Source organism: Vibrio sp. V09_P4A23P171 (genome assembly GCF_963875615.1).
Taxonomy (GTDB): domain Bacteria; phylum Pseudomonadota; class Gammaproteobacteria; order Enterobacterales; family Vibrionaceae; genus Vibrio; species Vibrio anguillarum.
The window spans coordinates 57,672-115,342 of sequence record NZ_CAWNMR010000044.1; the positions used below are offsets into that span (position 1 = coordinate 57,672).

General features: G+C 45.9%; 41 protein-coding genes (1 of these 41 only partly in view). 23 read left to right on the forward strand and 18 right to left on the reverse strand.

Annotated features, from left to right (window positions below):
* Nucleotides 1-295: 295 nt before the first annotated feature.
* Entirely contained in the window at nucleotides 296-1,522 is a 1,227-nt protein-coding gene (gene gltS / locus AACT23_RS12660; protein ID WP_094126692.1) for a sodium/glutamate symporter, read from the forward strand.
* 71 nt (nucleotides 1,523-1,593) lie between these two features.
* Here the strand turns inward: gltS and AACT23_RS12665 are convergent, their stop codons facing one another.
* Nucleotides 1,594-2,337, reverse strand: coding sequence for a flagellar brake protein (locus AACT23_RS12665; protein ID WP_013868359.1), 744 nt, complete (start codon nucleotides 2,335-2,337; stop codon nucleotides 1,594-1,596).
* A 136-nt stretch (nucleotides 2,338-2,473) separates the two neighbouring features.
* On the opposite strand from AACT23_RS12665, the gene AACT23_RS12670 reads away from it, so the two are divergent.
* Entirely contained in the window at nucleotides 2,474-2,761 is a 288-nt protein-coding gene (locus AACT23_RS12670; RefSeq protein WP_013868360.1) for a GNAT family N-acetyltransferase, read from the forward strand.
* Nucleotides 2,762-2,773: 12 nt separating this feature from the next.
* Here AACT23_RS12670 and AACT23_RS12675 read toward each other — a convergent pair whose 3' ends face one another.
* The gene (locus tag AACT23_RS12675; RefSeq protein WP_094126694.1) at nucleotides 2,774-3,901 is read right to left on the reverse strand and encodes an endonuclease/exonuclease/phosphatase family protein; all 1,128 of its coding nucleotides are present in this window, start codon (nucleotides 3,899-3,901) and stop codon (nucleotides 2,774-2,776) included.
* Here AACT23_RS12675 and AACT23_RS12680 point away from each other — a divergent pair.
* Entirely contained in the window at nucleotides 3,900-5,090 is a 1,191-nt protein-coding gene (locus AACT23_RS12680) for an MFS transporter (protein WP_094126696.1), read from the forward strand. The two genes, AACT23_RS12675 and AACT23_RS12680, sit on opposite strands and share 2 nt — an antisense overlap.
* A gap of 30 nt (nucleotides 5,091-5,120) precedes the next feature.
* On the opposite strand, the gene AACT23_RS12685 is transcribed toward AACT23_RS12680, so the two are convergent.
* The 4 genes from AACT23_RS12685 to deoD all read right to left on the reverse strand — a co-directional run bounded on the left by AACT23_RS12685 (nucleotide 5,121) and on the right by deoD (nucleotide 10,573).
* On the reverse strand, nucleotides 5,121-6,701 hold the full coding sequence (locus AACT23_RS12685) for a diguanylate cyclase domain-containing protein (RefSeq protein ID WP_013868365.1): 1,581 nt from the start codon (nucleotides 6,699-6,701) through the stop codon (nucleotides 5,121-5,123).
* Nucleotides 6,682-8,169 (reverse strand): hypothetical protein, encoded by a 1,488-nt coding sequence (locus AACT23_RS12690; protein WP_013868366.1) that lies wholly within the window; start codon nucleotides 8,167-8,169, stop codon nucleotides 6,682-6,684. The genes AACT23_RS12685 and AACT23_RS12690 overlap by 20 nt, the downstream gene beginning before the upstream one ends.
* Nucleotides 8,170-8,332: 163 nt before the next feature.
* Nucleotides 8,333-9,802: a lactate dehydrogenase gene (locus AACT23_RS12695; protein WP_026028170.1), complete on the reverse strand. Its 1,470-nt coding sequence runs from the start codon at nucleotides 9,800-9,802 to the stop codon at nucleotides 8,333-8,335.
* Nucleotides 9,803-9,862: 60 nt separating this feature from the next.
* Nucleotides 9,863-10,573: a purine-nucleoside phosphorylase gene (gene deoD / locus AACT23_RS12700; protein WP_013868368.1), complete on the reverse strand. Its 711-nt coding sequence runs from the start codon at nucleotides 10,571-10,573 to the stop codon at nucleotides 9,863-9,865.
* Between the two features lie 311 nt (nucleotides 10,574-10,884).
* Here deoD and AACT23_RS12705 point away from each other — a divergent pair, with 311 nt between their 5' ends.
* Genes AACT23_RS12705 through AACT23_RS12720 form a run of 4 tightly spaced genes read left to right on the forward strand, consistent with a single transcriptional unit; the run spans nucleotide 10,885 to nucleotide 15,019 of the window.
* Complete coding sequence (locus AACT23_RS12705; RefSeq protein WP_026027151.1) at nucleotides 10,885-11,838, forward strand: YbgA family protein; 954 nt, start codon at nucleotides 10,885-10,887, stop codon at nucleotides 11,836-11,838.
* Entirely contained in the window at nucleotides 11,828-12,661 is an 834-nt protein-coding gene (locus tag AACT23_RS12710) for a MerR family transcriptional regulator (RefSeq protein WP_017048150.1), read from the forward strand. The genes AACT23_RS12705 and AACT23_RS12710 overlap by 11 nt, the downstream gene beginning before the upstream one ends.
* 16 nt (nucleotides 12,662-12,677) lie before the next feature.
* The gene (gene phrB / locus AACT23_RS12715) at nucleotides 12,678-14,090 is read left to right on the forward strand and encodes a deoxyribodipyrimidine photo-lyase (RefSeq protein WP_094126698.1); all 1,413 of its coding nucleotides are present in this window, start codon (nucleotides 12,678-12,680) and stop codon (nucleotides 14,088-14,090) included.
* A 5-nt stretch (nucleotides 14,091-14,095) separates the two neighbouring features.
* On the forward strand, nucleotides 14,096-15,019 hold the full coding sequence (locus AACT23_RS12720) for a L,D-transpeptidase family protein (protein WP_094126700.1): 924 nt from the start codon (nucleotides 14,096-14,098) through the stop codon (nucleotides 15,017-15,019).
* Between the two features lie 107 nt (nucleotides 15,020-15,126).
* Here the strand turns inward: AACT23_RS12720 and AACT23_RS12725 are convergent, their stop codons facing one another.
* On the reverse strand, nucleotides 15,127-15,396 hold the full coding sequence (locus tag AACT23_RS12725; protein WP_026027153.1) for an Lpp/OprI family alanine-zipper lipoprotein: 270 nt from the start codon (nucleotides 15,394-15,396) through the stop codon (nucleotides 15,127-15,129).
* 395 nt (nucleotides 15,397-15,791) lie between these two features.
* Between AACT23_RS12725 and AACT23_RS12730 the strand changes: the two genes are divergently transcribed.
* The 6 genes from AACT23_RS12730 (at nucleotide 15,792) to AACT23_RS12755 (ending at nucleotide 25,852) form a co-directional block, all read left to right on the forward strand.
* Nucleotides 15,792-17,138, forward strand: a complete 1,347-nt coding sequence (locus tag AACT23_RS12730) for a DEAD/DEAH box helicase (protein ID WP_026027154.1) — start codon at nucleotides 15,792-15,794, stop codon at nucleotides 17,136-17,138.
* 256 nt (nucleotides 17,139-17,394) lie between these two features.
* Entirely contained in the window at nucleotides 17,395-19,404 is a 2,010-nt protein-coding gene (locus AACT23_RS12735; protein WP_094126702.1) for a prolyl oligopeptidase family serine peptidase, read from the forward strand.
* A 3-nt stretch (nucleotides 19,405-19,407) separates the two neighbouring features.
* Entirely contained in the window at nucleotides 19,408-21,549 is a 2,142-nt protein-coding gene (locus AACT23_RS12740; protein ID WP_094126704.1) for a TonB-dependent hemoglobin/transferrin/lactoferrin family receptor, read from the forward strand.
* Nucleotides 21,550-21,558: 9 nt separating this feature from the next.
* Nucleotides 21,559-23,835 carry a proprotein convertase P-domain-containing protein gene (locus tag AACT23_RS12745; protein WP_094126706.1) on the forward strand — a complete coding sequence of 759 codons (2,277 nt, stop codon included), beginning with the start codon at nucleotides 21,559-21,561 and terminating at the stop codon, nucleotides 23,833-23,835.
* A gap of 2 nt (nucleotides 23,836-23,837) precedes the next feature.
* The gene (locus AACT23_RS12750) at nucleotides 23,838-25,298 is read left to right on the forward strand and encodes an Lcl domain-containing protein (protein ID WP_047688739.1); all 1,461 of its coding nucleotides are present in this window, start codon (nucleotides 23,838-23,840) and stop codon (nucleotides 25,296-25,298) included.
* A complete protein-coding gene (locus tag AACT23_RS12755; protein WP_017042172.1) occupies nucleotides 25,295-25,852 on the forward strand; it encodes an Lcl C-terminal domain-containing protein in 558 nt (185 codons plus the stop codon). The genes AACT23_RS12750 and AACT23_RS12755 overlap by 4 nt, the downstream gene beginning before the upstream one ends.
* 175 nt (nucleotides 25,853-26,027) lie before the next feature.
* On the opposite strand, the gene AACT23_RS12760 is transcribed toward AACT23_RS12755, so the two are convergent.
* From AACT23_RS12760 to AACT23_RS12805, 10 genes are all read right to left on the reverse strand, one after another.
* Nucleotides 26,028-27,281 carry a phosphopentomutase gene (locus AACT23_RS12760; protein ID WP_166538116.1) on the reverse strand — a complete coding sequence of 418 codons (1,254 nt, stop codon included), beginning with the start codon at nucleotides 27,279-27,281 and terminating at the stop codon, nucleotides 26,028-26,030.
* A gap of 1 nt (nucleotide 27,282) precedes the next feature.
* Entirely contained in the window at nucleotides 27,283-28,440 is a 1,158-nt protein-coding gene (locus AACT23_RS12765) for a YhfX family PLP-dependent enzyme (protein WP_094126710.1), read from the reverse strand.
* 159 nt (nucleotides 28,441-28,599) lie between these two features.
* Nucleotides 28,600-29,901, reverse strand: coding sequence for a YhfT family protein (locus tag AACT23_RS12770; RefSeq protein ID WP_094123394.1), 1,302 nt, complete (start codon nucleotides 29,899-29,901; stop codon nucleotides 28,600-28,602).
* Between the two features lie 9 nt (nucleotides 29,902-29,910).
* Nucleotides 29,911-30,270, reverse strand: a complete 360-nt coding sequence (locus tag AACT23_RS12775) for a DUF2620 domain-containing protein (protein WP_094126712.1) — start codon at nucleotides 30,268-30,270, stop codon at nucleotides 29,911-29,913.
* A 37-nt stretch (nucleotides 30,271-30,307) separates the two neighbouring features.
* Entirely contained in the window at nucleotides 30,308-31,183 is an 876-nt protein-coding gene (locus AACT23_RS12780) for a phosphotriesterase-related protein (protein ID WP_094126714.1), read from the reverse strand.
* A 3-nt stretch (nucleotides 31,184-31,186) separates the two neighbouring features.
* A complete protein-coding gene (locus AACT23_RS12785) occupies nucleotides 31,187-31,564 on the reverse strand; it encodes a hypothetical protein (RefSeq protein ID WP_255211858.1) in 378 nt (125 codons plus the stop codon).
* Nucleotides 31,565-31,616: 52 nt separating this feature from the next.
* Nucleotides 31,617-32,513, reverse strand: coding sequence for a GntR family transcriptional regulator YhfZ (yhfZ, locus tag AACT23_RS12790; RefSeq protein WP_026028897.1), 897 nt, complete (start codon nucleotides 32,511-32,513; stop codon nucleotides 31,617-31,619).
* A 311-nt stretch (nucleotides 32,514-32,824) separates the two neighbouring features.
* Nucleotides 32,825-35,158, reverse strand: a complete 2,334-nt coding sequence (locus tag AACT23_RS12795) for a VolA/Pla-1 family phospholipase (protein WP_094126718.1) — start codon at nucleotides 35,156-35,158, stop codon at nucleotides 32,825-32,827.
* A gap of 15 nt (nucleotides 35,159-35,173) precedes the next feature.
* Nucleotides 35,174-36,409 carry an outer membrane protein transport protein gene (locus tag AACT23_RS12800; RefSeq protein WP_094126720.1) on the reverse strand — a complete coding sequence of 412 codons (1,236 nt, stop codon included), beginning with the start codon at nucleotides 36,407-36,409 and terminating at the stop codon, nucleotides 35,174-35,176.
* A gap of 345 nt (nucleotides 36,410-36,754) precedes the next feature.
* On the reverse strand, nucleotides 36,755-38,803 hold the full coding sequence (locus AACT23_RS12805; RefSeq protein ID WP_094126722.1) for an alpha-amylase: 2,049 nt from the start codon (nucleotides 38,801-38,803) through the stop codon (nucleotides 36,755-36,757).
* Between the two features lie 321 nt (nucleotides 38,804-39,124).
* Between AACT23_RS12805 and AACT23_RS12810 the strand changes: the two genes are divergently transcribed.
* From AACT23_RS12810 to AACT23_RS12850, 9 genes are read left to right on the forward strand one after another with little or no spacing between them, the layout of a single operon-like run.
* Nucleotides 39,125-40,033, forward strand: a complete 909-nt coding sequence (locus tag AACT23_RS12810) for an aldo/keto reductase (protein WP_047688732.1) — start codon at nucleotides 39,125-39,127, stop codon at nucleotides 40,031-40,033.
* A 37-nt stretch (nucleotides 40,034-40,070) separates the two neighbouring features.
* Nucleotides 40,071-40,280, forward strand: a complete 210-nt coding sequence (locus AACT23_RS12815; RefSeq protein WP_141195534.1) for a hypothetical protein — start codon at nucleotides 40,071-40,073, stop codon at nucleotides 40,278-40,280.
* Nucleotides 40,252-41,070, forward strand: a complete 819-nt coding sequence (locus AACT23_RS12820) for a hypothetical protein (RefSeq protein WP_017048163.1) — start codon at nucleotides 40,252-40,254, stop codon at nucleotides 41,068-41,070. The genes AACT23_RS12815 and AACT23_RS12820 overlap by 29 nt, the downstream gene beginning before the upstream one ends.
* A gap of 14 nt (nucleotides 41,071-41,084) precedes the next feature.
* Nucleotides 41,085-41,768, forward strand: a complete 684-nt coding sequence (locus tag AACT23_RS12825; RefSeq protein ID WP_020477135.1) for an ABC transporter ATP-binding protein — start codon at nucleotides 41,085-41,087, stop codon at nucleotides 41,766-41,768.
* Nucleotides 41,756-43,015 (forward strand): ABC transporter permease, encoded by a 1,260-nt coding sequence (locus AACT23_RS12830; protein ID WP_094126724.1) that lies wholly within the window; start codon nucleotides 41,756-41,758, stop codon nucleotides 43,013-43,015. The genes AACT23_RS12825 and AACT23_RS12830 overlap by 13 nt, the downstream gene beginning before the upstream one ends.
* Nucleotides 43,008-43,769, forward strand: a complete 762-nt coding sequence (locus AACT23_RS12835; RefSeq protein ID WP_019282639.1) for an outer membrane lipoprotein-sorting protein — start codon at nucleotides 43,008-43,010, stop codon at nucleotides 43,767-43,769. Before AACT23_RS12830 ends, AACT23_RS12835 begins: the two co-directional genes overlap by 8 nt.
* 1 nt (nucleotide 43,770) lies before the next feature.
* Nucleotides 43,771-45,072, forward strand: coding sequence for a hypothetical protein (locus AACT23_RS12840; RefSeq protein WP_094126726.1), 1,302 nt, complete (start codon nucleotides 43,771-43,773; stop codon nucleotides 45,070-45,072).
* Nucleotides 45,072-46,124 carry a sensor histidine kinase gene (locus tag AACT23_RS12845; RefSeq protein WP_017042182.1) on the forward strand — a complete coding sequence of 351 codons (1,053 nt, stop codon included), beginning with the start codon at nucleotides 45,072-45,074 and terminating at the stop codon, nucleotides 46,122-46,124. The genes AACT23_RS12840 and AACT23_RS12845 overlap by 1 nt, the downstream gene beginning before the upstream one ends.
* A complete protein-coding gene (locus AACT23_RS12850) occupies nucleotides 46,121-46,909 on the forward strand; it encodes a LytR/AlgR family response regulator transcription factor (protein WP_017048167.1) in 789 nt (262 codons plus the stop codon). Before AACT23_RS12845 ends, AACT23_RS12850 begins: the two co-directional genes overlap by 4 nt.
* A 34-nt stretch (nucleotides 46,910-46,943) precedes the next feature.
* Here AACT23_RS12850 and AACT23_RS12855 read toward each other — a convergent pair whose 3' ends face one another.
* A complete protein-coding gene (locus AACT23_RS12855) occupies nucleotides 46,944-48,527 on the reverse strand; it encodes an EAL domain-containing protein (protein WP_094126728.1) in 1,584 nt (527 codons plus the stop codon).
* Between the two features lie 378 nt (nucleotides 48,528-48,905).
* Between AACT23_RS12855 and AACT23_RS12860 the strand changes: the two genes are divergently transcribed.
* Nucleotides 48,906-57,671: the 5' portion of a retention module-containing protein gene (locus AACT23_RS12860; RefSeq protein WP_094126730.1), read on the forward strand. It continues 669 nt past the right edge of the window; 8,766 of the gene's 9,435 nt are visible here — the first part of the coding sequence; the start codon lies at nucleotides 48,906-48,908; the stop codon falls past the right edge of the window.

The following is a 57,671-nucleotide window of genomic DNA, read 5'->3' on the forward strand; positions in this document are numbered from 1 at the left end:
CATTGCGGTTGGCTCTTTTTTTGTCTGTTAGGTATGATACGCCTCCTCGCTCGTCTAATGAGAGTTTGCAAATGACAATCAAAAGCCGTGAGCGAAGATGTTTTTCGAGCAAAACCAGTTAGGCCATATGTTCGTAAAACCCATCAAATAAACATCGTATATCATTGTAAATAAACAATATCCATAAGGATGATCCGTATCGATCAATCGTATTTTTTTTCGAGTTTATCAAGCTTTTCTTTGATGATCTCCAAACTCATTAAGGAAGATGAGTGAAGCAGTAATAAGAGGTTATATGCACCATTTAATTTCAATTGGGCCCCTTGAGTCTTTCTTAATCGCTATTAGCGTGCTTTTTTTAGGTCACTTTATTAACGCAAAACTGCCTATCTTGGAAAAATTCAACATTCCTGAGCCCATCGTCGGTGGCTTAATTGTCGCTTTCGCGATCACTCTTCTACATTTTTACGGCTTAGATTTAGAGTTCTCATTGCCGTTGCAGAATATTTTTATGCTGATGTTTTTCAGCACCGTAGGCCTTGCGGCTAATTACACTCAACTGGTTAAGGGTGGCGCAAAAGTCTTTCTTTTCCTCGCTGTTGCCTCGTTTTATATCATCATCCAAAATGGCGTCGGTGTATCGTTAGCGACGGCTCTTGGTCTTGACCCACTGATGGGGTTGATCGCCGGTTCTATTACCCTCTCGGGTGGACACGGTACGGGAGCTGCGTGGGCTCAAACATTCAACGACAATTATGGGCTTAGCAATACGCTAGAAATTGCCATGGCCTCAGCGACCTTTGGTTTGATCATTGGGGGGATTATCGGTAGCCCAGTTGCCCAAAAACTCATTAATAAAAACGGGTTTGAATCTGAGTATGGACGAGGAACCAAAACGCACGATAGGTTCCCAGAGCTGGTTACGTACAATGAATATGAAGAAGATAAAGTCACCGCTAAGAAAGTGATCGAGGGTTTGTTCATCCTTCTTATTTGTGTCACTGGTGCTAAATATTTAGAGCAGTGGGTAAGTGCATTTGAAATCAAATGGTTGATGATCCCTGATTTTGTCTATGCGCTTTTCATCGGTGTGTTCATTACCAATATACTGGAATTGACGAAAGTTCATAAAATTGATGCTGAAACCGTTGACATCTTAGGCACCGTTTCTCTATCGCTATTTCTTGCAATGGCACTCATGAGTTTAAAGTTATGGAATATTTTTGACTTGGCTGTCCAATTTCTGGTGATTTTAGCGGTGCAATCGGTCGTGTTGGGTATTTTTGCTTATTTTGTGACATTTAAAGTCATGGGATCAAATTATGACGCTGCTGTGATCGCTGGTGGGCACTGCGGCTTTGGTCTTGGAGCAACCCCAACCGCTGTGATGAATATGGGCTCATTGGTGACACGATATGGGCCATCACCACAAGCGTTTATGGTAGTGCCTATCGTAGGTGCATTCTTTGTGGATATTGTGAATTTGGTTATCTTGCAGGGATATATTTCTTTTCTAGGTTAAAAACAATGCAGTTAAAAGCAATGTAAAAAGTAAAAACGCCCTGACTTAACTTGTTTAACAGGGCGTTTTTATTACTTCAACGTCAATTTGGTGCCATCAAACTTCAGTTGACCTAATAAACTTTTCGCATTTTTGACACCTTCTTCATCAAACTGCACTCCGTAACGAGCATAGTGCAGTGAGCGTTGCAAGTTACAAACTTTACCCATCAAAGGCGCAAAGAATTGGCTGCTGCGAGGATCAGTAAATAATTCGAGACTAATCTTATCACCCACTTGGAAAGTACGCCCAAGAGGGGGTGTGACAAAACGACAGCCACTTTTGGAGAGATCTCTTACCTCACAATCCGACTTATGCGTTCCTACCGTTGCTTTTCCTGCCAGATTCACATCGTAACGAGCTTCTTTGCGCAGTTGGGTCACTTGCATGCTGTTGGGAATGGATAACATGGCGAGCGGTATAGGCTCTTGCAATACATGTAACAACTGGCTACGAAAATGGATTAAAGCCCCTTCGCCACGTGGTGAAATAGCTCTGATATTCATCCAAAAACCTTCTTGGAAGAAAAAAGAGAGATCATCTGCGGAAATTTTAGGAATTTCTACAAGGAGATGGGAATGAGAGTAGGTACCGATAAATGACGTTTTACACTGGAATTTCGTACCAACGGGAGTGGTTATACTTAAGGTTAGTTCACTACTGTGTTCAACCATAGATAACGCATCAGTACTATTAAGTGTCGATAGGGTTTTATTACGTTCGGTTGAACGGTTTGGGTTCTGTTCATCTTTCAGCACTGCCGACTGCGATTCCATCTTAATTTTCTCCGTGATGCAGTAGCTGCATTTTATTCTAATTTTTGTAATAGTTTAAATTCTAGGGGTAGATGTTGGAAGATTCAATTCTGAGAATATCAATTTATTTGATTTATATATCAATTAGGACGTTACCATGATTCATGAAGTGCAACATGATATACAAAATTGTCAATATAAAGTACATCTTGAGGGGAATCTATTCGCAACTGTGACATACCAACAACAGGATGAAGTGTTGTTTATTACTTCGACTCGCGTACCGGATGAACTTCAGGGTAAAGGATACGGAAAAATAATGATGGAGAGTGTATTACCGCAAATTGAAGCGCAAGGTTACACCATTAAACCTGTCTGTAGTTATGTTGTGCATTATTTAAATCGACACAGTGAATGGCAGCATTTATTGCATCGAGAGTCGTAGCATACAAACCCATTAGCTCGGTGTTGTGTTTACTTTTAATGTGACCGCGACCAGTGCATGGTCAGTACTAAAGTTATCGAGCTCATAGCTCGGGTTGACCAGATGTTGATCAAGCACAGTATAGTGGCTGATATAGCTTTTCATTGGCTGGATAAAAGGCGCGAAGTCTGCGGAAAGGAGAATATAGTCGAGTACAGATCCCGTGGCTCCGGCGTAATGAGTGGCTTTGCGAGGCTGCTCAACACTCTCGGTATGCAGATCCCAAGCATCGTAAAGCGCATAGCCAGCCAGCGGTTGTTGTGTTTCTGGTCTGCGGTATAAGGCCTGTGATAGTAGTCCTTGAAACTCCTCGTGATGTAACGGTTTATTAAAATCGCCCATTAGCACACAAGGCCGCCCAGTTTGTTTTTGAGTATTGACGATATATTGGTGAGTCAGGTTTGCTTCAAAGCCTCGCTGAACAGTAGAGAGCCAGCGTCCTAGCGTTTCTTGTTGCCATTCATCGATCAGATGATGAGGTGCCGCAGGCGATTCTGCCGGACGTTGAGATTTAAAATGCACAATATAGACATCGATATCCCCGAGCATTGGCAGGCAAACCGTAGCGTGTAACGGTGTACGATTAAAGCAAAAAGGGGCAGCTTGGTTTGGTAGCGTGCCATGTACGGCGCTCACTTGGCGCAGAGGATAGCGAGAGGCAATCACCACAACCGGATGGCTGTAGATGTATCCATCTTTGACGATAGGTTCATCTACACAGGCCACATACGGGTAGCCTAAATCCATCATCTGGTTGCGCAGTTCATCAAAACTGAAAACTTCTTGAAAGCCAATGATATCGGCATCCAGCTGTTTGATCTTCTGGCTAAACCATTGCTTTTTTTGCTGCCACTCTGCTTGCGTGTAAATATTGTCGAACTGATAATATGCGTTCGGCGGAGCTAAATAATTGAATAAATTAATCGTTGCGAACGTAATCGTCATGTTAAATCCCAATATTTGTGTCTCGGTCGATCTTATACCCGAACGGTGTAATTTAGCAGTGCTAATCCCTAACCTTGTTTTCTGTTGTGATGAGCTCTCGCCTTTTAAGGCGACTTGAGTATATGATGCGCTGAAACATAGATAAGGATCTTTCATGTACCCTAAAGCCTCTCAAGGTTGGCGCACGCCACAAAATTTCCTATTGATTATCTCCATTATTGTGCCGATTGCATTTTCTAGTTGGATGGCACTGTTGAATAATTTCGTGATTGAAAAAGCGAATTTCGATGGTTCAGACATTGGCTTATTACAAAGTGTACGAGAAATCCCCGGATTTTTAGCCTTCACCGCCGTATTCGTTTTACTGTTCATTCGAGAGCAGCGATTTATCCTGATCTCATTGGGTATGTTGACGTTAGGAACCGCGATGACGGGTTTTTTCCCTTCTTTAACCGGGTTACTGCTCACGACATTATTGATGTCGACTGGGTTCCACTACTTTGAAACGCTTAAACAATCCTTGTCTTTGCAGTGGTTAAATAAAGATGAAGCGCCAGAAATGCTTGGCAAACTCATTTCGGTTGGAGCACTTGCATCACTGATCACCTACGGTGCTTTGTGGGTAATGTTAGAAGTGTTTCAGCTCGATTTTAAATGGGTCTATGCCATTTCTGGCGGTGCTGGTTTTGTGCTGGTGTTGCTCATTGCCTTTGCCTTTCCTGAATTTAAAGCGGAAGTGCCACAAAATAAAAAGCTCGTGCTACGCAAACGTTATTGGCTGTATTACGCCTTGACCTTCATGAGTGGTGCGCGTAGGCAAATTTTCACTGTTTTCGCTGGTTTCCTTATGGTGGAGAAATTTGGTTATTCAGCGGCCGATATTACCTTACTGTTTTTGACCAACTATTTGTTCAACTTTTTGTTTGCTAAACGCATTGGTAAGTTCATTGGTGTAGTCGGCGAGCGTAAAGCGCTACTGTTTGAATATACGGGGTTGATTGTTGTTTTTGTTGGGTACGGCCTTGTACAAAACGCACATTGGGCGGCGGCACTTTATGTGGTTGACCACCTCTTTTTTGCCTTGGCCTTGGCGATTAAAACTTATTTTCAGAAAATTGCAGATCCTGCGGACATGGCATCTACAGCGGGAGTTTCTTTTACCATTAACCATATTGCGGCCGTGTTCATCCCCGCCACGTTTGGTTTAATTTGGCTTATCTCTCCGTCGAGCGTCTTTTACATTGGAGCGGTAATGGCACTTGTTTCGCTGCTTTTATCACTCAATATTCCAGTAAAACCCGAAGCGGGTAATGAAGTTAGAATTCTGCGTTGGAGCGACAGGTAACAAAAGGGTCGTTTACGACCCTTCGGAAAGTTACTCAGTGCACACTTGGTTGCGGCCATTCGCTTTCGCGCGATATAAGGCTTTGTCGGCGCGGTAGAATGTGCGTTGTGTATTTTCACCATCTCGATGCAAGGTTATACCGATACTGACGGTTAAGCCGCGCTCACCTAGAATATCGTGCCAACCAAATTGGAATATGCGTTCTCGATAGTTTTCGGCATGCATTTCAGCTTGGTCGAGCGAGCAATCTTCTAAAATCACCAGAAACTCTTCTCCACCAAAACGGACACAGGAGGAGCCTCGGAATTTAAAGTAGTTTTTCAACTCACGTGAAACATTGACTATCGCTTTGTCACCAACCAAGTGACTAAGTTCATCATTAATCGATTTAAAATGGTCAATATCAATGACTAGAAATGCAAATAGCTTCTCATGAAGCAGTAGGTCTTTCAGCTTTACATCTAACCAGCGGCGGTTGTGTAAAGTGGTGAGTGGGTCAGTGAATACATCCTGTTGAAGTTGGGCTACGGCATTCTTTTGATGTTCTGTGGTTTCTTTGAGCTCGCGATTTTCAATCTCAGATAAGATCAATTTCAATTGCAATTCAAAGCGCGATAAGCGACGCAGTTGATTGGCCCCCAGCTCACTAATCGGGATGTTTTTCATCAGATCAGTTTCAATTCGAAAGCCTTTTTTTTCATAAATCAGGGCGGCTTGATAAAGGCCTTGGCGCTCACATACGGCACTGAATGCTCGATACAGCTGCTTGGCCATCGTGGGTGACGTGTATCGCTGCAGACGTTTGTCTGTACTGGCCAGCATCATATTGGCAATATGACTTTTGCCTATTTTAGCCAGGCAGTTGGCCGTTTCAATTCGAATCATATTCGATAGCCAGGTGGAATTCATATTCCCAGCACTGTACTGAACACTAGAGAGCGTAATGAGCGCTTTATCGACTTGATCCTGATGAAGATAAAGTTGAGCTTGATAGAGTGAAATTTGCCCGGTAAGAATTTTATCGCTGACCAAAATACTCAGCTCTTCACACTCTTTAATTAGGTCGGTGGCGGCGGAGATTCGGTGCAGTTGAATGTAACACGATAGCATGTAAAGTTTATAACGCAGGCGTAATGAGCGGCTGGTGATTGCGTGATCAATACTATCAATTTTTTGATAGTAACGAAGGGCTCGGCTGTGCTCGCCATAAGCATCACACAGGTTACCCATGCCAATGACGGCTAGTACATATTCGTCAATGTAACCTGTGTCGACGGCAATATTAGAAGCGGACACATATTCGTTGAGCGCCGCGGCAAATTCACCGCTTTCCATTAGGCGATCGCTTAAACTGTTTTTCACAGACAAAATAATTTCGGCGTCCTTAGGCAATTCAAGTAATGCTAAGGCGTGACGAAGCTCCTCTATACTGGCGGACGACTGATGCAGTTCTGAACGATACTCTGCACTGATGATGTAGCTAAGTGCTTTTTCTTTTGATGTTGAGGCTATATGTTGTCGGACGTGATTCCAGAAAATGATGGCCTCTTCTCCGGAAACGGAGGTGGCATCCAAACCCGTATCTTTAATCTTACTGAGCAGTACTTCCATGCGACCATTCCTGAGGTTGACTGTCTTCCAGTTGTTCTAATGTGAATGGGAAACTCAAAATGTCTTGGAACATCACTTGAGGTAGCGACCCCGTTAATCCTTTTCTTTCCCAGGGGTATATTTCAATCATCTTAGCCAATACATGGAAGACGTGCAGCGCTGCATCGCCTTTATCGGCAAGAAGCAGCGCTAAGCGTTCGCTACTTAAACGAGAAACGAGATCTTTTTGGTTACAGAGCGAGTGGGCAATCTCGGTACATACATCGAGGTACTTTGAGTCGTTATGTTGGATGACAATGACGGCGTGATTAGAATGCTTCAACTCGGTCTTGAACAGCATGAGTTGTTCCCACCAATAAGTCTCTGAAACTACATTGGAGAGATGTTTCTCTGGGTCGTATTCGTGTTGACCACGAATACGGTTAATGAGTTTACGTGCTCGTTGCTCAAGTTGTCGCTTAGAGGCTCTTGCTTTATCAAGGCCAATGCGCGCCGTTTGTTCTCGAAGCATCTCAACCGTAAATTGGCGATATTTCTTAAATGAGGCTAAAGAAGCTTTAAAATCACCACGCTGCTCTGCGACTAGGGATTGTTGGTAGCAAATTTGTGAAAGTAGCTCACCTTTATCAAACGAAGCCGCGGAGGCTTCAGCAAGAAGCAACAGCTCAGTTGCTTTCTTGGAGTCTTTTCTCAGCAGTTCCAAACGAGCTCGACTAATGAATGAGTGAGCCTTCATCCACACAAGGTTATGCTCCACGGCAAGTTCGAGTGCTTTGGTGGTTGCCGCTTCCGCATCTTCGATTCGTTCAAGCCCGAGCAGTGCCAAGCCGCGAAAATCCCAAACCTCGGCTTGCCAAGTTTTATCGGGATGATCCTGTAGCGCTTCTTCTGCACCATCGAGCACCGTGAGCATATCGATGTATTGGTTAAGTAGATAGAGATCCCATGCCCACAGAATACGGGCTTTGCCTTCTAACCAATGGATACGGGCATTATTAGCAACTTTAACGGCTAGCTCGTGTGTTGAACATGAAAGTTGATATTCGTTGGTAATACGCCAAACATTACCCAGACCAATGAGGCACTCTATCTGGATATCAACTTCATCAACCAGAGCTGATTGTTCTAAGGCATTTATCCAATATTGTTGGGCGGTATAATATTTTGCCTGACCCCAAAGTTGCAGCGCGTGAATATGCAGAATTTCGGGAAGGCAATCATCAGTATCGAGGGTATTTTGAGTGGATAAGGCTTCTTTAATGTATTTTAAACCCACGCGGTAGTCCATTAGACACCAAGCGCAGCGAGATAAAATGATCAAACATTGAATCGCCCCTTCTGGGAAAAAGATCTGCTGTGCTCTCAATAAACACTGCTCCGCGACGATCGACACCTTCTCCGGCTCAGTTTCAATACGGGCTCTAAGCTGTTCTATTTCAATTTCAAGAAGGTATTGGCTTTTATCCAAACGGGCTGTTCCTCAAAAGTAAGAAGCCTAAGTCACCGATTCATTATATGAAGCCAACGTTAAAGCGCACTATTTACTTTCCCAAAAGTGGGTGCATTGGTTATTCATTACCACAATAATCTGCGCTACTTCACAATCCACAGTCTAAATATAACCTAAAAATCTAAGAGAGTAGTTCTTTCAATGTCAGTGGATGTTTAGTTAATTCCAAATTTTGGGCGGCGGTGAATCCATGTTTATCTTGGTAGCACAGATTGTGCCAAGCACGAAAAATATCCAGCATTGGTTGTAGGCCGCCAGGGCGAAGTTTGCGCCTCGGTTCGTTGATAAAGCTTTCGAACAACAGTTGGAAGCGTTTTTGATAGAACTCTGTTTGCTTAATCGATGCTTTATCGAGCCAAGCTTCGGGTGTTGGATTGTCTCCTGCCAAATAGCAAACACCTTTGGCAGCCTGTGCCTGATTGGCAATAGCCCAGCGATCTCGCCACCATCCCATGTGAACAATGTCCGTTTTATTCACGGAATGTCCATTTTGCCATTGCGGATCTTCCTCAACGTACATCAAGTCAACATTCTTACGCTTGATTCGCGGCAAACAGACGCTCAATGCGGCAGAACGTAAAACCGGATCTTGAGGCAGATAAATAGAAACTCGCTTATCTTCAAGGCACAAATCCAGCACGTGGAGGAAGTGAGCATAAGAGGTGTAAGGAGGGCGAATCAAGGCGCCTTTAGAAGGGTAATGAAAAGTGGTGAGGTTACCCATGGGGTCTTCAACATTACCGCGGGCTAAAATCGTTTGGTATTTCTGATCAATACGCTCACGTAATAGCGGAGATGCGTCAGGAGTGGGTAGATTCGCTTCGGATGAATGTTCACGAGAAACAAAACGCGCGGGCGAGTGATAGGGGTTGTGATCAAGCTCGCCTGCAGGCTCTTCATTGGCGGAATAGTTTACGTGCTGACAGAGTATATAACCTGTTTTGGCTTCACCTGTTGCAAACCACAATACGCCGTTGTCGCTATGGGGCTGGAGCGGGATGTAATTGCAAGCCAGCTCATATTGGTTTGCATGATTCACCCAACGTGCATCAATCATGGCCAGTTTTCGCCGACAGCGACTGGCAATGTGCTCGACATGATCATAAAACGTTTTTGGGTTGATGGATAATTTACGGCAAATCTCTCGCACCGAATAACTCATGAAGAGTAGGCCGAGTAAGGTTTCTTGAAAAACGAGTTTTTTGTTGGCTCCTGACCACTTATCAACAAAGGTACTCTGACAAGCTTTGCAACGGTATCGCTGGCGATCGCCGCTGTAGCCAAAAGCGTGATAGAGGTGTTTGTGCGTATGAACAGATAAACCGAAATTTTGGCAATCATCACTGCGACAAGCGGGCAACCCGTCGCTGTGAAGCTGTCTCAAACGGTGTAATTCGTTTAACACTTCTCGGTTGTTAAGTAAGGGGGGGAAAGCTCCACATTCACGACAAACCATCGTTGGACGCTTCGGGTTTACGCGCTGCAGAACGTACCGTTCGGCTTCACTCAGTCCAAAGTTGTCACACGCCAATGTTTTACAAAAGTTGAGTTGTAAACCATCTGCGTCCTTGGGTAGTTGGTCGTTGGACACAATCGCCCCCTCGGGGTAATTTAAGGCTGCCAATTTGGGTGAGCAGCTGAGGTTTAAAAATTAGATACTAATCGCTGTTTCAAGCGCGACTTTCATCATGTCGTTAAAAGAGGTTTGGCGATCTTCAGAGCTTAATTTCTCACCGCGAATGATGTGGTCTGACACCGTAAGAATCGTCAATGCTTTTGCGCCTAGATCCGCTGCAACGCCATAAATACCAGCCGCTTCCATATCCACACCTAAGATGCCAAGCTTATTCATTTTTTCGAATAAATCACCTTCAGGTGTGTAGAACAGATCAGCGGAAAACACGTTGCCTACCTTCACGGGCACGTTTTGTGCGCGTGCTTGATTGACAGCTGTTTCAAGCAATCCGTAATCCGCAATCGCGGCAAAATCGTGGTTGTTAAAACGGATGCGGTTAACTTTGGAATCGGTTGAAGCACCCATACCAATAACGATATCCATTAGATTGACATCGTCACGAACTGCGCCACAGCTACCAATACGGATGATATTTTTTACACCGTATTCTGAAATCAACTCGTGAACATAAATCGAGCATGATGGAATGCCCATACCGTGGCCCATAACGGATACTTTTTTACCTTTATAAGTACCGGTATAACCGAACATACTGCGAACATCACAAACCTGTTTAGCATCATCTAAAAAAGTTTCAGCAATGTATTTTGCACGTAATGGATCGCCTGGCATTAGAACGGTTTCAGCGAAATCACCAACTTGCGCATTAATGTGTGGGGTTGCCATCGTTGTTACTCCAAAGTTTTCGAGTCAGCGATTTATCCGCAATAAGTGGATTAAATTACTAATTCTGTTGAATCTGATGTGTTTTGTTGAGGCAATACTAGCTAGACCTGACACTGTTCCTTGAGAGATTTGTCACAGAATGGAGGTTAATACCCTTTTTGTGGCTCATTGATAACTAAAAGTGTTGAAAGTGGTAAGGCAATCGATTTGGGTAAACGTTTACCTTTTATGTGTACATAAATATATTTTGTATAAGGTGGTTGGAGTGTGCTATACATTATACAACAAATATTTTTGTATATGAGGCGGCGATGAGTAATCCAGAAATTCGTATCGGGATCAGTGCATGTGTGCTGGGAGAGCAAGTCCGTTTTGATTCTGGCCACAAAGCGAGTGACTTTGTGACCAAAGAGTTAACGAATTATTTCTCTTTCATACCCGTTTGCCCAGAGGTTGCGATTGGCTTAACCGTGCCAAGGCCTACCATTCGCTTGATCTCTCACGAAGAGCGTTTAGCGCTGGTTGAAACTAAAGATGAAACCAAAGATTACACGCAAGCCATGTTCGATTTCTCAGAACGAAAAGTTGATGAACTCGAATTGATGAAATTGTGTGGTTATATCGTTTGTGCGAAATCCCCAACATGTGGCATGGAAAGAGTCAAAGTCTATAAGCATCAGCGAGCAGACAAAGAGGGCGTTGGTCTTTATACCGCCACTTTGATGCGTAAAATGCCGTGGTTGCCTGTAGAGGAAGATGGCCGTTTACATGATCCTGTGCTTCGCGAAAACTTCATTACGCGTGTCTACTGTTTACATGACTTTTATCAATCGATAGGTGACAACCCGACACCGGGCAAAGTGGTGGCTTTTCATTCACGCTACAAATTGACGTTAATGGCGCATCACCCGCAAGCGTATCGAGAACTTGGCCGTTTGGTGGCTGAAGTCAAGCAGCATCCGCCACAGTATTTTATTGAGCACTATCGCCAAGGGCTAATGGATGCGCTTAAACACAGAGCGAGCCGTAAAAATAACACCAATGTTTTGATGCACATTCAGGGTTATTTCAAACGAGCCTTAAACAAAGAGCAGAAAGTGGAGTTAGCGCAATTGATTGATGACTATCGAACTGGCGAGCTTCCTTTACTTGCGCCTATTACGTTGCTCAAACATTACATAAAAATGTATCCCGATGCTTATCTGCAGCAACAGCACTATTTATCGCCTTATCCACAAACGCTAAGGTTACGTTATGGACTATGAGAACCCACTGACTGAAAACATGATGACTGAAAAATTATACGCTATTCGAGACGTTGCCGAGATGACTGGAGTAAAGCCCGTTACCTTGCGTGCATGGCAGCGCCGCTATCACCTTGTTCAGCCACAGCGTACGGAAAAAGGGCATCGCCTTTATTCACAAGAGGATATTGCGACGATTCGCATCATTCAAGGTTGGCTGGCGAAAGGGGTTTCGATTGGCAAAGTGAGTGCATTGCTCAGTGGCAGTGAAAGCATCATTGATACTTTGGCAAATCATGGTTCAGAGCTTTTAGAGCAAGAACAATTGCTGCAAGCTTTAGTGGATCTCAATAAAGGCAAAGCGGAATCAACCATTGCTACGGTATTGAAAGAGTATCCGTTAGAGATTGTTGAGCAGCAGTTTGTCTTTCCTGTCATCGACACGTTAGAGCGGGTTAAAGGACCGTTGCGCAGTTTGCAAAAAGGGCTTTTTCAGGCACTGATGATAAGCAAGTTGAGCTCGATCATTGAAGCGGAAAACAAAGCGGCGACCAAGGGGAAATGTCTTTGCGTTAATCTTGATCCAACATCGAGCATACTGGCTTGGCTATGGTTCGTGGGAAAGGTGGAAGCTGGTTATAACCTCACTATCTTAGATGGTGTCGAAGATCTTACCGCTCTTGTTGATCATGATGCTTTAGCAAACTACCAACAGGTTGCGCTGTTTGCCAACCGAGCACTAACCGAGCAGCAAGTTCAAGCGTTACGGAAATTGCGTATCTCACTGGGAGATAAGCTTTCGTTGTCAGATGTGGTTGCTCGTCTGCACCATTCGTTAGATTAATCAGTAAGGATGCACAGTGAAATTACTCTGGCTGCGCCGAGATTTACGATCCGTTGATAATACGGCATTACATGCCGCCATTGATGGTGAAGAACCTGTTGTTGCCGTATTCATTGCAACGCCAGCACAGTGGCAAAAACACCATCTTGCTCCGATGCAGGCGGATCTTATTTATCGGCGTTTATTTGAGCTGCAACGTGAACTGCAAGCACTCAATATTGCTCTATTGTATGAGGAAGTCGATGATTACGCTGATGCTGCGCAGCAGATTGCCACTATGGCTAAGCAGCTTAATGCCAGCGCAGTGTTGGTTAATCGCGAGTATGAAATCAATGAGTTGCAGCGTGATGAGATGGCGAGCCAGTTTTGCCTAGAGCGCCAGATCGAGTGGCGAGCATACGACGATAAGTGCATTATTGCCCCCGGTTTGGTCAAAAACAAGCAAGGTGATTATTTCAAAGTCTTTACGCCTTTTAAACGAGCGTGGTTATCACAAGCGGCTATTCCTCAAATTTTACCAACGCCTATTTCTACACATTATAAACGCATAAAGGATCTTGAGCCGTTGCTGTGGAGCGAACACCGCTCGTTCAGCTATCCACGCATCAGCAGTGATCATTGGGTGGTCGAGTTCGATGCAATTCGCGCTAAATTACGCCAGTTTTGCCGTGATAAGGTACAGAATTACCACCAGCAGCGTGATTTTCCCGCGTTGGATTCGACCAGCGCACTGTCACCTTATCTCGCAATAGGGGCGCTTTCTGCGCGTCAATGTATGGCGCGTCTATACGCTGAATCGCAACATATTGGGTTGTCTGAAGGGGCGCAAACTTGGCTGAGCGAAATTATTTGGCGTGAATTCTATCAGCATCTGATCGGGTTTCGTCCTGATCTCTGTAAGGGAAAAGATTTTGCACCTTGGGGGAAACATGTCTCTTGGTGGGAGAACTCAACGGCCTTTGAACGTTGGCAGCAGGGTCAAACCGGGTTCCCTATTGTCGATGCGGCGATGCGCCAACTCAATAAAACGGGGTGGATGCATAACCGATTAAGGATGGTTGTGGCCAGTTTTCTAACCAAAGATCTGCATATCGATTGGCGACTTGGTGAACAATATTTTATGCAAACATTAGTGGATGGCGATTATGCATCCAACAATGGCGGTTGGCAGTGGTGTGCTTCAACAGGGTGTGATGGGCAACCTTATTTTCGAATTTTTAACCCTACCAGCCAAGGGGAACGTTTTGATCCGAAAGGGGATTTTATTCGTCAGTGGGTACCTGAATTGGCTTCGTTGCCAGATAAGTACATCCACACGCCTTGGAAATTCCCTGCCGTCAATTCCTTGTCATATCCCGCGCCAATGGTTGATCATAAAGTAGAAAGAGAGATAACCTTACAGCTCTATAAAGACGCCAAGGATACTTGATCACCATGCTACGCAAGCTACTCTCTTTGTGTTGTTGCTGGGGTGCGCTCAGTGTGAACGCGTTTGCCGCGACTTATGATTTTCCTGCCGAAGGCAGTAGCATGGTTGGCCGAACTCAATATCACGTGATTGAGCAGGGCGAAACCTTAGCGCAAATTGCAAAACAGTACGATGTTGGGTTTTTATCTTTGATGGCGGCTAACAAAGGAATTGACCCATTTTTGCCGCAGCAAGAGTTTGTGCTAACCATTCCGTCACAAATTATTTTACCGCGCGTGGCTTACGAAGGCATCGTCATCAACTTAGCGGAACTGCGGCTCTATTACTTTGAGCCTGAAAAACGCAAAGTGCATATTTTCCCCGTCGGTATTGGCCGTATTGGTCGTGACACGCCCGAAATGGAAACCACTATCAGCCAAAAACGACCGAACCCAACTTGGACACCTCCTCAATCGATCCGCACTGAATATAAAGCGAAAGGTATTGAACTGCCTGCGGTGGTGCCTGCTGGGCCAGATAACCCGCTTGGTGAATACGCGCTTCGTCTCGCTTATGGTGCAGGTGATTATTTGATCCACGGTACCAACAAAGATTTTGGTATTGGTATGAGAGTCAGCTCAGGTTGTATTCGTATGGATCCCAAGGATATTGAATGGCTGTTTAAGCAGGTTCAGCGTGGCGAGAAAGTGAAAGTAATTGATGAGCCGATAAAATTAGCCTTAGAGCCAGACCGAAGCGTATTTCTTGAAGCTCATGAACCTTTAACGCGCAGTAACGGTAGTAAAAAAGAGTTGCAGGTACCGCAAGAACTTCGCTGGTGGTTGGATGAATTTAACAAATCAGATGCGAAAGCGAGAGCGGTGATCTTGGCGCAAAATGGTGTGCCTGTCGAAGTTGTGGCTGCAGATTTTTCAACCTTATTGGAGTAATTAAAGAAGTTGATGAGTTCATTAATGGTGAACCATGTAATAGCAGCAATAAAAAAGGCTTGAATTAACAAGCCTTTAAGAAATTTCAGCTATGGAATATAACGAAATTATTTCGTGTATGACTGAGCAATATTATCGATACGCTCGTTTGCACGAGCCGCTTCTTCTTGCGCAGCGGCAGCGGCATCAGCCGCTTGGCTTACTTTAGACGAAAGTGTCGATTGCTCGCTCTTAAGTGCAGAAATTTGATCACTGAGTTGGCTAACTTGGTTGCTTAGCTGATCCATTTTCGTCATTGCTGCGTCATCAGGGCCTGATGCGCAACCAGCAAGTAGAAGTACAGAAGAGGCTGCAGCTGCAATTAACATCTTATTCATTATTGAACTCCTTGTTTGTAAGATTATTATCAATGACGCCCTATTATACTTTTCCTACTTGAAGCTACAGCGGTGCTGTTTACCTGCAACGTCAAGTTGTTTGGGTATATACTTGTTTGGAAATCATCATATAGTGACGAACTCAATTGTAGACACTATTCTAGCGTTCACCCAGTAGCCGAACGTCAAAATAATCCAAGAATTTCAATTTATGCTCATTTACTCCGCTATGTCTCATCGTTAAGAGACGTATTTTCTATCTTCTTATGCCTTGAAAAAGTGTGCGTGTTGATTATTTTTATGTGATCTCTATCTATCTAAGCGCCTTTCGGGCTATCATATTGCGTTTTCATTTTGACCTCTTGCCCTATTTATTGTGGCAACTTTACAAATTTTTGGAGAATCCTTTGCAGTTTAAAGATTTAGGCTTAGACAATCGCTTATTGAAGACCCTCAAACACTATGACTTCAAACAAGCGACAGAGATCCAACAACAAGCGGTTCCCGTGGCGATTGCAGGTAAAGATTTGTTGGCATCCTCTAAGACTGGTTCGGGTAAAACATTAGCGTTTGTTTTACCAATGCTGCATAAGTCTCTCAAAACTAAAGCGTTATCAGCAAAAGACCCTAGAGCTCTGATTCTCGCTCCGACACGTGAGTTGGCCAAACAAGTGTACGGTGAGCTGCGTACTATGCTCAGTGGGTTGAGCTACGAAGCAACGCTGATTGTGGGCGGTGAAAACTTTAACGACCAAGTAAAAGCACTGCGCCGTTTCCCCCGTTTTATTGTGGCGACTCCCGGTCGTTTAGCGGATCACTTAGAGCATCGCTCGTTGCGTCTTGATGGTTTAGATACGCTGATCCTTGATGAAGCTGACCGCATGCTGGACCTAGGTTTTGCTCCGGAGCTACGCCGTATTCATCATGCAGCGAACCACCGTCGTCGCCAAACACTGATGTTTTCCGCAACGCTTGATCACGGCCAAGTGAATGACTTTGGTACCGAGTTGCTTAAAGATCCAAAACGCATTTCGATTGGTGTTGTCAACGAAGAGCATAAAGACATCACCCAAAAATTCTACCTCTGTGATCATCTTGATCACAAAGAAGCCTTACTCGAACGCGTGCTGCAAGAAGCCGAATATCGACAAGTGATCATTTTTACCGCGACCCGTTCTGATACTGAGCGTTTAACGCTTAAACTCAACGAGCAGAAACTGAAAGCTGTTGCGTTGAGTGGTAACTTAAATCAAAACCAGCGCAACACCATCATGAGCCAGTTTGAGCGCGCTGTATTTAAAATTTTGGTCACGACGGATGTGGCTTCACGTGGCCTTGATATTGCAAACGTGACGCACGTGATTAACTTTGATATGCCCAAACATACGGAAGAGTATGTGCACCGTGTTGGTCGTACAGGCCGTGCGGGTAATAAAGGTGATGCAATCTCGCTGGTTGGCCCAAAAGATTGGGACAGCTTTAAGCGCGTGGAAGCCTTTTTGCAGCAAGATATCGAATTCTCTCAATTTGATGATCTGAAAGGTAAATTTACCGGACTAAAACCACGCGTTCCGGCCTTTAAGAAAAACGCAGCCGCTAAGACTAAAAGTACTAAGCCCAAGGCGCACACCGCCAATAAAAAGCCCGTTAAACGCGATAAAACCTTTTATCAGAATGTGGCAGTGGGTGATGCGGTATTTGTGCCGAAAAAGAGAGTTGCACCTAAAGTTGACGATGAGTAACAGCGAGCGTCTTGTCAGCGTGACCTTTCGGTCAATCGAATCTGCTGACGGACTCAATGCCAGTATTTGCTGAGACAGCCTCACACTAATTATAAAAACACCGCCAAATTGGCGGTGTTTTTATATACACGCAAACGTTCACCCTTGTAAATCCCATAATTTCTCTATTTTATATGAAAATGATAATTGATCTCATTATCGTTTAGTGGCAAGCTGCGCCTCATTATAATAATTGGCTATGTTTTCACTGATCATAATGAAATTACTCAATATCATTGCTTTTGTTGTTGGTTTGTCTTGTTTTCATTCATCTTATGGTGAGTCACTGCAGTGGCTGGAAGATGGCTCGCGTAGCCAGCCTAAGGTTCGAGCACACCTTGAAGATCACAATAAAAAAACACAACAGTGGCTCAATCAAGCCACACCACTTTCTAATGCACTAGTCAAAACATGGTCAGAGAGTAAGAGCGTAAAAGCACCGACACCTTGGCTTATCCAGTACCAAAATTACTATCATGATCAAGTAATTAAGGGTGAACGTTTTGTTGTTAAAAAGACCGCAGAAGACAGCCCAATTGAGCGCTTGGTCAATATCAGTGTAAGACAGCAGCAATCAGATTATTACCAGTTAGCCAATTGGGCGGTGGCAAAAGGGGACCGCTTTATTGCATTAAGCGAAGATTTGACTGGGGAAGAGCACTACACGCTGACGCTGCTGGATCGTGTATCGAAGCAGGAAATCGTGCTTAGCCAATCTGCAACGACTCAAGCTATTTGGTCTGAAAATGGCCAATACCTCTATTTTTTGGCGGCAGAAGAAAGCCGTTCTTCTCGCTTATTACAGCGCTATGATGTGCTGAGCAAGCAGACAAAAACCCTATGGGAGTGGGCTGATCCGCAGTGGATTGTGTCTCTCTATTTGGCGGCGGATCCGCATTTTGCCCTCGTGCAAGTCAACAACGAAAACAGCAGTGAACAACGTATTTTAGAGACCAACAGCTCTCACTTAAGCCTTCCGCTTCGTGCCGCACAGCCGGGTATTGAATACTACGCAGACGTTGCTAATGGTTGGCTCTACATCAATAGTAACCTCAACGGCAAGTTTGCACTCTACCGTCGATTACTGAGCATGAATGAAAACCCTTGGCAGCTTTTTTATGCGCCAGATGATCATTCCACGCTAGATAATTTCTATTTATATCAAGCTGGCGTTGTGGTTAAAACCAACCAAGCACAGCATTCTCAACTGGCCATTATGGATCAGCATGGAAAGTTGAGAGCATCACAGCCTTTGGCAACAGAAAGTGAGGTCGCTTGGGTCTCTCGTAACGGTGATTGGCAAAGCAATAAACTGCGGGTGCGTTCAATGTCGATGGTTTCTGCAGGAGTTTGGCGTGAGTTTGATGTGGCAAGCTTACAATGGAAGCGACTGGGTCAAGACCACTATCCTGCTTATTTACCGGAACAGTATGAGTCACAGCAGATTGTGGTGGATGTGAATGGCGTGGCTATTCCTGTCACTTTGGCGTACCGAAAAGACACCTTGAGCGCACAGTCCAGCGTCTTTCTTTATGGCTACGGCGCGTATGGCGTCGCGATGCGTCCGTACTTTATGCCACAAGTGATCAGTTTATTGGATCAAGGCGTAATTTATGCGATTGCTCATGTGCGCGGTGGTGGCTATCACGGTGAATTATGGCACCGCGCTGGGTCTGGCATTCTGAAAAAAATAGGCATCTCAGATTTCCTGAACGTCGCCTCTTCATTGCAGCATTTTAATAACGGCCAACGCGCTATTTATGCGATTGGCGGCAGCGCTGGTGGAACCTTAGTTGCGGCCGCGGTTAATCAAAACCCAGCACTTTTTGCTGGAGTGGTGCTGCAAGTGCCTTTTGTGGATGTGCTTAGAAGCATGTCCGCAGAAGACTCCTCTTCACTCTCGGTGCAGCAGCGAGAAGAGTGGGGAGATCCTAGCCAGCCATTGCAACGCTCAGCAATTGAAGCTTATGACCCACTACTCAATATTCAAGCCAAACCTTATCCGCCAACCCTCGTCCGTGTCGGGTGGTTTGATAACCGTGTCCCTTATTGGGAAGGCGCGAAATACATAGAAAAAATGTCGATGATGAGTACGGGTAGCGGGCCTTACTTGTTATGGACGGACTTCAATAGCGGGCACAGTAGCGATTCACGTAAGGCACTACAGCAACAGGCCGTGGAATACGCCTTTCTTCTTACCATAGATAAAAACAAAAAAGCGGAGTAGTAAATGAAGCTTTCTCCAATCACCGCAGCGGTGCTTAGCGTGCTTGCGGTAGGGTCAGTGCATGCCGAATTCAGCCTAACCAAGCTTGAAGAAGTGGTGGTGAGTGCCAATAAAGTAGAACAGCCGCTGTCAAAAGTCGCCGGCTCAATATCAGCGATTGACGGTGAAACCGTTGAAAAACAAGGCGCGACAGAACTGTATGATGTATTGAGTCATGAACCCGGAATCAGTGTTACGGGTGGCGCTGGTCGGCCACAAAACATCACGATTCGAGGGATGACGGGCAACCGCATTGCGATCATTCAAGATGGCGTCGCCGCATCGGACGGCTATGGTGCCAATGACATTAACGATAAGGTAGGCCGCAATACTTTCGCCTTAGACAACATAAAAAGCATTGAGGTTGTGAAAGGGGCAGGGTCTACCATTCATGGTTCGGGCGCGATCGGCGGCGTTGTGGTTGTCACCACAAAATCGCCGGCGGATTATTTGCAAGGACGTGATTTCTATATTGATGCCTCTGGCTCCTACACAGGGATCAGCAATCAATATAAGAGCAGTAGCACGCTAGCGGTGCGCAATGGAAATGGTGAAAGCTTGGTGACCATTTCATATTGGCAAGGTGAAGAGACACGCAACTTTAACCAAGATCTCTATAACCGAGATATTGAAGGATTCAGTGCATCGTTAGCTCACGATCACATGGTCAATGATTCGCTGTTACTCAGTGCAAAATTTAACGCCTATAAAGATGAAAACATCCGCAAAGAAGGCATTGCTTCCATTCAACGCGATGACAAATGGGAAAGCAAAGAATTTTTTGAACAGGAACAGCACCAAACCTTATCGGCATCATTGGGGGTGCAATTAGATACCCTTTCTTTCTGGGCAGACCATGTGGACGCCAAGCTTTACTGGCGTGATAGTCAAAGTGATACTCAAACCAATCGCTTATTGACCAAAGAACATGCCTTTTTCGACACCCTTGAATTTCGTCGTGAGAGACGCGATGAAAGTTTTTCTGATCAGTTGATAGGGCTATCGGTTGATTTAGAAAAAGCAGCACGAGTCCACAACATCGAACACCAATTTATTTACGGTGCAGTGCTTAATACCAATCGTTATGAACGCCCTCGTCACGTGGATACCAAGGATTCCAATGGGGAAACCTACGAAAATATTATTCCGTTTGCACCGGCGAAGGCCTATGGTTTGGGCGTCTATTTGCAAGATAGATTCAGCCTTAACCAGTGGACATTTAGCGCTGGTTTACGTTTTGATTTGAATAACCTTACTCCTCAGTCAGAGCAACCTATTGCTGGTTTTGCTGTTAGTGAAATTCAAACCAGTGAATGGTCACCGAGCGCATCCGTAGCTTACCAGTGGACGCCATCATTCAACAGTTACCTCAGTTACAACCACGGCTACCGCGCTCCGACCTATGACAAAGCCTACGGTGCGGCAGACCACAGCTTTGTTCCACTGACGCCGTTTTTTATCGCGCCGAACATGAATTTACAGGCTGAAACCAGTGATAGTTTTGAGTTGGGTTCAAAATACGATAATGGCCAATCTCAAGCTTATGTCGCGGTTTTTTACTCTCTCTTTGACAATTTCATGGACACTAAAGACGTGGGATTTGATAGCGATAGAGGCGCTTGGATCAAGCAGTACCAAAATATTAATGGCGTCGAAACGTATGGCGTGGAGTTCACCTTCGCTCATCAACTGAATCAACAATGGTCAACCACGTTCAAAGCGGGTTATGTGGATGGCAAAGATGATCAAGATGAATACGTTCGTACCATCACGCCGTGGGAAGGAAATGGACAACTAAATTACCAGCAGCAAGATTGGGATGCCTACGCACGTTGGAACTGGGCGAGTTCGATGGACCGAGCACCAGCATGCTCTGATGATATAGGCCGTAAAGCGCAATGCGCGCAAACGTCGGCATGGTCTACGGTCGATCTTGGCGTGAGTTATCAAGTGATGCGTGACCTTGATGTGAGTCTCAACATCATGAACCTATTCGACCGTGAATACGTTCGTTATCAAGACGTCGCGGGTGTAAGTCAAAGTCAAACTCTCTATTCCACTGAGCCCGGGCGTTACTTTACCGCTACGGCTAAATACGTGTTTTAGGAGCTAGAGATGAAAAAAATTATCGTTCTGAGCACCTTGCTATGCTTGAGCCATTCCGCCTTTGCGGGGGAGTGGGACTATCCACTGGCGAAAACGACCATTGCAACGAAAGAGTCGGCTGAGCTGTATTTGAGCTCGCTTTATCCTGATGTTGGGACACTGAAGTTTCGTTATCAAACCGAGAGTTTACTGGGAAATCATTACAACTTTGATGTATGGCAGAACGGCCAATACCAACCGCAAAAAGCGTTAGTGCTCTCGACCGATCAGTCCGGCGTAGTGACGCGCGTGTTCAAAAGTTTGCACAATACGGTCGAGCGAGATGGCGTTGCATTGGTAGCGGCAGAGCTCGAATCGCCCCGCCGATTGATGACGAATGAACCGCCTGCGCTCTCATCGGGAGATGTGCAGAGCATCAATGTGCAACTTTTTGATCCCGATTTAAGAACCATGGATCAACTGCCTGCGCCAGATTCGGCGTGGAATGACCTTGCTGATTACCCAAACCAGCCGCACTACCAAAGTGCGAATGTCGAGATGTTGCAAAGTGCAGGTAAATATTACTTAGCCAATGAACGAGTACGACAAGTTGATGCCACCGCCATACAGCAACAAGATGATGCCAAGCAGTGGGTTGATAGCGGTGTTGGCTTACTTAGCGCTGAAGACGTGGCGCAATGGAACTCAGATGCTGAAATTCTCTCCATGGAGATGCTTGATGATCGCTTTGTACAGCTGATGGCTTTTTACCATCTTGATCAATCGATTGATTATACCAAACAGCTCGGTTTTTCCCTGTTTAGTGAACCCGTGAGGTTTGATGCGAGAGGTTTATCTAGCAACAACTCTTCTTATTATGTTGGCCCGAAAGCGGTGTTGTTTGGTGTTGGGGGCTCGCCCGATGCATTAGATGCCGACGTGGTTACCCATGAGCTTGGGCATGGAATTCATTATCAAATCGTTCCCGATTGGGCTTATGGACATTCGGGCGCGATTGGTGAAGGCTTTGGTGACTATTGGGCGGGTTCGCACAGTTTTCGCCGCCAATATGCACAAGGAAAAGCGTTCGAAATTGACACCGTGTTTAATTGGGATGGCTATTTTGGTACTCGTATTTCGACACGCAGTTTGTGGAATCAGCGGGCAAAATATTTTGCATCCGCAGAGTATCGAGCGCATGAAAGTGTAGCAGGTGAGTTGGGTGATGAATTGTGGTCTACCCCTTTATTTCAAGCGCTGAAACAGGCCGTGAATGAGTACGGTCAAGAAGCGTTTGCTGAATTTGACCGTATTGTTCTTGAATCAATGTACGGCTTAGGTCGTGGTCTAAAAATGCATGATTTGAGTGAAAGCATGCTGTATACCGCCAAACAGCTGTACCCGCATCGCGCTTATGATGCGATGCTATTACAGCAATTTAAGCAACATAACTTAGTCCAAGAACCCTTCAAATTCCTGTTGGAACGTCGATTTGTGGTGCCAACGGATCCGCTGAACGTGCACATTCAGGCCACGGATCGCCAAGCAAGTTTACAAACGGTAGCCACTTTGCAAGGTGAAACCGTTACTTTCGCTAGCGAAAAATTCCAGCAGCAGCAATGGAGCATCGCGCTGCCAACCACGTACACCTGCGGCGTCAAACAGACTCTACTATTTGAATCGAGTTATCAATATCAACCGTACCTTGCGATGCAATCTGACAAGCAAACTTTATCGTTTATCGTGGGTAAGCCACAGCTTGCAACGCCGCCAGTAGCGATACGTTCAGTATTGAAAGACGCCAGTATTGACAGTACAGACACGGTTACGTCCGGATTTAAGAGCTATGGATTGACGCTCGATGTTGGCAATGTATTGATTGATGAAGATTTTGTGGTTCGCCTGCAGTTATCCCACCCAGAACTACAAGAGCTGCGCGTTACCTTAATTTCACCCGCAGGGACACGCGTCGAATTACTCAACCAAGCACCATCGGCCATCAATGGTTTTGATGACTATTGGGTGTTGGCACATGATGCCATATTGGGCTCTTTACAAGGCGAAGCCCTAAGCGGCTACTGGCGTTTGGAAGTGGTTGACTACAACCCGGGAAATTCCGGCACCTTGATTGAATGGGGGGTAGGCCGCCTAGCGGGCTATCAATGCCCTCAACCTGTGACCAACGCACTTTCACCTGAAACAGGTGGCGGTTCGACTTCACTGCTCTTATTACTTCCTCTCGCGGCATTCGCTATAAGACGACGTAATTTGTTGGATATTTTTTCACTTAAACTGAAGAACACATAACTATGCACTTAAGACTTTCAACACTTTCGCTGGCACTTTTACTGGCTGGTTGTGGTGGCGGTGGAAGTGGAGATGTAGCCAATACATCTTTACCCAGCCATAAAATTAGCGGGCAAATTCAAGCGCAAAACGTCGCACTTGATGCCACTGTCTGCATTGATTCTAACCAAAACTTTGCCTGTGATGTGGGCGAAATCAGCACGCAAGCCGATAGCCAAGGGCGCTACACCCTCACGAGTGACAGCACTCAAATCTACCGTTTTCCTATTGTGGCTGACGTTTCTACTGGCATTAGTGTCATGACGAGAAGTCGCCAAACCAGCCAATCATCGATCCTGATTGCGCCGGCGCTGGGCAAAAGCAGTGGCAACATCCTCAACGGTGTGAGTTCTATTTTTGCCGGCATTATGCTGGATGGAAATACGGAGAAAGAAGCGAATCGCTTGCTGGCCGAGCAGCTTTTGCAATTAGGCGTTGAAGTGAATGGCGATATTTCACAAAACTTTAGCCACACAGCATTGGCAATATTGGATGCCAATGCTGTCGTGTTGCTCCAAAAAGCGAAAGCAAGTGAACGAATTGATTTGCTGGCAACGCTTGGGCAAACCATGGCAAAAAATACACCACTGATTGCCTCTGAGATCGTTTCTGGCGAAAAGATGACCGAATATGCTAATACATTGATGGCGCAAGTATCGGAAGAGCGACCTCTGCAAGACACGGGCATTATTCAGTTCTATTCCGATCAAGGCGCACAAGCGCAGGCTGATGCTGATTATCCCGGTCAAGATGCTGAATATGGCCTAGATATTACCGCCAAAAATGGCGTGACGGGTAAGAGCTTTGCGTTCATCAAATTAGATGCGGCTGGCAATGAACTTGAGGCTGAAGCGAGCGATTGGTCATGCGTTAAAGATGTTTACAGTGGACTTATTTGGGAAGTGAAGTCAGAAGATGCGGCGTCTTTGAACTATAAAGAACGGTTGTTTGCATTAGAAATTGCCGATAAGTTTATCCCTTTTGCAAAAGATGTGACGGCTGCTTCCTGTCAGGCGGCAGGTGATGCTATTTGCACTACGCAAGATTACATCAATCGTATCAATCAAGATAAATTGTGTGGGTTACAAACGTGGCGTTTACCGACCAACAGCGAGCAATACATGATGCTCGATTTAGGCGAATTGGGTGACGATGCAGTTGGTTTCAACCAGCACTATTTCCCGCATCAGCCGCAGAACACCGAATTTTTTGATGGGCATACGTGGACTTCTGGCATTGCTTATCTCAATACCTCTCAATTTCAAAGCGATGGTTCGATGCAATATCTTTACACGGCGCTGTCTGGTGCAACCAAAGGGGAACGTAGCCCAATTGAACTCTACTCCAGCAGCACGGCGGCGGACAATGACCCGTCTTATGTCTCGCCGATTCGAGTTGTTGCAACCAAGGAGAACAACCAATGAAATCTCATTTAATCGCGGCTTCTTGCTTGATCTTTTCTGCTGTCGGCGTCGCCCAAGAGTGTTCTCCTGATATGACGAAAAGCGCACCCAACACGCGCTATGTCTACAGCGAGCAGGGGACGATCAAAGATAAGCTCACTGGCTTAACGTGGATGCGTTGCCAAGTTGGTAAAACATGGAACGCCGCTACGGAGCAGTGTGATGGCGAAGCGACCGGGTTTCGTTGGCAAAGTGCTTTGCAAGAAGTGGCGGCAATCAACCATCCTCAAAGCCGACATGCATTGCACCAATTTGCCAGCCAAGCCGAATGGCGATTGCCGAATATTAAAGAGTTAGTGTCATTGACTGAAATGGCGTGTTTTGGCCCAGCGATGAATAGCAGAGCATTTGCCCAAGGCTTTAAGTATGAGACAGGCAATATCTTGTCGTATTTATGGAGCCAATCACCCCATCTAGCGAGTGGTCAGGTGTGGTCTTTTGATTCCGTCAATGGCGAAATTTACCACTACGCACCGAATTTTGAATTTGGTGTTTTGCTGGTGGCTGAAGAATAAGTGTTATGAAATGACGCTACTTACGCTGTCAGGGAAACGATCAGTCATGTCATGTTGACATGACTGATTCTCTAACCAGAGTGTTCAAAAAATTAGCTGGTTTTATCATGGGTGATCAATCTGTCGACATGGATAGATGTCATGAGTGATCAAAACCCAAGAAGTACCATTGTCATCATTGATGACATTTCTGCTGGTCATTGAGCAACGAAGTGATTGGTGTTCCATGATCGGGTAGTTGCGCGCCGAAGAAAGCACAGACCGTCGCACCGACATCAGACAGTGTTGTGCGCAGCCCAATAGATATAGCTTGTTTACCCTTTTGATAACACAGTAGTGGTACTTGTTCACGGGTATGTTTAGTGTGACCGATGAATGGGTCGTTACCGTGATCGGCCATGACGATTAATACGTCCTTTTCATTCATGTTCGTAATAACGTCTTTTAAGCCTTCGTCGGCTTTCTCCAAAACGGTCCAGTATTGTTTAGGATCTTGTTGGTGACCTGCAAGATCGGTTTCTTGAATGTTGGCGCAGAAAAACCCCTCCTTTTCGATACACAAATCACGAATAAGAAAACGAAATATTTGGTTTGTATCAACGAGCGAGGTGTACGAACAACCATGCGGATTTTGTACGATATCGGCCACTTTACCATAAAGCCAAGTTTGGATATTACGCTGATGTAAGTACCAAGGAACTTGGGTTTTTGCATCCACGCCATAGCCTAAGTGCGCCACCTGAAATCCCTCACTGTATACCCCGCTACTGGGTGCATTAATGCCGATATACTTTTGCCCATTAGTCGGGTTTTGTTTCACTTCAACAGCACTTAAGATTTGATCCATAGTAATACCGCACCCAGAGCCGCCAAATGCAATATTGCGACTCACGGAGTTGGCTCTACGCACCACGGCGGCTATTGCCAGCAAGGATTCAAATGTCACTCGGTTAAAGTTACAAGTTAAGTTATAAACTTGCCCCAAATCCGCTTCAAGATTGTCACCAATCACCACCCCTTCATTGACGATCAACAGTGATACTTGTTGTATTGTGTGGCGATTGACACGATAGCCTTGTGCGAGCAAAGCCGATTCAATATCGGGCAATGCTACTTGAAATGGTTGGATAAGAGGGGCAGTTGGACGAGTGCCCATAATTTCTTGGTGCCCCATAAAGGTGTCGCCCCCCTCGTGGGCTAAGTTTGCACGCCCGGTATTTGCCTGCGGGTTTATCTCCATGACGGATTGTGGGCTGGCAATAATATTTTGCAATCCCAATCTTTCTAAGGTAGGCAAGCGTTTCAACGCAAAATGAGCAAGTAACTTACCCGCGGTATTCGCACCACAGTCTTGTGGCCTAACCAGCGGTACATCCGCCATTTCACCGACACCAAAGCCATCAAGTACAACAACGATAAATTTTGCCATATTAAACCTCATTACCTAAAGCATCATATAGGCCGATTAACTTGGGATTAGGCGTGGAAACGCCCTGCACTAATGCCACATCACTACGGGTTACAAAAACTTGTGTTCGATACGCCATCACAACCGGAGAACCGATAGGATGAAGACCGGGGATGCGTAAGTGGTAGTCGATGCTGTCCGTATCATCATTGAATACAGAGACCCGTTCACAGCTGTCACCGCTATAAACTCGAGCGTTTTCCAACTGCCCGCGCCGATAGTACCCTCCGCCGAAGCAATAACTGTCGTTAGCGAACTGGTGGGAGATCTCGCTTAAATAAAGTAATGCGATTGATTCTGCTTGGGGCTGCGTAGCATTAGCGGGTGTGGTGCCAGTGAATGCATGACCGGGTTCTCCATGGGTGCAGCCATATTGAGCCAGCAATGGTAGGGTCTCTATACTGGTGGAAGAGGGCGCATTGACTTGCTCACATTCGATGCCTAAATTGGCTAAAGCTTGCTTAGCATCAATAAGCGTTGTGAGGTTCGGTGTTGGCTCTGTTTTCCCTAATGTTTCATCGTATAAAAAACAAGGAAAATGTGTCACACCTGCGATGTAAACTCCGGGCATGTTTTGAATCGCGCGCACGACGTCGGCAGCTTGCTCCAACGGAAATCCCGCTTCTTGATTGACGTACAGCTTGTCGCGACTGTGGAAAAACTTTAATAACAAACCTTGTTGCCGCTTGGAGGCTATGGCCGCATCCGATATTTGTTGCGCTTTTTCAAGGCTATAAATGGTCATTACTTGTGGTTTGATCTGAGCAACCAAAGACCGAATCATATTGCTAGGTGGTTGAACTAAGTGCCCAACGTTAGCAATGGGTAAACCGTGTGCCGCCATCATTCTGGCCTCTTTATAATCGACACACACAATCCCTTCATAGCCACATTGCTCTATTAACAAGCGGGCGATTAATGGGTTGCGGCCAAACTGTTTAGTCATGGCGTAAAGGCATATGCCCAACCTGTCAGCGACCTCCTTCATGCGTTGAGCATTATTGAGCAATTGGTCGACATCGATAACGGTGGTGTCTGGTTGTAACTTACCTTGCTTAAAGAGTGTCAGTGCCGCCGTGATTAAATCTGGATTTTGTTTTTCTAAAGCGTCTAAAAACATATTCTCCCCTTTTTAGGCATGAGCTGATCCTGCACATTATTTGGTAATGCGCATGCTTAATAACAAAATAAACGTAAAGAGTAAGTGTGCTATATAACGCTGAAGAACAGCCCGCCTAAATACAGTATCAAAATAAATTAAGGTTAGTTAAGCGTCTCATTACAAAGCAAATAACCCAATAACGTAAAGAATATTTAAAATAACCCCAGTGAGAATAGCGGCAACCGCTGGCGCTGCAATTTTAAGGACTGGCCGTCCCATGACTTCGTTTAAGAAAAATAACATCGCGAAAATAGTAAAACCTGTAGTTGAGCCCATTTTCATCACCGCCAATACGCCACCAATTAATAATGCAAACTCCATTAATGTATTCATTGAATTACGTATATTGTCTGATGCATTTCGAATCGATGGGAATTGTTCCAAGAAACGACCAATGCCACGAAGTAAGAAAATTTCGATACAAATGGTTATGGCTCCAAGGACGGCCGCGACGGGCATATTAGGAGCTAAATAACCGACGACGAATACAAATGTCATCCCAACCACGCCGTAAACGCCAGTCGCCAGTGCCGTAGTGGCAATCAGCGGAATAAAGCCGAGGCCACGCATGAATTCCGATAATGCCACTTGTTTCATTGCGGTATCGTGAGCCGCTGGGTCGGTGATTTTATAAGCTTCAGCGAGTGAATAAATAGAAACTTCAGATCCCGCGAAAATACCACCATTTGAAACCGCAGCAATTAATGCCCCTGTGACTGCAAGAAATGGCAGGTTTTTTACGATACGTTTAGTCCGCTCTTCAAATAGGCCATGTAAACCAGACATATCTGGTGCTTCAATGCCTTTTTTACGATCGGATATATCTTTTTGAATTGCGAAAAATACCAGCATTAACATGCCGATAAAAATCTGGATTGATTCTGGATAAATCCCCGTAAACTTCATCACCATTAATCGAGAAAATAGGATGACGACTGCCGTAATTGCCCCGGCTTTCCAGCCGAATTGATAAAATATAGCAAGCAATGGGAACAGGGCAAAAGCCGACATGACGGGAGTACCCAGCTCACCGAGTGCGCCCAATGCATCGACGGGAAGGCCTGTTAAGACGGCATTAACACCAGCAAGCGAAGTGACAACCAACACACCCCATAAACCACCCGCCGCGGCAGCCAGCCAACGGCTACCAATCATTACGCCTAAAATGTCTGTTGGTAAGAAAAGCAGCCAAGGGTTGAGTAGGCCCGTTGATAAAGTGAATGAAATCCCCACTGATGCCACAAAGCCAATCGATAGGCCAAAAGCGACGGATCCCGCTTCTCGGCGAGTCATATTGCCTTCAACCAATTGGGGCAGAATAGGCCGGATCCCATCATGAAAAACCGCCGCGCTCATGTTGGCGATTAAAGCTGTCATTGCACATAAGGTTGCAACGAGTCCAATATGCATAATATCCATAGGTTGCCTTTACTTTTTAGCGAGTAAGTTTGCGAGCATGGGTATAGCATGCTCAATGTGTTCAATGGAGAGTCCAAATGCAACGCATCCACGTTCAATAAACTGGGTCACTTCAGTTTCCTTGGCCTTAATCGCAGGTTTAGCGATAGTGCAGCTTTGACCAAAACCGATAATAGCAATGGCCATGGCTAATGCGCCTCCGGCGCCGGTATTACAGCAACCAATGAAATAGTCCATTTCCCCCGCTTTCACTTTCAGTGCGGCTTCCATGTCGCTCAGAATATGGCATTCAAATATGCCCGGTTCAGAGAGTTCAATCTGTGCTCGGATTTGCTCTCGTTGCAAACCCGCGATGGCGATTTTTTTCATGTTTTGTCCTTTTTATTTTAATGAGCACAAGTGCTCTTTATCCAAATAAGCGTGCAGGGTTAGTTTGTAACATTGTGCTTATTTGCAGATCACTGATCCCATGCTGCTTGAGCAAAGGAACAAATTCATCGATTAGATAGCTAAACCCAAGGCCACCATTTGCCTTTAGATGGGAGCGACGTGTAATGTCCATCGACAACATGATTTGGCCAACATAACCCCGTTCACATAAGGTTTTTAGTGATTGAGCACGACGCGTATCGGGGTAATAGCTGTTTTTACCAATGGTATCGAATTGGATATAGCAACCTTGATCGAGCATCCACTGGATATCGTCCAAGTTATCGCGTAGATCGCAGTGGCCGACAGTGAGGTTTTCCATTTCAACACCGCAACTTTTCAGCAGATCAATCTGTACTTTGCCCATCGTACTCATCGACTGATGAGTTGAAATCGGTCGACCTGTTTCTAAATGAGCAATCGCCGCCGCTCTAAAGACTTTCTGTTCGGTATCACTAAAGCCATTTTCACTGCTACCGATCTCGCCAATCACACTCGCCTTGAGGGATGAATCCTCGATACCCACTTCAATTTCCTTAATCATCTGTTTTGCCATTTTCTGGGTATCCATGGTGTAGAGAAAATCGGGGAAGAAACCTTCGATATAAAATCCAGTGGCCAGCAACACATTCATTCCAGTGTCGTCGATTAAATTTTCAATAAAATGAGGATTTCTACCCATAAAAGCATTAGTGACTTCGATGATATTTCTCACCCCACGAATTCGCAGCTCTTTCATCTCATCACACAACAACTCATATTGATCCAGACGGCAATCAAGGTTGCCTTTTTGTGGGGATAAATCGATATGTAAATGTTCATGGCAGTAGGTGTAACCAGTGCTGTCAATCATCGTTCACTCCTGAGTTTCATCGTGTTGCGCCGCGAGATAAAGAGCATAAATATTTGCGATGAGAAAACTTTCCTCGGTGGCAGGGACGGTACTTAAACTCATCGCATTGAGTGTTTTTTGATGAATATCGATGACCGATTGAATCCCCGGATCGTCATAGATTTCATCGAGTAGTTCGCTATCAAGCCCTTCAGCTACGGCTTCACCTTGCCAAATTCGATCCGCAGCACGCGATAAATGGGTGAGGGCCATTTGGTATTGCTCATTGTCATGAGGCAAACCCAGTTGACGGTCCATCATGGCGAGAACTTGTAAACATCCATCATAAGCACGCTGGCTAATCACATTAGCATGCAGTAAAAGTGCAAGGCGCTGTTCCATATCTGTCCTTTTGCGATTATTTGTAATAAGCATTATGTGTGGTTAAACAGGGTCAATAGCTGGGAGTAATTTCCCCATTGACGACGGCTCGTTGATGCTTAATTAGTTGATCCATCCGGATCAGTTTTCTGAGCAAGGTCGTTATGTGAGTAGAAGCTCCATTCGCCAAGATCACCGCTTCGGATGCATCCCGACAAGCAGGAAGATCACTGAGTGATTTCTCATCTAAACCATATTTCTCCATCTCAATCGCTTCAGGTAACCAAACCACGGCATCAATATCGCCATTCGTTAAGTGGATGAGACTTTCGCCATAATGGATTTCTACAATTTCAATGTTTTTATCCTTAAACGATTGGTGAGTAAGAATTTTTTGGTCAGGAGAGTCTGGGTCAACACCAACTCGGCGTATCTGGTCATAGCCTCCTTTTTTAAAAATGAGACGGTGTTCATGCGAGTAAGAGTGGACCCCTAAAGTCATGGCCGTTACTAGCCCATTGGCTAGCTCTTTTGCTGCCAATTTCGACATAATGGCAATATCATAAGTACCATTTCTGAGGCATTCTGCGCGTACGCTTGCCCCGCGCATATGTGCAAAGTAGAGCGGCAAATCTCCAATTTGAGCTTTCAACCCACTTGCTAACCCTTCGTAATGACGGGTATAAGGCAGCGGCATCGCACATACGACATTGTTTATCCCAGCACAAGCCACTAGTTCACGGTAATTCAATTGAGTAATAAAGGTGCCGTTGCGCCCTTGTTTTGAAAGTATCACTGCATTGCGATGCTCTATGGTTGTTAAGGCTTTCTGAATAAATCCTACTGATACGCAAAATTCCTCAGAGAGTGAATCAATCGTTCTAAGACGGTCACCTTCTGTCGTTGTCATCAAGTATTGGGCGATGTTCATGATCGCCGTACCTTCTTTATTGATGTATTGAGTTGGCATAATTTTTATCTTCAATATTTTGAAGATAAACTATCAGCCGAGGAGTAAAACAAAAAGGAGTGGGTGGGAGAAATGTGAATTACCTCGAATAACTTTTTCTTATTTATGTCAGTTTATAGACGGTTTTGATCTTTTTATCTGGGATATTTCCAGATTTCAGGCTGATCTTGGCTGTTTTTACACATCCATTCCATTCGAAATAAATTACCACTGTGGATAGGTGAATAATTTGATGCAGTCAGTAGATGGAGAATTCAAACAGCTTCCAAATAAGGAAGCTGTTTGAATAAGTAAACAGGCTGTTTACTCGGTTAGTTCAAGAAAATAGCCAGTTGTGATAGTGCTCCAGCGCGAAGCACACCATCTGCCGTATCTTGTGGTGCGAGAAAGGTTGTGTGTGTACCACTGTCCATTTTTACGAAGACTTTAGACGTATTAGTGATTACATCAGAGGGTACTGCGTTGGCTAATCCCAATAGTGTTGCTAGGGGTTCGGTGCCTGCACGTGTATTTGTGACATTGTTAGGCACACTCTCGTCTCCCGCCACTTGCAGCAAATAAGTAGGGATTGTCGCGGTTCCACCACTGATTAGGTAACTTGCGTTTGTGTATGGATCCATAGTATCGAGCAAGGTTTGAGTCGCGTAGGTAAATTGATCCAACTGACTTTGCAGTGCCGCTTTGTCTGAGGCAGAGGCTGTGTTTTCAAACGTGGTGTAGCAAACTTTCTCTGTTAACCCTGGACAGTATTGGTCGGCGAATGCTTTGTATTTGGGGCTCGCACTTAAGGCGAGATTATGCTTAATGAGTGGGCCATAGTTTGCTGAACCCATTAACAAGTTACCGATTTGACCACCTGAGTTTGCAATGGCCATTCCAGAGAATTTATACAGCGCATCACCACTAGCATCACCGATAGTGCGGTTCGCGTTCGCGACAGCGCTTAAGCCGACGATTCCTCCCAATGAGTGGCCAAGGAATTTTGGTGGCATCGCCGCGGTATTGGCTGCGTTTGCTAATTGAGAACCAACAAACAACCCTGCACTTTGTGAGTAAGTAATGGCCGCACGCAGCCCCATGATATCTAAGATACTCTGACGCGTGTTGTCACGAGCGACGGCCAAGTTGTTCAAATTGAGGTACGCTAGAATATCAGCATTAGCTGAGCGCTGTGCATCTAAACTGCGAGCACCATGCAGTGGCTGATCAATGGCAATCACGGCGATACCAGCATTGGCTAACTGTGCTGCTGTGAAGTACGCATCTTCTTTAACAGAAGTTATACCGTGTTGGTAAATCACGATCGGCCAGTTTGTTCCCGCGTTAGGAGTAAACAGTAAGAAATCAACGTCTTCTAACGATTTCACCTTAGGTACAGGGCTATAGCGTGTAATGATGCGCTGAGGATCGAGTGGGCTGCCATCAGACTTTGTGAGGGTCAAACCCACCAGTTTAAGCTGTTCACTTGGGCTGGTTGCTAGTTGAGTCACGTCGATATTGTTAGCAATGAGCTGATTGGCGATGGTGGCTTTTTCATTGTCATCTGCCAAAGCATTTTTAATCAAGGCCAAACTTGGCATTGCTGATTCAAACGGCTGTGAGTTCCAGTTGCTTCCTTTCTCTAAATAATAAGGGAGCTTAACCGTTCCAGTCGTGACATTAACGTGATAACTGCTGGTGTATTCATTTTTAATAAACGCTTTAGCGGTTGTTTTTTCTGCGCCAATGTAAGTTTGAAAATTTGCATCGTTATCAAGTGCGGTTACAAAATCGGTTGTAGCACCAAAGCTCATGGTGTAAGCGGCGCTCAAATTAAGGTTGTTTGGGTTCGCACCTTGCTTCCAAATATTGCCAATGTCTGTCGTTGCAAGGCCTGCGGCGGTGGCGCCTTTCACACTGTAAAGTGTCTGACCAACAGATTGAGTACTAAACCAAGTTGAATAAATAATCTTGGTTTGATCCACCCCTGTCAAAGCGAAAATGCTTTCCACGCCTTGGGTCACTTTTTGTAATGCCCCTAGCTTATCATCGGTATAGATTTTCACTTTGGACTTCAACGCGGCGTAGCTGCTGGATGTGCCTGCAATATTGCCATTTACATCGGTAATCTCATCTGTCACGGCTAAAATATATTCACTGGCAGGGTTGAGCGCTTTGTTTGGTACGATTGCAATTTTATCGCTGCTGGCACTGGCGATGGCAGTAAAGTTGGTGTTCAATGTCAGCACATTTTTAACCGTTGGGCTGCCAATCATACTGTCGGTCAGCTCAATTAAATAAATACCGTTAGAGATAAGACCGTCAGCCAATCCTACGCCTTCAAAGTCTAAAAACAGTGGCATTGATGTTGACCAACCATCCATAGTACCCATAGCGGCGACTGGATTGGTTAAGGCGTCATCACCCTTGGTTGGAATTTCTAACGTGCCGTCTTTGGCATTCATGAGTGCAAAAGAGGGCAGTGGTACGTTTGCGTTTGCGCCACTGAGCGTGAACTTTATGCTGGTGTCGCGTGTTAACGCGTCTTGAATGTAGGCTTCGTAAGTGGGTGTTGTGCTTGCTCCCGAACTGCTCGTTTCATCACCACAACCGACTAACCATAACGCAGAGCAGAGCAGCGATATTTTGAATGTTGTTTTAAGCATGACTTATCCCTGAGTTTAGTTGAATGTGTAGTTAAGTTGAATAGCGCTAAGGTAAGCAGTCCCTTGCGATTCAAACGTCAATGTTTCATTGAGTTTGTTGGTTTCGGTAAACGTGCCGTTTTTACTTTTCACCAGTGCAAAACCCGCATCAATGGATAGCGAGTCGCTGATCACGTAGCTCACGCCCGCTGAATACCAATAACGGTCGCTATCTGGAATACTCAATGTGGCTTCGCCAGCTTGTTCATCAAAAGCAAAACCGGCGCGTAATGTCCAAGTCGAGTTTAATTGATAAGTTGAACCCAATGACCAACGGCCACTGTCTTCATACTTTTCAGACTTATAAAAACACTCTCCGTTGGTACATTGTGATGATGTTGCCTTTAACTCTTTGAATGAACTCCAGTCGGTACGTTGGTACCCGTAATGCAACGCCACGCTATCCGTGAGTTGGTGAAATGCGGAAACTTCCCACATCGCAGGTAGCGTGATTTTTAAACGTCCTTCAACAACAGCGTTTGTTGCAACACCTGAGCTATAGCTTGAAAACTCACCATCATCAAAATCCAGATCAACAGCAGAGCGGTAAGCAAAACCGACACGGTGGTTTTGGTTGAACTCATATAAGCTACCTATGTTCCAGCCCAAAGCTATGGTTTCGCCAGTCATTCCGACTAGGTTGTCAGAGGCAGAGCCGCCAGTAAATACGGCTAAAGCACCTTTATGTCGTGTCAGTTTTGCTTCGGCATAGACGAGGTTAATACCCGCAGCGAGACTAAGCTGTTCGTTAACACGGTAGGCAATATTCGGGTTTAAATTGACAGAAAGAAGAGAAGTATCGCCTGCAAGATCGCCTGCATAAATATCATTCGGGTAGTCTGTAGCTACGCCGTAAGTAGTGAATATTCCCATCCCCCAAGCCCATTTTTCATTGATTGGACTGACGTAGTAAGCCGCGGGAACGACTTGCAGTGGCGCAACATCGTTCATTTTCTGTTGGTTTTTCACATCATATACATCAACCTCTGGGTCAACGATGGACAGTGCACCAGAAAACTGCGTCGTATCAAACCGTGTCATGGCTGCGGGGTTGTGAGCAATCACACTCGCGTTATCGGCCACCGCTCCTTCACCAGAGAAAGCACGTCCTAGCCCTGAGGCTGAATGCTCTGCCACTTGGAAGCCTGCAGAGTGAACATTAAACGCTGTCAATATTGATAGCGCGAGTAGCGTGCGGGGTTTGATGATCATTCTCGACCTCCTAAGGCCTTGTTATGGTAATGGCATTGCAATGCGAGATGTTAATTTTGTGTTGTTGATATGTCAAAGAAAATGATGTCTTTATTTCAATTAGCGGCGAATGATAGTGTGTAAGTATTTGTAAATCAAATGAAAAGTTGACAGTTTTGGTATGACCAGTAGAGTTGTGCTTATTTGGCAGGGTAATTGGTTTAGCTTGTGCTAAAGTTAATTTTTATGCTTCAACACGTTCATAATATTGATGTTTTGGTGGGTGAGTTTAAATTATTTGACCAAAAAAATGGTGAAGAAACAGAGGCAGTCACTATGGTGTGTGCAACTACCTCTGTGGTGGGTTTAACGGCCAACAAAAGCAATAACGACACGGTCATTATTTAACGTTCTAGAGAACAGATAGGCATTTTGCTGTTCAATCTCATGATGAATACCTGCGCCAATGGCAGGGTGCGATTGACGAAATTGGCCTAGCGTTTGCCAATGCTTCAGTAGCGCTTGTCGCTCTTCATCCAGTGACCACACCATGTCAGAACGCGTGCCTTGGTGAAAATCATCGGCGTAAGGACCAACTTGACGTGCGACTTCATCACCGTAGTAAATTTGCACCGCACCCGGTGCGAGAAGCAATGCATTGGCGGCATTACGCTGCATTTCAAAGGAATTAAAACGGCTAAAAAACAGCTCGGTATCGTGAGAAGAGAGGTAGCTCACGGGGGTAAAATCTGGGTATTTCGCTAGCGTTTGCGCGTAGTCGCGGTACACCATCGCCATTTGGCTTAAGCAGGCTGCGCCTTTATCGACTCTTTTTTGCATATCAAAGTTGATCAGTGCATCAAAGCCATCATCAAAATAGGGGCTGCGGTAAGCTGAATGGCCCCATACTTCGCCCATCATCCAAAAGGGTTGCCCTTGCTGCCCGTTTAGCTCACGCCAAGCATCTAAACTGCGTGATGCCTCGCTTTTTAAGCGTCGCCATACCTCGCCTTCCACATGTTTTACGGTGTCGACGCGGTAACCATCAATACCAAAGCGTTTTACCCAATCGGTTTGCCACTCAATTAAGTAATCGGCAACGCTATACTGTTCGCGCGCTACCACGCGAGTGCCGGGGTTATTAAGTAGCCACTGCGGCGGCGTCACCGCTTGTGTTGATTCAGTGCGGAAATCCGGTAAGCCGGCCAGCGTCATCGTGATATCGCTAGATCCGGGTTTCTGGTAGCCGGGCAACCCAGCGCGAACCCAATCCTTGCCCCACCACTGCGACCAGTTGGCGCTTTGATAATCAATGGATTGATTGTAGCTGTGCCAGTTTTCTTCAGCTTTCGGCATCCAATCAACCCATTTTTGCGGTAAATTTTGGGGATTAACCACCTCAATCTGATCAAATTGCAGGTCAGCCAAGGTGGCGTAGCCGGAATGGTTGAGCACCGCATCGAGCAAGATTTTTATGCCTCGTTTATGCGCTTCAGTGACCAGTTTTTTGAGATCCTCCTCATCACCAAAATTTTGATCGATCTTGGTAAAATCACGCGTCCAGTAACCGTGATAGGCATAAAAAGGGAACGAGCCACTGTCACCACCGCCGACAAAACCGTGCACCTGTTCCACAATCGGCGAAAGCCAAATCGCGTCGGTGCCTAAGCTTTTGATGTAATCGAGTTTGGCAATCACACCTTTTAGGTCGCCACCGTGGAAAGTGCCCACTTCTTCTTTGCCATCTTTTTTACGGCCATAGCTATTGTCGTTACTTGGGTCACCATTGTTGAATCTGTCCACCATCACAAAGTAAATCGTGGCATTGCGGTAGGTAAAGGGTTCGCTGGCGGCATCCGTTGCGGGGGCAAGCAGCACCAATCCACCACTGGTTGGTGACGGCATTAAGGTGACTTGGCTATTTTTCACGCTGAGGATTTGGCCGGTAAATGTCTCTTTTAGTCGTGTGCCATCGGGGAACGTATTGCCCAGTTGTAAGGTCACTTCGCCGCCTTGGTACTGCTCGCACGAAACACTCGGTATCGGCCGTTTAAATTTGCTAGTAGTGGATTTTTTGGCTTGGCGGACAAAGGTTAAGGTCTGCTGCTCGTCATCATAAGCGAAGGCGTAATCGCCAGTGAAACGTATCGTCAGCGGCAGTTCGGTTTCTTGCCCACAATTGAGAGCAATGGGCGCGTTGAATTTGATGCTCTGCTGAGCTGGCGCGCTGCACTGGCCCTCAATCCCTGACACTTTTATTGTGTAGCTTTCTTTGGTCAAGGGAATGACTAAAGGCGTTTTCGCATCCAGCGGAAAGTCGCGGCTAGTCGTGGTGGTCGAAATGGTCAGATTGGGCGCGGCAAACACAACAGGCGCGGCAGCGCAAAGTGCGAGTGTTAACGTGGAGAATTTCATGCTCTATCCTTGGCCTTCATGGGTTAGGGTGATTCGTTTTTGCATTATCGTCAGTCGCTGTAGGGCGAGGTGCTTCATCGCTAACAATAAAAGCAGAGAGAGAAGTTGACATCATTCTTGTGCCTAAGCCTTAAGAATTTGGCGTTGATCACAAAACATGGCTTGGGGGCGTAGAAGCGATGAATTTTCCAGCGATATAAATTGTCAACGTGTAGTGAATCTCACAACTTCGGCGCGTAATCTTAACTTATTCGGTAGATTCATTGAGCCGTCATCGAAACCTGCTTAGGATGACGGCAATTAAGTCAAAGGAGACAACCAATGGTTGCTAAAGTAACAATCGCGCCGCAAGGGCCAGATTTTTCAGAGCTAGTACAAGGTTACTGGCGTTTGGCAGATTGGGGCATGACGCCACAACAGCGTTTAACGTTTTTAAAACAGCACATTGAATTGGGCATTAGCACGGTTGACCATGCGGATATTTACGGTAACTACCAGTGCGAGAAACTGTTTGGTGAAGCCTTAGCACTGGAGCCCGCGCTGCGCGAGCAGATCCAAATCGTCACTAAGTGCGACATCAATTTGTGTGGCGAAAAAACGCCGCAGCGTAAGATAAACCACTACGATACCAGTTCTGCGCATATCTATCAGTCGGTCAATAATTCGCTGGAACGACTTGGTGTGAGCGAAATCGATCTGCTGTTGATCCACCGCCCAGATGCCTTGATGGATGCCGATGAAGTCGCCGAAGCGTTTTCTGAACTGCGCAAAGTGGGCAAAGTGAAGCACTTTGGTGTGTCGAACTTCAGCCCGCGCCAGTTTGAACTGCTGCAATCTCGCCTAGGTAAACCGTTAGTGACCAACCAAGTGGAGATGAACCCGCTCAATTTCGATGTGGTGCACGATGGCACTTTGGATCATTTGCAAACGCAGCGCATTCGCCCAATGGCTTGGTCTTGTTTAGCTGGCGGCGAGATTTTTAACGGTCAGACTGAACAAGCCCAACGTGTGCGCAGTGAGCTAGAAGCGATCGCCCAAGAGATCGGCGCAGACAGTATTGATCAGGTTATTTACGCTTGGGTACTGCGTCTGCCTTCTAAGCCGCTGCCGATTATTGGCTCTGGTAAGATTGACCGCGTCAAAGCGGCAATTGCTGCGCTTGATTTAGAGCTGACCCGCGAGCAGTGGTATCGGGTTTGGGTCGCCGCCAAAGGGCATGGCGTGCCATAGAGCGGATGTTTTTTGGAACAGGTGCTTTTTAGAACAGATGCTTTTGAAAACAGATGTTTTTGCCCCGCGATACGCTTTTCGTATTGCTATTATTTCAGTATTACGATTAGGTTTTAATCTCTCTCCCAACCAGCCCTCAGTGGCTGGTTTTTTTGTCTACTTCCCATTCACGTCATCCAGCCAGCCATTAACGCTGCATAATCCCCCTTTATCGCAAAGTGGCGCATCTGGCCTATTTGCTGCGTAATCTGTCGTCATCAAGCAAATTTCATCACCAACGAATGAAAGGGACCATCATGATGACGACATTTTCTTATTCACGCTCACTTCGCAACCTGCTACTCAGTGTCGGGTTGCTGCTAAGCATCACGGCTGTTCAAGCTAATCCAAGCGACGCTTTAATTATGCAGTACAACCAAGCGGCCGAAGGCGACAGTGACAAAGTGGATCTTGTGCTTCACCAACTAGAGCAGTTGATTAAACAGCAAGGGGCCAAACCGCTCAGCTTAGCTTATCTGGGCAGTGCACAAACCCTGCAAGGGCGTGATGCATTCATGCCTTGGAATAAGATGAGATACGTCGAAGAGGGCTTGGCCACCATAGACAAAGGCCTGACTTTACTCAGCAATCACCCGCAGCCGCTTGCTGAACAAGAGCGCGTCATGGGGCTGCCGGATAGCTATTTAACGCGCGCGGTTTCGGCCGCGACTTACACCTCACTGCCCGATATGTTCAACCATTTTGAGCGTGGTTATGATTTGTATCTCGACCTTCTTGTTGAACCCGAATTAACTGCACAACCTTTTGCCGCCACTGCTTGGGTTTATCGATACGCCATTCAAGCCGCCCTTCGTGCCAACGACATTCCTCAAGCAGAGCAATGGCTTGCCCAGATGCAAACTCATCAGAAGCAAGGTAAGCAAGTTGACAACCAGCCAGCGGAGCATCCGCAAATCATCCAAGCCAAGGCTTTGATTACAAATGCGTTGATTGAAAACGGATTGACTGAAAAAACGCATGAATTGAAAAGCGAATGAGGGAGGGCAACAAAATGCTACGATTTGAACAGATCAGTAAAACCTATCAATTAGGCATGCAGCCGCTACTGGCGTTGAGCGCGGTGAATGGCGAAGTCAAACAAGGTGAAATGCTAGCGCTGTGCGGCCCGTCAGGTTCGGGAAAAAGCACTTTGCTCAATATCTTAGGGCTGCTTGATCAAGATTACCAAGGTGACATTGAACTGGCGGGTTACCCTTACCCAACCGATCCAAGAGAGGCGGCGGCGCTGCGCCGCAAAAAATTAGGCTTCGTTTTCCAAAAATTCAACTTAGTTCCGGTGATGACAGCGGCGGAAAATATTGCTTACCCATTGATGCTAAACGGCTACAGCCTGCGCGATCAGCGTACTTTAACGCGCACTATGCTGGCCAAAGTGGGGTTAGAAACGCTGGCTCACCACCGGCCGGATCACCTTTCAGGCGGCCAGCAACAGCGCGTAGCCATTGCGCGCGCGCTGATCCATAACCCTGAAATGGTGATTGCCGACGAACCGACCGCCAGTTTAGACAGCCATACCGCCAATGTGGTGATCGACATCATGAAAAGCCTTGGACACGAAATGGGCACCACTTTTATTGTGGCTACGCACGACGCGCGCATGGCCAACCGCTGCGACCGAACCTTGCAGCTTGTAGATGGTAAAGTGATTCAGGAGGCGATGAAATGGGCAAGCTGATTTCTATGGAATGGCGTATGGCGGCGCTGAACTTATTGCGCAATCGCCGCCGCAGCCTGCTTTCGGTATTGATCATTGCCATTGCGGTTTTCGCATTGACCAGCGCCGGAGGATTTGGCCTTTACACTTACCAAGCACTACGCGAATCCACTGCGCGCGACACCGGGCATTTAACGCTCAGCCAACCGGGCTTTTTTGAGCAAGATGAAGAGTCGCCACTGGCTAATGGGATTGCCGACAGTGCGTTGATTGTTGAGCGATTAATCGACGATAAGCGGATACGAGGCATTCAGCCACGCATTGAGTTTAGCGGGTTGGTCTCTAACGGTAGCAAATCGACCATTTTTGTCGGTTCCGGCGTTAACCATAAAGAGTTTGATATGAAAGGGCCATTTTTGGACGTTCGCCAAGGCAAAACCTTGTCCAATATTGACTCCCCTCGATTTGATGCGAGTGAGCCGGAAGTGATGCTGGCGGTGGATCTCGCCAAAAACTTAAACGTGTCGATTGGAGACTGGGTTACTTTACTGACCAGTACCGCTGATGGCGCGCTCAACGCGGTTGATTTCAAAGTGCACGGCATCTATTCCACGGGTGTGCCTGAATTGGATAAACGCCAATTATATCTGCACATTCAATCGGCCTCTGAGCTGTTAGCTTCGAATAAAGTGAGCACCTTATCGCTGTTTTTGTTCAGCACCGAACAGACAGAAACCATGCGGCATTGGGTTGAAAACAAACTGTCATTAATGAGCCTTCGCCAAGCGATTCAAGTGACGCCTTGGCAGCAGCGCGCGTTTTTTTATCAAAAAGTAAAAGATCTTTACGATCGCATCTTCGGCATCATGGGGTTGGTGATGGGGTTGGTGGTCTTCGTCGCACTATTTAACACCTTAACCATGTCGGTCACGGAGAGAACCCGTGAAATCGGAACGCTGTCGGCGCTTGGCACTTACCCGAATGAAATCGTCGCCAGCTTCATACGCGAAGCCGTACTGCTAGCCATTTTAGGCACGCTGGTGGGTGCGGCGTTCAATGCCCTAACAAGCGTGTTATTGATGGTAGTCGATGTGCAAATGCCACCGCCACCGGGACGCACGGAAGGGTATCCTTTGCATATTTATTTTTCATGGGAATTGGTTCTGCTGAGTGCGTTTGGCGTACTGAGCATTTGTATTGCAGCGGCTTGGTTGTCGGCACGCAAAGGAGTCAACAAGCCAATCACGGAGGCATTGGCTTATGTATAAATGGATGATGTTATTACTGATCACGCTTAGCGGTGGCTACTCGGCCGCTGGCTGGGCGGCGCTGGATGCTGGGCAAATGACCAAAAACGCCGACCAATATCGCCTTGGTTACAGCGCGGCCAAAGTCGTCTCCTTGGTGTCGCTTTATGAACGTGGTGAGCTCGATAAAACGCGTCAATATCACGTGTATACCAAAGCCAATCGCGACTCGTTAGTGGTGTTCAAATCCTCCGTTGAAGCGGGGCAAAAAATGCTGATGCTCGATGAAAACTACTGGTTGTTGATGCCCAAAAGCCGCCGCCCTATTCGTATTACGCCAATGCAAAAACTGCTTGGTGAGGCTTCGGTGGGCGATATTTCAACACTGACGTGGAGCGAGGATTACCAAAGTCAATTGATGGGTGAAGAGCAGATAGAAACACCCAGTGGTCAACCTTACCTGACGCATAAGTTGTCATTACTGGCTGTCACAGAAGGGGCGAACTACCAGCAAATTATCTTATGGTTGGATAAAGAGAACGATTTCCCAATCAAAGCTTCTTTGTATTTACGCTCTGGAAAACTGGCCAAGCAGGCTTGGTTTCGCGCTGGTGAAAAAGAGGGACGAATGCGCGTAACCAGTATGACGCTGCTTGATCAAATTCAACCGACCAAAAAAACGGTGGTTGAGTATCAACACATCGAGCCCATGGAGCTAGATGAAAAATATTACAACCCCGCCTATCTGACTCGTAACAGTTTATCGGAGTTATGAGATGAAGCGTGTTGCGTTCGCTTTTTTAACTAGCGTATTGAGCTTAGCTGCGCGGGCAGAAGCCCCCAGTTTTGATTGGGATTGGGTAATGAGCGCATCCACCACGGCGCATCGCGACAGCCTTTTTTTTCCTAGTAATCAAGCGCGCGATACGCAGCAGATTGAGGCGTTATTGGATGTAGAAATGAGGTGGCATGGCTGGTTGGGTCTAGTAGCTATCAAACAAAACGCCTTGTGGAGTAGCGATGCACAGCAGCACGCCGACAGCGAGTTCATTCTACAAGAACTGTTTTGGCAAGGCAGCCTAGTGTTGGCTGATGTGCCGTTTGAGCTGACACTAGGAAAAGTGCGCTTGGATTGGGGAGTGGGCTACGGTTATCGTCCGCTTGATCTCTTTCAACCTTATCGCCGCAATCCGGTCGGTATTCAGGTAGAAGAGGGGGCCGGAACGCTCTCTGCTTCTTATTATGATCAGCAAGGTGAATGGACGCTTTTTTATACAGATTCCTCTTGGACAGAGCAGCAAGGCAGCGAGTTACAACAAATGACCGAACAACAAGGGGCGGGCGTAAGGCGTTATCAGTTGATGGGCAATGCCGAATGGCAGGCGATTGCTTGTTATGATGACGTTCGACGCGGCGTGCTGGGTAGCTCGTTTGTTACTGTGCTCACTGACGCATGGGAAGTGCATGCATCAGCGCTCTATCAGCGTCACTATTTGGCGTACCAACAGCCCAGCGCGTTGGCTCAAGCAGTTTACTCTCAACAACAAGAGATTGAATCGCTCATGGCTCTTGAATCACGAACGCAAGGCTATCAGGCACTGGTAGGGTTCAACTGGTCGGGAAGTGATGGGCAAAGCGTCATTGCAGAATATTGGTTCGACAGTCGCAGTTGGGGAAAAGAGCAGTGGCAACAAGCGCAGACCAACGCGGATTCGGTTCGTTATCAGCATAATCAAGCGTTAGGTTGGTCTTACGCACAAGGCTATAACCAAGTGAATCTCGTGCAGCATAATGTGATGTTGCATGCTTCGTTAGATAGCCAAGCTTGGCGTCATTGGCCGTGGAGCCAGAGTATTGAATGGTTGCAAGGCTTAGTGCCGACACTTGATGTGCTGATTGCACCGCAAGATGGCGGCGTGATCGCTACCCAATGGCTCAATTACTCAGTGTACGATTCGGGTACAGCCTCTATCGAAATCGAACTGGCCGCACGTTTTATGACTGGGCCTGCTGACTCTACATATGCAAACTTACCAGATAAGCATATGATTCTATTAAATATGAAAGGGAAATTCTAATGTGCGAGAAAGTTGAGATTCGAAATCTTGCCAAAAGCTTGTTATTTACTTCGCTGTTTTGTGTGGTGATCGCCTTTACCACTCAGGCCATTTGGCCCAGTGACATCACGTTGCACTTAGCAATAAGCTTTGGCTACGGTTACAGCGCTGTGGCTATTGCTCACTTATTGAGTCGCTTCGCACCGCAGTTGTCCGCACGCTTAGTGAACGTTTTTTCGCTCACGGGGTCGATGATTTTCGGTACGTTACACGCTTATTTATGGCTTAGTAAATACGCGCACTTTAGTCATTTTTCAGCAATGAAACCGGTGATTTTTCTCGGTTTCGTTTTTACTGGCGTTTGCTTTTTCTACTTCTACGCGCATGAACAAAAGCTGATTGCTGAAAAAGCGCTAGAAGCCTCCAAACGGCGTCAATCTGAACAAGAGAAAGCCTTGATTTTGAGCCAGTTGCAGCAGTTACAAAGTCAAATTGAACCCCATTTCTTATTTAATACGCTTGCCAATATCAGCGTGTTGATTGGCTCTGAGCCTTATAAAGCGCAAATGATGCTCGAAAAACTAACCGACTTATTGCGTGGGTCGCTGCGTAGTAACCGCAATCGCACCACAACGCTACGTGAAGAGTTACATTTAGTCGATGCGTATTTGGGTATTCAAAAAATTCGTTTAGGTGATCGGCTGGATTATGAGATTGCAATGCCTGGCGCAGCGGATGACATTCCTTTGCCGCCGATGCTGTTACAACCTTTGGTTGAGAATGCTGTTAGCCATGGTATTGAGCCTAAAGCCGCGGGGGGAAAAGTGACCATCAAAAGTGAAATTTATGACGAGTGGTTTGAAGTCAGTGTCTGTGACAGTGGCATTGGATTACAGCCGAGTGCTCTTTCAGCAGGACATGGTATTGCGTTGGATAATATTCGCCAGCGCTTAAGCGGCCTATTCGCTGATGATGCGTGTCTCACTATTGCCCAAAATCATGATGCTGGCGTGACGGCAACGATTAGAATAAAGCGGCTATTGTTGGACCAACTACAAGGAAGTGCCACATGAGTACTGTCTCTGCGACCGCTATTATTGCTGATGATGAACCGTTATTGCGGCATCATTTAAACCGTGCATTAGGAGAAGTGTGGCCAGAGCTCGATATTGTCGCGCAAGCCGAAAATGGACGTGTGGCATTGTCCATGATTGAGCAGCATCAGCCTGAGGTGGCTTTTATTGATATTCGAATGCCAGAAATGGATGGTATGTCGCTCGCTAGGCAATTGGCTGGTTTGGCAAAGCCACCACTGATTGTATTTATCACCGCCTATGATGAGTATGCCATTCAAGCTTTTGAAGCCAATGCGGCGGATTATTTATTGAAACCGCTTTCTGAAGCGCGTTTAGTGCAGTGCTGTACTAAGTTGCAGCTAAGATTAGCCGAGCATTCTTCTGAGCGACAATTACCTGATTTGCAAACCCTTTTACAGCAGATACAGCATATAAGCCAACAGGCATCGCCGTCGTTTTTAAGCTGGTTAAAAGTTCAAAAAGGTGAAGATATTCACCTGATTTCGGTGGCGGATATGTTGTACGCTAAAGCCGAAGACAAATATTTATCCATATACGTAAAGAGTGATTCTGGAGTGCAGGAGTTCTTACTGCGCAGTTCATTGAAAGAGTTGCTGCAGCAGCTTGACCCGAATCAGTTTTGGCAAATCCACCGTTCAACGGCAGTGAATGTTGCCAAGATAGATAAAGTGAAAAAAGAGTTCACGGGTAAAATGTACGTCTTGATTGGTCATGATAAGTTACCCGTCAGCCGTGCACTGCAAGCTCAATTTAAGTCGTAACTGAATTTAAACCGTCGTTCGATTGATCGCGTGATTAGCGGTGTGCGATCTGCTTGGCGGACAGGGTGAATCGGAAGAACGCCTCTACAGACATAGGTTCAGAATAATAAAAACCTTGGATGTAACGTACACCCAACAGCTCTAATTCTCTCACCTGATCTTGGTTCTCAACGCCCTCAGCAATCAGCCGCATGTTCAATTGCTTTGCTAGTTTAATCATCGACACTAACACCGAAGTAATGGCTGAATTTTGATGCAAGCTTTTAATAAAAACTTGATCAATTTTGAGAGTGTGGAAGTCGTGTTGGTGGATAAAATTTAAACCCGAGTAGCCAGTGCCAAAATCGTCAATCGCGATTTTAAAGCCTAGTTGTTTCAGTCGCTGTAAGTTTTCCATGGCTAACTTCAACTCGTCCACGTTGAAATGGTTGTCCTCGGTGATCTCTAGCAGAAGTCGTGGAACAATCGCTGGGTGTTTTGTCGCGTAGCGTTTCATGTAATCCATAAAGTAATTATCAATGATCAATAACCGGCTGATGTTGATGCTGATGTATTGATCGTGCAACGCATGTTTGTGCTGCTCCACACATTCTGTCACCAATTTCAACACACGGTAGGTGATTTGGTGAATCACGCCAATACGCTCTGACAACGGGATAAAAATGGTGGGTGAAATATAGCCTTGAGAGGGTTCATTCCAGCGCAGTAGTGCTTCGCTACCAACAATTCTATTTTCGGTAATATCGACGATCGGTTGTAAATAGAGTTCCAACTGATGGTTTGATATTGCCTCTCTCAAAGAGACTTCTAAGGTGTTTCGGCTGAGGTAATAGTTGTGATAAGCAAGATAAATCAAAGAGATAATACTTGCTGTAAGCAAGACAAGCCATAAGTTATCGAGAAAATGGTAAGCATAAGATCCGTTATTTAAGTAGATCTGAATTGAGAGTGGGTAATGCTCGGATTTAAAGAGAAAGCTAGTATGAGCAGAATCGATCTCTTCCTGATCACTGCGAATACTTTGGCTTAACACATTGACCTGATAGCCGTAGTGCCATTTGGCAAGTTTAGGAGCGACTAGGTTCATAAACTGTTCTGGAGGCATCAGTGCATTGAGGCCGCTCATATCTGGCTGTGAAGCATAGACAAAAAATGTTTGCTCTTTACTGCGAGATTTTGTTAATGAAATGGTCGTATTCGTTGGAGATTGTTTAAGCCTGTCAAGAATATGTTTGTACAAATGAATGGTGGTATGGCCTTCATTGCTGGTGCAAAAAATAGTCCCGTGAGCGTTGTACATGCCCACTTCTTTGACCATTTTCGAGCGAAATACATAGCTCCTCAGAGCAATGATGTCTTCTCTTTGGCAGTGCTTTGAAATGTTTTTACTTAACTGGTTCAGTTCATCTGACGTTTGATTGATGTGATGTTCCAGTTGTGTAATGGCTTGTTCACCGAAGCGGGTTGCCTGCCGGTTAGTGTCATAAAAGTTTTTAACTATCGCGAAAGTAAACACAAATAAGAAAATACCCAGAATAGGAATAAATGCGTTTATCTTTGCCGAAAGTATCTCTTTTGCAACGCTAAATTTGCTCGGTGAACTGTCATTGTTTTGCATTACAGACAGTGCTCATAGGTTATTACCAGTAAAAATCAGTATTGCTTTTATGTTGATTACTATAAGTAATTAATTTCTAAACGTAACCTAGAGTCTTGTCTCAAAAGTGAGATGAAAGAGCAGTTATCTGTTTTTCAAAGGCTTTGTTGCTCATTTCCAATTTCATAATTTTCTTAATATACAAGTCGATAGTGTTTTTTTATGGGGTTAGTGCCTAGCGCGACTCCATTTTGACGCTGGTGAGCCTTTAACGCACAATTAGATTAAAATGTAATCTACAGAAATATAAAATTGCATAATCAATTGCGACTAAACTAACAATTAGTTTACTGCTCGTTTTTTCATCTATCTCATCGTCGAGAAGTATTTGGGGGCCTTATGGATTTACAAGTGGTTGTTCAGCCTGCGTCAGTAAGTGAAGTGGTGGGGGATGTTATTGCTGTCGATGCCAAAGGTAACGCGCGTCAAGTGACGGTGGGTGACTCCTTGATGAAAGGTGAAATCTTAATCACGGTTAATCATTCATCGGTCACTTTGTTAATCAATGGGCAAGTGGCGGTGATCGAACAAAACTGCGTCGCGTGCTTTGGTGACACTGTGTTAGAACACGATACATCAATAGATCTGATCCAGTTTCCTGTCGCGGGCGACATTAACGCTGATCTCACCCAACTTAATGAGGCCAATTTTGATGCGGATAATATAGCCGCTATTCAACAAGCCATTTTAGATGGCCAAGACCCGACCCAAATACTTGAAGCAACCGCCGCCGGAGCCGGTGGTGAAGGCTCTGCAAATGCTGGCTTCATCACCATTGATTACAATTTTGCAGAAGTATTGGCGAGTACGTTTTTCGAAACTGCAGGGCGTGATGCTCAGCAATCATTGACTGAAACGAATTTGAGTCCGTTGCGTTTTACCGCTGGGGGTGAATCATTATCAGCGGCATTAGTTGAAGGTTCGCTCTCACTAAATTCGTATCCACAATCAGTGACGGCAAATGTTTTAATCGCGGCGGGAGATCTGCCACTGGATGCCGCCTCTTTTGTCCCTGAATCCCTTTCATTAGCTGCGCTATTGTCAGAGCTGAATAGCGATATTACTTCGGCTGGGCGATCAGTAAGCTTTCGTTATGATGCTACGGCTAACCATATTGTCGGTGAACTTGACGGCAGTGAAGTGCTACGGATTGATTTAGTGGCGACGTCTGTCGGTAAAGACATCAACTTAGAGATAGTGACGACCATTAGTCAACCGATTGACCATGTTCCCTCCGTGGGAGGTGGCTTAGTTTCTTTTGCTAATGATCAAATTGCGATTCAATTCGATGTGAGCGGTTCTGATGCGGGTGGAAATCCTATTCGCTCGCCGATTTCTATCGCAATCAGTATTGGTGATGGTAATAACCCTGTTATGTCCGATGAACCGTCGACGTCCGTTTATGAGGATAATTTGGCAAATATCGGTTCGGATGCCAGTGCTTCACAGACGATTACCGTTTCAGGACAGTTTGATACCCAATTGGGTTCTGATCAAATTGAAAGCTATCAGTTGGATTTAAGTGCTAACCCATTGGCTGGGTTAACCTCGGCTGGTGTCGCGGTGCAATTGGCCTCTTCCTCGTCATTGAACGGGGTTTATACCTATCAGGCGAGCGCCAATGGCCAGCCTATTTTTGAGTTGATATTAAACCCAGACGGTCGTTACCAGTTTACGTTACAAGGCGCGCTGGATCATCCAGTCAATAGTGATGAGTTATTACTCAACCTTTCGGTATTGGCAACCGATTATGATGGTGATAGCTCTGAAAGTGTGCGTTTACCAATCAACATTATTGACGATAAACCTGAAATCATTGGCGTGGATGCGCTCAGCGTTGACGAAGACGATTTAGCGTCAGGCTCAGACAGTAGCAAAGAGCCGTTGTTCGCCGAAGGCTATTTCACCACCACCCAAGGGGCCGATACGGTAGTGAGTTATCAGCTTGATACCAGCATCAACCCCATCGCTGAGTTAACCTCTGAAGGTGAAAGTGTGGTATTGGGCGCGGCGACAGTTGACGCCAACGGTAACTACCTCTATCAAGCAAGTACTACCCCAAGCGGTCAGACGGTATTTAGCTTAGTGCTTAACGCAGATGGCAGTTATCGTTTTACCCTACAAGGGCCAATTGACCATACGCAGGGGAGCGATGAGCTACTGGTGAATTTCAAGGTGGTTGCAACTGACTATGATGGCGACAGCGCCAACATTCTGCTGCCTGTCACCATTCATGATGATCAGCCAATCATCGCGGGCGTGCAAGCGCTCAGCGTTGACGAAGATGATTTAGCGTCAGGCTCAGACAGCAGCAAAGAGCCGTTGTTTGCAGAGGGAGTTTTTACTACTCAAAGCGCGGATAAGGTGGTGAGCTATCAGTTGGATACCAGCAGTAACCCGCTTGCAGGCCTAACTTCGCAAGGTGAAGCGGTGAGTTTGGGCGCGGCGACAATCGATGCCGACGGCAACTACTACTATCAAGCTAGCGCTGCACCGAGCGGCAATGCGGTGTTTAGTTTGGTGCTCAATGCGGATGGTAGCTATCGTTTTACCCTGCAAGGTCCTGTTGACCATGCGCAGGGGAGCGATGAGCTGCTGGTAAATTTCAAGGTAGTGGCAACCGATTATGATGGCGACAGCGCCAACATTCTGCTGCCCGTCACCATCCATGATGATCAGCCAATCATCACCGGCGTGCAAGCGCTCAGCGTTGACGAAGACGATTTAGCGCTGGGCTCAGGCAGTAGCAAAGAGCCGCTGTTCGCTGAGGGAATGTTTACCACTCAAAGCGCTGATAAGGTGGTGAGCTATCAGTTGGATACCAGCAGCAACCCGCTTGCGGGCTTAACCTCGCAAGGCGAAGCGGTGATCTTGGGCGCGGCGACAATCGATGCCAATGGTAACTACCACTACCAAGCCAGCACCACACCCAGTGGCAATGCGGTGTTTAGCTTAGTGCTTAACGCAGATGGCAGTTACCGTTTTACTTTGCAAGGTCCGATTGATCACGCCGCAGGCAGCGATGAGCGACTGGTGAATTTCAAAGTGGTGGCGACGGACTATGATGGCGACGCCTCTGACATTCTACTGCCTGTCACTATTGTGGATGACAAGCCAACGATTGTCGGCATTCGCACCGGTAGCGAACAGAGCGTGGATGAAGATGACTTAGCCACGATCGGTTCTGATCGTTCAGACAGCACCGTTATTGCTGGGCACTTTGATGTGATTGACGGGGCCGATGGTATTGTCAGTTATCAATTATCGGATCTTGTAACGCCTGTCGAGAATTTAGCGTCCGGTGGTCAAGAGATAGAGATCATCCAAATTTCAAGCAGTAATGGTGTCACTGTTTATGAGGCAGTGATTAAGAATACGACGGATGTGGTTTTTCGTCTCACGTTAAATGGCTCGGCCGATAGTTACCAATTTGAACTGCTTAAAGCCATCGACCACCCGACGGGTAATGGTGAAAATAGTTATATTTTAGATCTTCCGATTACCGCAACTGATAGAGATGGCGATGTTTCAGCGTCAGCGAGTTTGCCAATATCGATTGTTGATGATATTCCGACTTTGCATGACAAAACCATTGATCGTTATGAGAGTGCTGGTAATAAGACAGTCAATTTATTTAGCCAAGACAACAATACCTCACCGGATACTCAAGGTGCAGATCATGGTGCGATCACTAAATTTGTGGCCGTTGATGAAGCGGGTCGGGATATTCAATTTAGAGAGGCTAACAGCGTAAGCTTAGCTAATGAAATTGAACTTAACGGCATCACAAAAACGGTCACGGTTGTCGAAATAAAAAATGGTGTTGAGCGTGATTTAGGCACACTGACGATTACGCCTAACGGTAACGCGACATTTAAACCAGTTGCTAGCCTTGAACATGGTGATGATCCGACCATTTCATTTACTGTCGATGTCACTGCGCAAGACTTTGATGGCGATGTCTCAACCGAACAGTTGAACATCAATATTCTTGATAGAAATGCCACTATCACAGTTGCTAATGTTATTGGCGCTGAAGACGCTGGACGCGATGGTGTCACTATTTTGTTTAACGACCCCAATCAAATCACTAATAGCCAAGATAACCAATCCGGCTTAAATACTTCACCGCTTAAAGTGGATTTGCAGATCAATCTTTATGATTTGGATCGCAATGAATCGATTGGTGATGTAAAAATCACGGCCAGCAACGCGCATGGCGATTTTTACTATCTCAATAGTTCGGATGTTTATGTCAAATTAGAGCTAGTCAGTGGACGATTTGTTTTGCCCGCAGATGCGGTGGAGCAAAGCTTAACAGGCAGTGTTGCTAAGATTGAAAACTTGTATTTTGTGCCTGACCGTCACTATGCCAGCGCTAACGGTGGCTTCCAACTCAATATTACTGTGCAGGTTTTGAATAATGGCCTGCATGATCATAATGTGAACGGGAAATTGCGCATTGAGGTGGAAAGTGTTGCCGATATTGCGACTTGGAACTCAAGCAGCCAATTTCATTATGATGCAGTAGAAGATAGTGACAATATTACTCTCGATGTTTTAGCGCAGACACAAGATAACAGCACCCCCGAAACAATCCTGTATGAGATCCGCTTTACTCAAGGTGAAGGTGAGGCGCAGCTAGTTTATGCCGATGGTACGCCGGTTGTAATGAGCTCGGATGCTTCAGGTCACTATTATCTTGTTAGTGCGAGTAACATTAACCAAGTACAAGTTGACCCCAATGATAACTTCAGTGGTCAGATCAAACTTGATATTACAGCGATCACGACCGAGCAAAATAACGCTCACGTTGGTAAAGAGAGCGCCCGATCAGAAACGAAAGAAATCGTGATAGATGTTAGCCCTGTTGCCGACATGGGCAGCTTCTCTGTCAATCGAGTCAATGTTTTTGAAGATAATGCCGCAACGCAAAATACCGTTGACCCCACCACAGATCACGATCCCTTGTTATTAAGTGAAGTCATTACGATGGCCGGATCCGTTGATTCTGATGGTTCAGAAACACTCTATGTGCGTCTCTCTGATTTTTCAGAAACAGGTGTCACACTGATTTGGTTGGGAGCAGGAGCCAGCGAAATATCACAAATAACCGATGCCAATGGTCATACTTATTATGAAGTTCCTGAACAATATCTTGACCAAGTTGAAGTGCTACCCCCATTGCATAGCAACGCTGATTTTACCTTCTCTGTTGAAGGCATCATTAAAGATAGCGTTACTCTTTCTACGGGTGCGGTGACAGATGAAATCTCGCTAGGTGTTAAGACGGTTAATGTTTCAGTTAAGGGCGTAGCAGATATTCTAACCATTGATTTTCACTCAAACAGTACTAACACTTGGAATGAATTTAGTGAAAATGGTCTGCAAGTGATTGAAACGACGATTGATGAAAATCAATCCGTTGGCTTTGGCTTTAGTGTGTTATCCGGTGAGCTTGCGGATAATCCAGCGGACAGCTCTGAGTCGATCACCGTTTTGCTATCGAACATTCCAGATGGTGTCAAACTGTATGACAGTGTTGGTAGCGTGATTAACTTGGTATTTGTTGGTTACGATACTGCGCAGCAACCTATTTATCAGGCGAATCTAACTTCAGCGCAGGTTGATTCAGGTATTCGAGTTGAGCCATCTCATTCATCGACCGAAAACATCAACATCAAAATGACCACCATCGTTACTGAAAATGATGGACATACGCGTCAAATTGAGTCGGAAATTCGCATTAAAGTGGCACCGGTGATTGATGTTGTTGACAACTATCAATCACACTCGCTTGGTAACGAGGACAGCCGCATTAATATTCATTGGCAGCCAGAAGAGGAACAACATCTTGATGCTGATGAATATGTTGCCTCTGTTACACTTTCTGGCTTCCCAGCAGGTAGTACTATTTACGTCGATGGTGTTGTCACGACCTTAGATAGTGATGGCAAGCTCATTTTGACCCCCGCACTGGGACAGAGCGATCAAGATTTCTCAGCGCAAGTGCTGACAACTGGTTACGTTCAAGTTCAGCCACCAGAGCACTCCAGTACTGATTTTACCTTGAGCACTGAGATTGTGGTTAAAGAGCAAGACAACGAATACGTCGATGCAATCAATTCTGGAGAAGGTATTGCTTCGAAAGTCATTCACGGCTCTGTTGATATCACGGTAAGGCCGATAGTTGAAGCTGATGGACAACTGCGTGTTGAAGACAACGGCGTAGTCACAAACAAAGCTGTCGCAGATGCCTCTGGTGCTATCTACTTTACTATTAATGATGCGGCCGGCGGCGAGCCTAATGCGAACGTTATACGCTTTGATAATGCAGACACTCAATCGACAGAAGGTTACCAATCATTAGAAGTGGTCGACCAACTGGTGGTGCGTTTTAGCAATATTACGCCACAGGTACTTGATCAACTACTGATTACTGGTGCAATTAATAATGGGGATGGCTCATGGACCATTGTTGATGAGCAGAATTTCAGTGTAAAAGCACCGAATGGCCTGACATTGAGTAGTGGTAACGATCCTGATGGTGATGGTTATAACGACATCACTGTGACCATTTTTGCCCAAGTGTATGACCAAGGGGAAGATAGCTCTGAAGCCAAAGTAGTTCGACAAGTGCAATCAGAGCTCACCTTACAATTTCCGCTCACTGCTACGGGCAACAACACGGTAGCAGCTGACATTACTTTAGTTGGCAATGCGGATGATATTGTATTAGGCATCGAAGATAACGCTATTAATTTAGGTCAGCAAATCCAAGATAAATTGATGGTGAGCGCTTCAGGTTTTGATGGTGTAGAAGATGAGCTCAGTATTGTCATCGCGCAAAGTGTGCTACCAGCGGGCGCAAGTTTATCTGGTGGTCATTTTGATTTCGTTGATGGCTTGTATGTATACAAAGGTACCGTGAATACCGATGGCTCGATTTCAGGGTTAGAAAATCTGCAACTGCATCTGCCTGAAGATTACGCGGGCGACTTTAATTTGCCGATCACTTTTGTAACGACAGACACTGCTTCTGGTGATGAAAAAACCTTCAGTACGCAAATCCCAGTGGCAGTTTCTCCGGTGGCCGATGTTCCCGGAACGCATCAACCGCAAGATGATGACATTACCCCTAAAGCGACATTGACTGTAGAAGGTTCGCTTGGGTTAGATGCAAATCATCAGCCGACTTCAAGCTCGTCCGACGTTCCGACCAATGACGGCATAGGTTATGAAGATGGTATTATTCATCTTTCGCTCGATATTGATCTTGCTGATATTCGCAATAGCGCTACGGAAGGACGAGAGGTGCTGAGCGAAGTCACCTTAACCCTACAAGGAACCAATATCGGAACCTTTATTGATGCGCAAGGCAATGATCTCGGTACCAGTATCACTTTTAGTCAGCCTCAGCTACCTGCGGCATTAGACAATGTTTATTTCAAACCCGCACCCAATTATCCGACTGGCGATGATGATAACACCGTCAACATTACCGTGGCGGGGAAAGTGACTGATATCACGCAATTTGATGATACCAATGCCAATGCGTTGGGTGTGGCTAATACTGATGCTGATAAGCCATTTACCACACAAGTAAGTTTTGATGTGACGCCAGTGGTAGACGACGTCATTATTTCCAGTGGTGGTAGCAGCAATATTGAAGTGAGCGGTCTGGAAGATGAGTGGATTGTCCTTTCTAAACCGGGTTCTGAATTTACCGTTGATCTGACCGATACAGATGGCTCTGAGGTATTTGTGTCGATCAAGCTTACTGGGGTGCCGACGGATTTTGTCGTGAGTTCTCTCTCTTCTGACTATACCGTGAAAAATAATGGTGGTGGTGAGTGGAGCATTCAGATTAACAACCCAGCACAAACCTCGATCAATTTATCCGATATTGCGATGAAACCTGCGAAGAACTTTAGTGGCGAAGTGGAAATCGGCATCAAGGTCTTTACCCAAGAATCCTTGCTTGGTGTGCCTGTAGAGCATAACGGCAGCTTTAGATTGGATATTGCGCCCGTTGGGGATGTGGTGGATGTTGAACCAGTGACTAACGGCGCTGGCGATGAAGGCGTTGACATTGAAATTGATATCAACGCGCAAATTATCGATAAAGCCGATTCCATTGCAGCCGGTGCGAACCATAGTGAAAACTCGCCAGAAACGTTGCGAATTGAAGTTTCCGGGGTGCCAGATGGAGCAAGTATTGCATTGCTTGATGGCACGCTGGGGACTTACATCGGTGGTGGCGTATGGCTGTTGAATGCCGATGCGCAAAGCTTAGATAAACTGATTTTTAATTCTGGTGATTGGCATAAGGACACTTGGGCGGGAGATCTGACGATTAAAGTACAGTCGGTTGATACAGGGCTGGACGGTACGGAACATTTGGGGCCTGCGCGTGAGTTTACTGTTTTAGTTGATGTTCAGGCGGTCAATGATGCGCCCACCATTGATAGTGCTACGGTCACCACAACGATTGATGAAGAGGCGGGGCAAAAGGTCACCGGTTTGAGTGTGAGTGATATCGATTATACAGGCTCACATGCCAACGACCCCATGACGGTGATTTTGAGCGTGAGCGAAGGTTTGCTCAGTGCCGTGATCCCCGCGTTAAGTTCTGTCACGCAGAGCACCAATTTGGCTGGAGAACTTGTCCTACAAGGCACGTTATCGGATATCAACGCACTACTTAATAGCAGCGATCCCGCCAGCGGCATTTTTGTTGATGCCACCGCGATTGGTAGTGACCATATTGATCTAACAATTAAGGCCAATGATGGTGGTGTTTATGCCGACAATGTTTCTGGTATGGCGCTAGAAGAGACAGAAACCGTCAGTATTGCGGTGACGCCCAAAGCCAATACGCCGATATTAACCCTTGATCCGAGCTTTAATTATATGAAGCAGACGTATGTTAGCCAAAGTATCAGCGCTCAAGGTATGGCATTGCTGGGGTTAATCGCGGCATTAACGGATAGCCATGAAGTGTTGTCATTGGAGATCGACAGTCTGCCAAGTGGCGCAACGCTTTCCAGTAGCTCGGGCAGCGTGACTGAGCAAAACGGAGTGTGGATTGTTTCCGCTGATGCT

Bases quoted from the DNA above. Each gene is read 5' to 3' on its own strand.
- gltS (WP_094126692.1), top strand. From the start codon at position 296: ATGCACCATTTAATTTCAATTGGGCCCCTTGAGTCTTTCTTAATCGCT.
- AACT23_RS12665 (WP_013868359.1), bottom strand. From the start codon at position 2,337: ATGGAATCGCAGTCGGCAGTGCTGAAAGATGAACAGAACCCAAACCGT.
- AACT23_RS12670 (WP_013868360.1), top strand. From the start codon at position 2,474: ATGATTCATGAAGTGCAACATGATATACAAAATTGTCAATATAAAGTA.
- AACT23_RS12680 (WP_094126696.1), top strand. From the start codon at position 3,900: ATGTACCCTAAAGCCTCTCAAGGTTGGCGCACGCCACAAAATTTCCTA.
- AACT23_RS12675 (WP_094126694.1), bottom strand. From the start codon at position 3,901: ATGAAAGATCCTTATCTATGTTTCAGCGCATCATATACTCAAGTCGCC.
- AACT23_RS12685 (WP_013868365.1), bottom strand. From the start codon at position 6,701: ATGGAAGTACTGCTCAGTAAGATTAAAGATACGGGTTTGGATGCCACC.
- deoD (WP_013868368.1), bottom strand. From the start codon at position 10,573: ATGGCAACCCCACACATTAATGCGCAAGTTGGTGATTTCGCTGAAACC.
- AACT23_RS12705 (WP_026027151.1), top strand. From the start codon at position 10,885: ATGAGTAATCCAGAAATTCGTATCGGGATCAGTGCATGTGTGCTGGGA.
- AACT23_RS12710 (WP_017048150.1), top strand. From the start codon at position 11,828: ATGGACTATGAGAACCCACTGACTGAAAACATGATGACTGAAAAATTA.
- AACT23_RS12720 (WP_094126700.1), top strand. From the start codon at position 14,096: ATGCTACGCAAGCTACTCTCTTTGTGTTGTTGCTGGGGTGCGCTCAGT.
- AACT23_RS12725 (WP_026027153.1), bottom strand. From the start codon at position 15,396: ATGAATAAGATGTTAATTGCAGCTGCAGCCTCTTCTGTACTTCTACTT.
- AACT23_RS12735 (WP_094126702.1), top strand. From the start codon at position 17,395: ATGAAATTACTCAATATCATTGCTTTTGTTGTTGGTTTGTCTTGTTTT.
- AACT23_RS12740 (WP_094126704.1), top strand. From the start codon at position 19,408: ATGAAGCTTTCTCCAATCACCGCAGCGGTGCTTAGCGTGCTTGCGGTA.
- AACT23_RS12745 (WP_094126706.1), top strand. From the start codon at position 21,559: ATGAAAAAAATTATCGTTCTGAGCACCTTGCTATGCTTGAGCCATTCC.
- AACT23_RS12750 (WP_047688739.1), top strand. From the start codon at position 23,838: ATGCACTTAAGACTTTCAACACTTTCGCTGGCACTTTTACTGGCTGGT.
- AACT23_RS12755 (WP_017042172.1), top strand. From the start codon at position 25,295: ATGAAATCTCATTTAATCGCGGCTTCTTGCTTGATCTTTTCTGCTGTC.
- AACT23_RS12760 (WP_166538116.1), bottom strand. From the start codon at position 27,281: ATGGCAAAATTTATCGTTGTTGTACTTGATGGCTTTGGTGTCGGTGAA.
- AACT23_RS12765 (WP_094126710.1), bottom strand. From the start codon at position 28,440: ATGTTTTTAGACGCTTTAGAAAAACAAAATCCAGATTTAATCACGGCG.
- AACT23_RS12770 (WP_094123394.1), bottom strand. From the start codon at position 29,901: ATGGATATTATGCATATTGGACTCGTTGCAACCTTATGTGCAATGACA.
- AACT23_RS12775 (WP_094126712.1), bottom strand. From the start codon at position 30,270: ATGAAAAAAATCGCCATCGCGGGTTTGCAACGAGAGCAAATCCGAGCA.
- AACT23_RS12780 (WP_094126714.1), bottom strand. From the start codon at position 31,183: ATGATTGACAGCACTGGTTACACCTACTGCCATGAACATTTACATATC.
- AACT23_RS12785 (WP_255211858.1), bottom strand. From the start codon at position 31,564: ATGGAACAGCGCCTTGCACTTTTACTGCATGCTAATGTGATTAGCCAG.
- yhfZ (WP_026028897.1), bottom strand. From the start codon at position 32,513: ATGCCAACTCAATACATCAATAAAGAAGGTACGGCGATCATGAACATC.
- AACT23_RS12795 (WP_094126718.1), bottom strand. From the start codon at position 35,158: ATGCTTAAAACAACATTCAAAATATCGCTGCTCTGCTCTGCGTTATGG.
- AACT23_RS12800 (WP_094126720.1), bottom strand. From the start codon at position 36,409: ATGATCATCAAACCCCGCACGCTACTCGCGCTATCAATATTGACAGCG.
- AACT23_RS12805 (WP_094126722.1), bottom strand. From the start codon at position 38,803: ATGAAATTCTCCACGTTAACACTCGCACTTTGCGCTGCCGCGCCTGTT.
- AACT23_RS12810 (WP_047688732.1), top strand. From the start codon at position 39,125: ATGGTTGCTAAAGTAACAATCGCGCCGCAAGGGCCAGATTTTTCAGAG.
- AACT23_RS12815 (WP_141195534.1), top strand. From the start codon at position 40,071: ATGCTTTTGAAAACAGATGTTTTTGCCCCGCGATACGCTTTTCGTATT.
- AACT23_RS12825 (WP_020477135.1), top strand. From the start codon at position 41,085: ATGCTACGATTTGAACAGATCAGTAAAACCTATCAATTAGGCATGCAG.
- AACT23_RS12830 (WP_094126724.1), top strand. From the start codon at position 41,756: ATGGGCAAGCTGATTTCTATGGAATGGCGTATGGCGGCGCTGAACTTA.
- AACT23_RS12835 (WP_019282639.1), top strand. From the start codon at position 43,008: ATGTATAAATGGATGATGTTATTACTGATCACGCTTAGCGGTGGCTAC.
- AACT23_RS12840 (WP_094126726.1), top strand. From the start codon at position 43,771: ATGAAGCGTGTTGCGTTCGCTTTTTTAACTAGCGTATTGAGCTTAGCT.
- AACT23_RS12845 (WP_017042182.1), top strand. From the start codon at position 45,072: ATGTGCGAGAAAGTTGAGATTCGAAATCTTGCCAAAAGCTTGTTATTT.
- AACT23_RS12850 (WP_017048167.1), top strand. From the start codon at position 46,121: ATGAGTACTGTCTCTGCGACCGCTATTATTGCTGATGATGAACCGTTA.
- AACT23_RS12855 (WP_094126728.1), bottom strand. From the start codon at position 48,527: ATGCAAAACAATGACAGTTCACCGAGCAAATTTAGCGTTGCAAAAGAG.